The sequence below is a fragment of the Sphingomonas sp. Leaf10 genome, assembly GCF_001421245.1.
Classification (GTDB): Bacteria; Pseudomonadota; Alphaproteobacteria; order Sphingomonadales; family Sphingomonadaceae; genus Sphingomonas.
Genome location: NZ_LMKE01000033.1, coordinates 110,244 through 156,967 on the forward strand (window position 1 = coordinate 110,244; position 46,724 = coordinate 156,967).

Genomic DNA, 46,724 nt, shown 5'->3' on the forward strand with positions numbered 1-46,724 from the left:
TGGACGCCGATCAGCCCGAGTGGCCGGAAATGCGTGTAACCCTGCTGCATGGCAGCCCGCGTCCACCCTGAAAAATCAGGCGTGGCCGGCGACTTCGCCGAGCGCGCCCTGCTGTTCGGCCTGCGACAGATAGAGCTGTGCGAAGTCGATCGGTTCGAGCAGCAGCGGCGGGAAGCCGCCGTCGCGCACCGCATCGGCCAGCACGCGGCGGGCGAAGGGGAACAGGATGCGCGGCGCTTCGCCGAGCAGGAAGGGCTGAAGGTGTTCGGCCGGAATGTTGCGCAGCCCGAACAGGCCCGCGAACGACAGGTCGACCAGATACATGACCTGATCCTCGACCTCGGCGCGTGCTTCGATCTTCAGCACGACTTCGTGGACATCGTCGCCGACCTGGTTGGCGCCGATGTTGAACTGCACGTCCAGCTTGGGCTGGCCGGCGATCTGATAGACGCCCGGTGCGCTGGGATTCTCGAACGAGAGGTCCTTGACGTACTGGGTGATGACGTTGACCGACGGCTGGCTGTCGTCCCCGTTGGCAAAGGCGTCGATGCCGCCTGCGGCGTTCTGTTCGTCCATGTCGATCCCTGTCGGCTCGGGCGGATAGCTTTGGCGCTTCCCGCGTTAAGATGGCGCGGACTAGCAGCGGCCCGACCACGATTCAACGGGTCGACCACCCGGCGAACATATGGCCGTCACGCCGTTTGTATCCGCGCTCGTTCGGTCCTATGTCCGATCGATGGAAGGAAGTGAAGGCATGGTGGTTTTTGTCGTCCTGCTCGCAATGGTCGCTGCGTTTCTGGCGATGCGGCTCTATGCCGTGTTGGGGAAGCGGACCGGTCATGAACCCTTGCCGCGGACCGCGGACGAGCGGATCGCGACGCCGCCGCTCGCGCGCCCGATCGAGGTGACGCCCGAGGCCCGCGTGCTGGGGCCGCGTCATGTCGAGAGCGGGGCCGAAAGCGGCCTGCGCGCGCTGATCGCCGCCGATCCGTCGTTCGATGTCGCGCAATTCGTCGAAGGCGCGAAGTCGGCCTATCGCATGATCCTCGAAGCTTTCTGGAAAGGCGACGAGGCGACGCTGGAATGGCTAACCGAGCGTGACGTACGCGAGGCATTCGCGCAGGCGATCGCCGAGCGGAACGAAGCGGGCCACGTTCTCGACAACCGGCTGGTGTCGATCGAGCGTGCGGTGGTGACCGAGGCGTCGGTCGAAGGTGGCGTTGCGCGCGTGTCGGTGCGCTTCGATGCCGATATCGCCGCGATTACGCGCGATGCCGATGGCAATATCGTTGCCGGGTCGATGTCGGATGCGGTCGAGACGCATGACGTCTGGACGTTCCTGCGGGTGCTCAAGAGCAACGACCCGAACTGGAAGCTTGCCGATACCGACGAAGCCTGACGTCGATGCGCAAGGGGGGATTGGCGGCGCTTGCCGCGTTGCTGCTGGCTGGCTGTTCGAATGCGATCGTGCCGCGGGGCGTGGAGACGGCGACGTCTGCACGCCCGCCAGCGCAGGCGCCGGCGCAGCGACCGGTGGCGGTGCGTCAGCCGACGGGGGCGGTGCCGTTGCCGCCGATCACCGGGGGCGTCGCTGTCGATGGCGCCACGACCGCGCTGGCGGCGGGGGTCGTTGCCGGGCCTTTGGTAGCATCGCTGCCGCTGACCGAGGAGTCCGCCGCGCGCGCGCTGGCGGCGTTTCGCATTTCCTGCCCGTCGCTGGTGCGGCGGACCGATCCGACCGGGCTGACGCGCGGGGCCGATTGGCAGGGGGCGTGCGATGCGGCGCGGGCCGTCGGGGCGGGGCAGGCGCGGACCTTCTTCGCGCAGTGGTTCGAAACCGCGCAGGTCGGCGACGGGAAGGCGTTCGCGACCGGCTATTACGAACCCGAAATCCATGGATCGCGGACGCGACAGCCGGGCTATGCAACGCCGATCTATGGCGTGCCGGGCGATCTGGTCGAGGCCGATCTCGGGCTGTTCTCGACCGACCTCAAGGGCAAGCGGATCCGCGGCCGCGTCGATGGCGCCAAGTTCGTGCCCTATTACGACCGGACCGCGATCGAGGAAGGCGCGCTGGCCGGGCGTGGCCTCGAAATCGCATGGGCGGCCGATCCGGTCGAGATGTTCTTCCTGCAGGTCCAGGGATCGGGGCGGCTGCGCCTGCCCGATGGCGGGGTGATGCGCATCGGCTATGCCGGGCAGAATGGCCGCGACTATACCGGCATCGGCAAGCTGATGCGCGACCGCGGGCTGATCGGGCCGGATCAGGCGTCGATGCAGGGGCTGATGGCGTGGCTGCGCGCAAATCCTGAACAGGGGCGCGCGGTGATGCGCGAGAATAAGAGCTTCGTGTTCTTCCGCGAACTGACTGGGCCGGGGCCGCTGGGGGCGATGGGGCTGCCGGTGACGGGCAATGCCAGCGTTGCCGCCGATGTGCGGTTCGTGCCGCTGGGCGCGCCGGTGTTCCTCTCGATGGACCGCACCGATGCCTCCGGCCTGTGGGTGGCGCAGGATACCGGCGGCGCGATCAAGGGTACCAATCGCTTCGATACCTTCTGGGGAGCGGGCGACGAGGCGCGGGCGATCGCCGGCGGCATGAGCGCGCGCGGCACGGCGTGGCTGCTGCTGCCGATCGGGACCGTCGCACGGATCGCGAGTGGCCGGCCGACGCCTTGATCCGGGCGAGGCGGCGCTGTGGGCGCGGGTCGTCGCGGCGGTAAAGCCGCTGCACGGCGCGCGACCGGTCGCCCCCCTCGCGCCGCTCGAACCGCATGGTGCGCCGAAGCCCAAGCCGGTGCGGGCCGTCCCGGCACCGGTCGCCAAGCCGGCCCGTGCCGCCCGTACGCCGGGTGATACGCTCGATGCCGGCTGGGATCGGCGGCTGGCGCGAGGACTGGTCAGTCCCGACGCGACGATCGATCTGCACGGCCACACGCTGGCATCCGCCCATGCGCGACTCGATCAGGAACTGGGGCGGGCGATCGCGCGGGGCGACCGCGTATTGCTGGTCGTGACCGGGCGTCCGCCGCGTCCCGAGTCCGAACGACCCCATGCGCGCGGTGCGATTCGTGCGGCGATCGGCGACTGGATCGCTGCAGGACGGCATATCGACCGCATCGCATCCATACGCGGTGCGCATCCACGGCACGGCGGCGGCGGTGCCCTCTACCTTATTTTGCGGCGCAACCGAACGCCGTAGGAACCGCTTTCGGCCGCCGGAAGAGGTGCCGCCGGACCGGCCATGTCAACCGCCGGAATCTGAGTTAGATCGCGGTTCGGAACGCTTCCGTATCAAAACAGGTTCGGGGCGCGGGAACCAGTCGTCGGATCAATGGGTTGGTCCCGATTTGATACATTTTTGCCGCACTTGTGCTGTCCCGCAGCGGGACGTATGTAAATCTATGTCTCTGACCGGGAACGAAATGGTTACTCGACAGTAAATGCGGTGCTCGTCGGGTAGACGTTGCTGAACCGGGGGAAGGCATTCGAAAAACCTATTTCCTGCCAGTGCGCGGAAAAAGGGGGACTGCATGGTGCAGGGGGTCGATTGTCGGCCACCGCGCACCTCCCGGGCAACAAGGAGGATTATTTTATGGCATTCGGTAACAACAGTGTTCTGATCTCAACCGCGACGCAACGCGACGTCGAAGCGAACGGCACCAACGACATCCTGGATGCCGGCAACGGCGCGAACGCGTTCGTGATCGCCAACGGCAACGTCGGCAACGACCAGTTCACCAACTGGGGTTCGAACGATTCGATCATCAACAACCGTCAGATCTTTGACGGCAATGGCGATGGCTTCATCCAGTTCGGCTCGAACGGCGTGCTCGACATCGATCGTACCAGCCGTCGCAATGCCGGCCAGGATCAGCTGCAGCTGACCGGCGCCAATGCCGACATCACCGAGCTGCGCTATCTGGGCAGCAAGAACGGTGGTTTCGTCTATGCCGACTCGGCGACGCTGAAGAACCTGTGGGAGCCCTTCGGCCGCGCCAACGTGATCGAAGGCACCGTCGGCGACAACACGTTCGACATGTCGGGCGGCTCCAAGGTACTGTTCCATGACAACGCGCTGGGTCTCAACCTGGGCGGCGACACCATCAACAACTTCGGCAGCGACGATCTGCTCGTGACCACGTCGATGATCTTCGACAGCGACATGAACCAGACCGTCACCTTCGGCCAGAACAACGTTCTCGACATTTCGGGTTCGGAAGGTCCGGCAGCGACCGATCCGCAGGGCGGCCCGGGCGGCCAGCTGGACTTCACCAGCCAGACCTCTGTCACCTATCTGGGTTCGAACCAGATCAACGGCGTAACCTATTATTACTATGGTACCGCCGATTCGACCTTCGATCCGACCCCGAGCGCGTAAGCACTCGCATCGCGATCCATGGAAAGCCCGGCACGAAAGTGCCGGGCTTTTTATCGTTGGGGCTGCGCGGCAACGGCCGCAATCGCCCTACCGTCGCCATGATCGCGTTGATAGGCGCGCAGATCGGGCGCCAAGAGATACGCGACCAGCACGATGGCGATCGCCGCCGCCGCGGTATCGCGTACCAGCATCGCCAGGTTTCGCTGCCGCGTCTGCGCAATGCGATCCGCCGTCCGGCGCGTGGCCTGTCGCCGTTCGGCACCCGGCGGGATCGGTCGCCGGTCGCTGCGCCGGTCGACCATCCGGCGGCGTTCGGGATCGGACAGGGTGCGATAGGCGCTGATGATCGCCGCGGCCCGGTCCGCCGCATCGGCATCGCGCGAACGATCGGGATGCGACCGCGCGATCATCCGGCGAAAGGCGCGCTTGATCTGTTCCGCATCCGCCCCACGATCGATATCCAGTACCGTATAGGGATCGGCAGTATCGGTCATCGTCCCGCCTCGATTGACTATCCGTCGACGCCATTGCTACGAGCGCGGTTGCGGGGCGGTTGAGCGATAGGCTTAGCGCCGGGTTCACCATAGTGCGCACAGTGCCAACCCGACGGAGCGAGAATGACCGAGCAAACCAGCAGGATCGGCCCGGTCGATATAGCGGTCCTCACCTTTGACGAAGCGGTTGCGGCGGTCGACGCACGGATCGACGCCGCCGATGGTGCCAGTGTCACCTTCTGCAACGCGCACAGCGTCAATCTGGCGCGCACCGACCGGCAACTGGTCGATGCCTATGCCGACAGCCTGGTGCTGAACGACGGGATCGGCGTCGATATGGCGCGCAAGCTGCTATACGGCGCGCCGTTCCCGGCGAACGTCAACGGCAGCGACTTCATCCCGGTCTTTTTCGAACGAAGCCGGCATGACCTGCGCCTGTTCCTGCTGGGCAGCCGCCCGGGCATCGCCGCGCAGGCGGGCGAGATCATCGCGGGGCGCTATCCGCGCCATCAGGTCGTCGGCGTGCGCGACGGCTATTTCAAGCCGGCGGACGAACCGGCGCTGGTCGAGGAAATTGCGCGGTCGGGCGCCAACCTGCTGGTGATCGGCATGGGCCAGCCGCGACAGGAAATCTTCGCCGCACGCCACGCAAAGCGGATCGGCATGGCATCGATGAGCGTCGGCGCGTTCCTCGACTTCACGTCGGGAGCGATTCCGCGCGCACCCAATTGGCTGCGCGCGGTCCGGCTGGAATGGCTGTACCGGCTGGGGCTGGAGCCGAAGCGGATGTTCAACCGCTATGTGCTGGGCAATCCACGCTTCTTGTACGGCGTCCTAAAGGATCGCAAGCGTAACAATTAAATGATGATGAACGGCGCGTTAGCCCAGTCGCGCAACCGAATATCGACAGGCCAGACTGCATAAAGCCCGGGAAGGTCGCACTATTGCGACGGCTGCGGGGTCTGTAATGCTTGGTATCAACCTGTCCGGTGCGGAGTTCGGCAAGGGCGACCGCTATGGCTACGACTATATCTACCCTTCGCTGAAGGATTTGTCCTTCTATGCGCAAAAGGGGATCGAGCTTGTTCGTCTTCCCGTAAAGTGGGAACGGATGCAGGACAAGCTGGGCGGTGCGCTGGACGAACAGGAACTCGGCCGGCTGCTCAAGTTCCTCGATAATGCCCAGAGCCTGGGCATGAAAGTCATCATCGATGTCCATAATTACGGCCGCTTCGCCGGGAAGGCGATCGGTACCGGCGACGTGACGGTCGAGAAGTTCGCCGATTTCTGGTCGAAGCTGGCCGATGCGGTCGGCGACAAGCCGGCGGTGTACGGCTACGACCTGATGAACGAACCGCACAACATGCCGAACAAGACGGTATGGCCGGCGGCGGCGCAGGCGGCGGTCGATGCGATCCGCACGCTGGGCGACAAGACCACGATCTTCGTCGAGGGCGAAAGCTGGGCCAATGCGACCAATTGGGGAGCGCACAACCCCAATCTGGATATCAAGGACCCGGCGGACAACATCGTCTACGAAGCGCATCTCTATCTCGATAAGAACCAGTCGGGCACCTATGCCGGCAATTACGACCAGGAAGGCGCCACCGCCGATGTCGGCGTGAAGCGGTTGCAGGCGTTCGTGAAATGGCTGGAAGAGAAGGGCGCGCGCGGCTTCATCGGCGAATTCGGCGTACCGTCGGACGACCCGCGCTGGCAGGTCGCGCTCGACAACATGTTGCAGGCGATGAACGATTACGGCCTGTCGGGCACCTATTGGGGCGCAGGCAAGTGGTTCAACGGCTATAATGTCGGCCTGCTCGACAAGAACGGCAACGGCAAGGCGTCGCTCGACACGCTGCTGAAGAACCTGGCGGACGGCAACGACGTCGGCTTGGCCCAATTGTGGGCGCCCGATCCGGTCTCCACCGGCACGGCGGTCAATTCGGCGTCGTCGGCTCCGCGCGTCGGCAGCGCGGCCAACCACGACATCGTCGATTTCTCGACGGCGACCGCAGGTGTCACCGTCAAGCTCGACGGCGTGAAATATGTCTCGATCGAGGAAGTCGTCGGCAGCGCCTTCAACGACGTGCTGATCGGCGACAGCGCCGCCAACACGCTGATCGGCGGCAAGGGCAACGACGTGCTCGACGGCGGCGCGGGCGCGGACATCCTGACCGGCGGGCTGGGCAACGACGTCTATTATGTCGACAACGCCCGGGACGTGCTGACCGAGCGGGTCGGCGAGGGGCATGACGTGGTCCACGCCACCGTCGACTGGGTATTGGGCACGTCGTTCGAGGATCTGAAGCTCGACGGGTCGGCCATCAGCGGCACCGGCAACAAGCTCGACAACCTCATCGTCGGCAACGCGATGGCCAATATCCTGAGCGGCGGTTGGGGCGATGACGTGCTCGACGGCCTGACCGGCGCGGACCGGATGCTCGGCGGCACCGGCAACGACACTTATTATGTCGACAATATCGGCGACCAGACGATCGAAGGGTTCAAGGAAGGCAATGACACGGTCATCTCGGTGATCGACTGGACGCTGGGTTCGAACGTCGAGAACCTGACGCTGATTGGTGGTGCCCTGCGGGGTACCGGCAACAGCAGCAGCAACCGTCTGACCGCCAATGACTCGGGCAACTTCCTGTACGGATTGAAGGGCAATGACGTGCTGACCGGCGGCGCCGGCAAGGACTGGCTGGAGGGCGGCGAAGGCAATGACGAACTGATCGGTGGTGCCGGTGACGACATCCTGATCGGCGGCGCGCATCGCGATACGCTGACCGGTGGCGAAGGCCGCGACACGTTCCGCTATACCGCCGTCAGCGAGTCCAAGGGCGGCGACATGGACCGCATCCTCGATTTCACGAAGGGCCAGGACGTTATCGATCTTTCGTTGATCGACGCCAACCGTAACGCGTCGGGCAACCAGGCGATGACGTTCATCGGAACGGGCGAGTTCACGCGGAAGGCAGGCCAGCTTCGCTACGAACTGCGCGACGATTACACGCTGATCGAGGCCGATGTGAACGGCGACGGCAAGGCCGATTTCGGCATCCGTCTGGAAGAATTCCACTACAAGCTGGCGGCCAGCGACTTCATCCTCTGACCAGCGGGTATCGCCGGCGCGGTGCGACCGTCCGTCCCGATAAAGGGCGGGCGGTCTTGTCGCGTCGGTGCGGCCGTCGCATCGGCGTGCGAGGAAGCGGTGGACCCGCCCCGTCCGAAACGTTAACCCACGGGTAAATTCGGCATCCTATACATGTCGTTGTTCCGCCAATTGCGGTGTGGCTGCCCTGACATTCGGGGGCAGACTTCGCGCCGCCGATGCCCTACGATCCCCGTCAGGACGGTCGCCATGGGACGATAAAGGGAAAGCGAATGACCGACCTGCCCCGTGTGTCGGTGGTTAGTGCCTTTTACAATCGGGGCAGCAGGGTAAGGGAATCGGTCGGCAGTTTGCTGGCGCAGACCTACCCTAACCTCGAAGTGGTAATTGTCGACGATGGTTCGACCGACGATACGCTGGCCGAGTTGCGGGCGATCGACGACCCGCGACTGACGATCCTTTCGCGCGGCAATCGCGGCTTCGTCGCATCGATCAATGAAGCGATCCGCGCCAGCAGCGGCGCGTTCGTTGCCATCCACGGTTCGGGCGACATATCCTTTCCCGATCGCATCGCGCGGCAGGCACAGGTGATGATCGACGATCCGGCGACCGGCGTGGTCGGATGCTGGGTCGAGGATGACGAGACGGTTGGGGAGGGCACGCTGGTGTTCCGCCCGCCGGCCGGATTGCCCTTTCATCAGGCGCTGCTGACCCGCAACCTGTTCACGCATGGCGAGAGCATGTTCCGCCGGGCGCTGTACGATCAGGTCGGCGGCTATCGTGAATTCTTTCGCTATGCACAGGACCGCGACCTGTGGCTGCGCATATCGCGCCATGCCGAATATGCGATCGTGCCGGACATCCTCTACCGGCGGTTCAAGCCGGCGGGCGGGGTCAGTGCCGATCCGCAGAAGCTGGTCCTGCAAGCCTATCTGTCGGACTTCGCGGTACAATGCGCGCGCGCGGTCGACCGGGGCGAGGCCGATCCGCTCGAACGGCACGGCTATCTGGCGGCGTTCCTGCGGCAGCGGCCCGAGCGGCTTGGGCGCAAGCTGGCATGGTATGGCGCGCGATTGATGGTGCAGGGCGATTTCGCGCGCGGCTGGCCGGTCATCGAGCAGGCGCGCAGCGAAGCGGGAAGCTGGCAGGTGCGGATGATCCACGCGCTGGCCGGGCTGCATACGTCGCCGTTCTTGTGGGAGCGGATCGGGCGGCCGATCCTGACCCGGCGGCTGGCATTCTTCCGCCAGTCCGACGATTGATCCTGTCCTGACGGGACGGCCGTGCGCGACCGTCCCGCCGGGCGTTCAGCGGATCAGGATGCTGCCGAGTACGGGTACGTCGGCGGCCTCGAGCCGGGGCAGCAGCGCGTCGAGCGCGGCGAACGGCGTCTGGGTACGTTCGACCACCAGCAACAGCCCATCGGCGCCGCGCGCGATCGCCGCGACCATTTCGGGCGGCTGGTGACCGGCGTCGATGATCGCGAAGCGATGGCCCAGACGGATGGCGCGGATCTGTTCGACCAGCGACACGCGCTCGACCGTTTCGGGCAGCGCGTTGATCGCCGGTCCGGCCGCGATCAGCGACAGGTTGGGCACCGGGGTTTCGACGACCGTTGCCGCGCGATCCTCGGCACCCGACAGCAATGAGGTGACCCCCTCGGCCGGGTCGACCGCGAACAGGCTGTTATGGGTGGGGGCGGCGAAGTTCGCATCGACCAGCAGGCCCGGCTGGCCCAGTTGCGCGACGAGCGTCGCCAGATTGGCGGCGACGCCCGGCGCGTCGTCGGTGCCGACCGCCGCGACCACGATCACCCGCAGGTCGCCGCGTTCAAGATCCTCGATCGCGAACAGGCTGGAACGCAGCGCACGCAGCTTCACCGTCAGCGCGTTGTCGGGATCATAGGCGGCGACGACCGCACGGCTGACCCCGGTGGCATCGGGATCGATCAGCGTGCCAGCCTCCGCCCGCGTCGCGAGCGTGCGCTGCACCTGTTCGGGGGCGACGACGCCCAGATCGACGACCGCTTCGGTGAAGCTGGCGCCGGTGCGTGCGCGATACGCCTCGATCCGGTCCAGCTCTTCGCGACCCAGGCGATTGGCGTCGATCAGCGCGGTTTCGACTTCGCTGTAGCGATCGGTCGCTGCCCGCGACGTGCTCGAACGCAACCTCATGCCGATGCTTCCTTTCCGGCGAAACCAACATTGACCGAACCGCGGCTCAGATCGACCAGCACCGGCAGGCCGGTCGCCCGTTCGAACCCGTCGATGGTGCGGACGCGGGGCCGGCGCCATTCGAGGAACAGCGCGAGCATGATCCCGACGAACACGCCGCCGACGATCCCGAGCAGCAGCCGCAGCGCGACGTTCGGGCTGGACGGCAGGGTCGGCGCGCTCGCACGGTCGAGGATGCTGACATTGGTCTGCGGAATTTCGCTCTGCAACCGCACCTCGTTCAGTCGCGCCGTGACCGCATCATAGGCTGCGCGCGACGAATCGACGTCGCGTTGCAGCACCGCCATCTCGTCCTGTGCGCTTGCCAGCCGCAGCACCCGCTCGCGCTGGGCGGCGACGAGGCCGCGCAGATTGGCTTCGCGTGCCGAGGCGGCGGCGCTGTCGGTGCGGACCGCATCGACGACCGTGCCGACCGCCTGACCACGCCGGGCGCGCAGTTCGGCGATCTGCGCCTGTGCGGCGACGACCATCGGATGGTTGGGGCCAAGCGACTGGCGCAATTGCTGCAACTCGCCCGACTTGCCGGCGATCTGCGCATCGAGACCCTGCACCACCGCCGACTGCTGCGCCGAGGAGGACGAGCCGGCCGAGGTGTTGGCCTGCGCCCGCGCCCGCGCCGCTTCGGCCTGCGCGGTGGTCATCTGCTGCGACAATTCGCTCAACTGCGCCTGTTCGATGTCGAAGCGGCCGGCACCGACCAGCCCGCGCGCCTGCTGGAAGCTGCTGAGGCGCCGCTGCGCCTGTTCCAGCCGGTCCCGCGCTTCGTTGATCTGCGACTGGAACCATTGCGAATAGACGCGCGCCGGATCGATGCGCAATTGCAGCTGCGTCTGAACATAGGCCTGGGCAAAGGCGGTCGCGAGCTGTGCGGCCTTTTCCGGGTCGGCGTTCTGGTAGTTGAGCGAAAGGACGTTGGTGGAGCGCGTCGTCACCACTTCGAGCGGGGCCACCAGCCGCCGGCCGATCCATTCGCGCAGACCGATGCGCTGTTCACCCGATTCGCGATAGCGCCGGATCAGTTCGGGATCGCGGTCATAGCCAAGCTGCTGCGCCACCCGCTGGGCCACGACGCCGGAGCGGATGATGTCGGCCTGGGTGCCGAGTACCGATGCCGCCGATTTGTCGCCGCCGCCCTTGCTGCCGCCGACCGGATCGGTCTGTTGCAGGTCGAAGAGCAACGTCGCCGACGCGGTGTAGGTGCGCGGCGACTGCCACGTCCAGACCGCGACGGCGAGGATGCACGCAAGTGCGACCAGCGCGACCAGCCGCCAGCGGCTCTTCAGCGACTCGAGATAGTCCCAGACGTTCATTGCATGGTTCCTTCGTCGGCGGCCGCCGCGGGGGCGGCGCCCGTCCGCGTCGTCACGCACATCGACAGCAGCAATTGCGGCGCGAGCACGTCGTCGAATGCCAGCCGCTGCGACCCTTCCTGCATCCGCCCAAGCGCTGGCGCGAAGCTTTCGATCAGGTCGGGCACCAGCGCCGGATCGTGACCGTCGCGGACCAGCGCGTTGGTCAGGTCGGCGACGGTGAACTCGAGATGGGTGGCGCACGCCCGCGCAAAGCTTTCGAGCAGCGCGATCGGATAGCGGCGTTCGGCGAGGAGCTGCGTGAACAGTTCGTCGTCGCGCGGATTGGTGGTGCGCCATACGGCCTGCGCGCGGCGCAACCCTTCGGTCATCGCCGCATCGTCGACCTCCTGCTGCCCCCGGTCGATCGCGACCAAGCACGCCTGCAGGCTGAACAGCCGCATGTGGTAGGGCGAACCGCAAGCGGCCCAGCGCAGCGCCTCCAGCGCGCTCGGCACGATGGTCAGGCCGATGGCGTTGCTGGTCAGGCGGATGAAGTTCTTCACCTCGGCATCGGCGATCGGCTTCAGCCCGACGGCGGTCAGGTGACGGCGGACCGAGGCGTGGACGTCGATCAGTTCGCTGACGTCGCCCGAAATGCCGACGAACAGCAGCCGCACGCGCGAGCGCATGTCCGACAGCAGCTTGAGCAGCAGCGCCAGCTGCGCCTTGGTCTCGGTATCGTCGAGACGGTCGAATTCGTCTAGGATGAAGACGACATCGTCGCGATCGGCACGCGCCAGCAACGCGGCGACCGCGCGCGGGGTGGGCGCTGCCGACAGCAAGTCGACGGCCTTGGTATATTCGTCGGCGCGCAGCCCGAAGGCGGCAGGCCCCAGTTCGTGCAGATAGGGCAGGATGACCTGTCCGAAATCGCCGGTCCCGGCGCACGACAGATAGATGATGGTGGCGCCGCGCGCATCGGCCATGTCGCCGAACACGCGCACCAGCGACGTCTTGCCGCTGCCGCGCGGACCATGAATGACCGCGTGCATCCCCGATTCGAGCACGGTTTCGCGCAGCGTCGTCAATTCGGCTTCGCGTCCGAACAGGTCGCGTGGATTGTCGACCGGCTGATTCGCGCCGAACAGGCGGACGGCAAGGGCGCGGGTACGCTCGATCCGGCGTTCGGGCGACAGGTCGGGAGCCGCAGCCCGGACCGATGGCGTGGGTGCGCGCGGGACCGGCGGGCGCGAGGCCTGCGCCGCGACCTTCAGCGGGCTGGGCAGCATCCGTCCGGTATCGCCGTTGATCTTGCGCAGCAGCAGACGGACATGCGCCATCAATCGATCGAACATTCCGCCTCCTTCCCCGCGGGCCGGCGCTCGCCTGCCCGATCCTTGCATCGCATAAACGTCATCAATTGCCTATCGGTTCGAATGCGGTAGCGCGTGCCCCGGCAACGCGGTGTCCGGATAGCGTTCGGGGTGCAGCAGCCGTTCGCCGATTCCGTCCCACGTCGGAAAGGCGCGCGGTGCCACGCTGCCTGCTGCCGCCAGCGCATCGCGTAGTGCCGCCTCGATCGATACCGAGTCGTCGTTACGATATCCGAAACGCGACGCGACATCGCCGCGCGCGAAATCGGGGCAGGCGGCGGGCAGGCCGAGATATTCGTACTGCGCGAGCTTCAGGCTCGATTCCGCCAGATATTCGACCCCCGCCGCGCGGTGATAGGGCGCAAGGCCGATCGTCGCATGGCGCAGATAGGGCAAGGTCGCGCGGAACGGCATCTCGTCATGGAGGATGACGTTGGGCGGCGCGTCGAACTTCGCGCCGCTGCCGATCACGTGGAACTGCACGTCGGGAAAGGCGGGGGCGGCAATGCGGAAGAAATTCTGATCGAACAGCATCGCGCCCACCGACACGGCGTTGATCGTGCCCGGCGCATAGGGGTTGGTCCCGTCGTCGACGAAATCATCGGGGTCGATGCCGAAACCGATCCGGGTCAGGCGATCGGTTGCCCAGCCGAAATCCTCGGCCATGACGCTGGAGCGCAGGCTGACATGATGGACCAGCGCGCCGTCGACCTCCAGCCGTTGCCGGACATAGGGATGGGCGCCGACGGTATCGAGCCGGTCGGTCGCGTAATAGATGATGCGCGCGGTCGGATTGAGCCGGCGCATCCGCCGCAGCATGACCGCCGCGACCGTCGCCTCGACCACCAGATAATCGGCCTCCGCGAACATCCGGTCGACATCGCGATTGGGCAGTTCGGCATAGAGCGGGAACAGCGTGCCCATCAGCTTGTCGCCGAGCTTCGATCCGGTGGCAAAGGGGTGGAACGCGGTGCGCCACAGGTAGCAGCGGATATTGTCGACCGTTTCGAACCGGTTGGCCCGGTCCCACAGGAACAGCCGCGAATCGCCCTTGCGTTTCGACAGGCGGCTGAACCGCGTCGACAGGAAGGTGACGTCGTAGCCGGTATTGGCCAGCGCCTTGGCGATCGGGTGGATGCTCGCCCGCTTGGCGGTGCGATAATCGTGGAAGGCGGACACGAACACGACCCGTCCCTTGCTCATGTCGCGCTCCCTGTAGCGTGCTGCGCGGTCCATCGATCCGCGCGTTCGGTCACGCAATGGCTTGCCCCGCGCGCGGGGTCAATGGCGCGGGGGTGAAATGATGCCGCAATGCAGCATAGACTATACTTGTCGCGCTGCCGTGGTTAGTTACCCCGGTCAGTTACGGCATAAAACCGATTGTTACTTCGGGAAGACCGGGATCGTAACGGGTGCGTCCGGGTTTTGACCGGACCGCCGGAAAGTCATAGAGCGGTAGGCCGGATGCATCGCATCCGACAGGGAGTTCGGGGAATGAAGGGTCCAGTCGCCATCGCCGCGACCGCTGGCGTAGTCGGCCTTGTCGTGGCCGCGGCACCCGCGCGGGCGCAGGAGAACAAGTTCGACCTGTCGCTGGCTATCGTCGAAACCTATGACACGAACGTGCTGCGCCTGGGTGAACAGCGCACGAACCAGCCGACCGACAATCTGCAGATCGGACCGCAGGTGACGCTGGATTACAGCCGGCGGCTGTCACGCCAGCGTATCTTTGCGAACGGCTATGCCGGTTATTTCTGGAACAACCGGTTCGAGTTCCTCAACCGACAGGATATCGCGTTGACCGGTGGCGCCGACCTGCGTGTCGGGCCGAAATGCCGCGCGACCGTGACCAGCAGCTTCTTTCAGGCGCAGTCGGACCTGCAGGATTTGAGCACGCCGGTCCGCAACGTCGCGACTACCCAGGATTATGCGATCGACGCCAGCTGTCCGCGACCGGCCGGCTTCTTTCCGGTAGCATCGGCCAGCTATTTCCAGGTCGACAACGAACGCCGGGTCGAACGGAACCAGGATATCGTCGATGGCCGGTTCGGCATCGGCTACAGCCGGCCCAGCCTCGGCACGGCGCAGTTGTTCGGGGCGATCTCGACGATCCGGCGCGAACGGGACATCCCGACGCCGCAGGGCCTGATCCGCGACGTGACCAAGGTCCGCTCGGTCGGGCTGCGGGTCGAGCGCGATGTCGGTACCCGGATCAGGGCGAGCGGCGAGATTGCCTATACCTCGGCCGACCCGGCATCGCCGCAGGCGTCTTCGTTCGAAGGCGTCACCTATGCGGTCAATGCGTCCTACACCCCGATTTCGCGATTCGTGCTGTCGGCGGGCGTCGACCGGACGATCTCGGCGCGCGGCAACCTCGGCACCAGCTATGTGATCCGCGAACAGGCTAATATGGGCGCGCGGCTGACCGTCAGCCGGCGCACGTCCTTCGGCGCGCGCGTCCTGGTGGCGCAGCGCGATTATCAGGGCGAGGATCCGTTGTTCCTGCCGCAGCCGCGCGGCTCGGATACGCAGGTGACCGCGCAGGCCGATGTCCGCTACCGCATCGCGCAACCGATTACGCTAGAATTGTCGACACGATACTTCCAGCGCGCGGCCGAGAATGATTTTTACGATTATGACAGCTTTGCCACGACATTACGGGCGTTGCTGCGCATTTGATGGAAAGGATAACGGGATGAAGGCGTTCGTCAGTCTGGCCATCGCGATCGCGATGCCATGCGCCCTCGTACAGCCCGCGGCGGCGCAGGCGACGTGGGACGGATATCGGCTGGGTGCCGAGGACCAGATCGAAGTGTCGATCTATGGTCAGGGTGGCGCGGTGGTGAAGACCCGCATCAAGTCCGACGGGTCGATCACCCTGCCGCTGGTCGGCCGGGTCGAGGCGGCGAATCGCACGACGCAGGCATTGGCCAGTTCGATCCAGGAACAGCTGCGCCGGGGCGGGTACGTCAACGATCCGATCGTCAACGTCGAGGTCATCGACTATGCCAGCCGCACCGTCACCGTGCTGGGCGAATTCGCCAAGCCAGGCATCGTGCCGCTCGACCGGCCGACCCAGCTGAGCGAACTGGCGGCGCGCGCCGGCGGTCTGCGCGAGGGCGGTTCGGACATCGTCGAACTGCGTCGCGCGGGCAAGGTCACGACCTACAGCCTGACACAGATCGCGCGCGGCCAGCAGGCTGACGTCGCGATGCAGCCGGGCGACGCGGTCTATGCGATCGCGGCTCCGCAATATTATGTCTATGGTCAGATCGGCAATGCCGGCGCCTTCGCCATCGCGCCGGGCATGACCATCCGCCAGGCGCTGGCCCGCGCCGGCGGCCCGACGCTGTCCGGGTCGGAGCGAAAGGTGACGCTGTATCGCGGCGGGCGTGAACTGGAGGCCGAACTGGCCGCTCCCGTCCTGCCCGACGACGTGCTGTTCGTGCGCGAGCGCATCTTCTGATCGGGACGGCGGACGTTCCCGGGGAGCGTCCGCCGGTCCGTTCGCACGGCCTGCGCGATCGATGAGCGACGACAGCCGTATCGACGATCGCGATCCGGTGGCGCGCGCCGGCCCGCCGGGGTCGATGAAACGCACGCTGGCGGCGGGGGCAGGGTGGACCACCGCGCTGCAACTGGCGTCGAAGGCGGTCGAACTGGGCTTCACCGCCGTCCTCGCCCGCATCCTGTTCCCGCATGATTTCGGCGTGATCGCCGGCGCGACGATCTTCATCGAACTGGCGCTGTTGCTGGCCGAGATCGGCATCGGCGCGACGATCGTGCAGATGCCGGGGCTGACCCGCGACGATCTGCGGATCGCCGGCACGCTCGTCTTCGTGACCGGCATCGGCTATTTTCTGCTCGCGCAGCTTCTGGCGCCGCTGGCTGGCGATTTCCTCAACATCGATGGCGTGACCGACGTGCTGCGCGTGCTGGCGCTGGTGTTCGTCATCCAGTCGTTCGGCATCGTGCCCGAAAACCTGCTGGTCCGGCGGCTCGACGTGCGGCGGGTGATGATCGCGCAGGTGCTGGCGCGGATCGTCGGCACCGGCGGGGTCGGCATCCTGCTGGCATGGCTCGGCTGGGGCTATTGGGCGCTGGTCGCGGCGGCGCTGGTCGAGACGGCGTTCAAGGCGGGGTGGCTGGTCGCGATCGTCCGCCCGCCGATGCGACCGCTGCTGACGCGGGCCGGCACGAGGCGGTTGATGGGGCGCGGTGCCGGCTTTTCGCTGGCGCGGATCCTCAATTTCTTTGCGCTGCGATCGAACAATCTGATCGTCGGGCGGACGATGGATGCGGCGGCGCTGGGTATCTATTCGCGCGCGTTCAACCTGATGAGCGTGCCGTCCGAACTCTACACCCGCATCGCCGAACGACTGGTATTCCCGGCAATGGCGCAGGTACAGGACGATGCCGTCCGGCTGCGCGCCGCCTTCCTGCGCGGGACCGAACTGACCGCGGCGATCGGCATGCCGATGTCGGCCCTGCTGGCGGTGCTGGCGCCCGAAGTAATTGATATCATCCTCGGATCGCGGTGGGCGGCGGTGATCGGCCCGTTCGCGATCCTGTGTTCGGCAAGCTATTTCCGCCTCGGGTCGAAGATCGGGGGATCGTTGCAGCGGGCGCGGGCGGCGACGGGCGCGATGATATTCAACCAGTTCGTGTATCTGGCGATGGTCGTGGGCGGGGCGTTGATCGCCTATCCCTATGGTATCGAAGCGGTTGCGCTGGCAGGGAGTATCGCCGTGGTCGCATCCTACCTCATCATCAACGTCAACGCGTGTCGCATCGCCGGCGTCGATCTGCGCGCGTTCGTCGCTAGCCATGTTCATGGCGTGCTGCTGGCGGCGTTGAGCGTGGCGGTCGTCCTGCCGGTGGTCACCGCGTTGCGACGGGCGGCGGCGCCCGCGCTGGTGACGCTTAGCGTATCGGGGGCGGTGCTGCTGGTCGTGGCGCTGATCCTGTTGTGGCGTCGGCCGCGCTGGTTGCTGGGCGCGTTTCTGGTGTCGCTGATCGAGGATGCGGCGCGTTCGCTTACCCGGCGGCGGGGGACGGCGTCGTGAGGTGCGCGGCATTGCTGCTGGCCGCGATGATGCTGGTCGCGGGCTGCAACGGGCAGGGCGAAGCCGAACCCAGCGACCCGCCGCGCCGGCCCGCCCCGCCGCCCAAATTCGGCGTCAACCTGTCGGGTGCCGAGGGCCGCGAGAATGACGGCGCCCGCCCGACGCTGGCCGATGTGCGCAACGCGGTCGACCGGCTGCGCTTCGGCATGATCCGCTATCCGTTCCGCCCCAGCCGGATGACCCCCGACCGGGTCGAGGAGCTGAAGGCGATCGCGGCGTTCACCCGGTCGCGCGGGGTGCCGCTGATCCTCGACAATCACAATTCGCGCTGGAACCCGGTCGGTGAGCAGATCGCGTTCTGGACCGATCTGGCGCGGCAGTTTCCCGACGACGGGTCGGTGATGATCGACCTGGTCAACGAACCCGACCACGTCACCTGGATGCCATGGGCGAGCGAAGCCAAGGCGGTGATCGCCGGACTGCGCCGGGGTGGCATCCGCCATCCGATCCTGCTGCAATGGCCGGGTTATTCGGGCATCCAGCGTTTCGACAAGCGCGAGCCGGCGGGGCGTGAATGCGAGAGTGCCGGCTGCGCGCTCGACCGGACGCCGGGGCCGCTCGACCCGATCGACCGCACCTTCCTGAACGGCCATCGCTATTTCGATGCGGACGGTTCTGGAACCAAGCGCGATTGCACGAACGACAAGGGCGAGCCGCGTGCCGACAGCGGGTTCGACCGGTTCGCCAAGCAGCTGCGGCGGCGCGGCCTGCGCGGCTATATCACCGAATCGGCGTTCGGCAGCTATGCGGCGATCCCGCCCGGTTGCATGGCGGTCGGTGCCGATGCCGTGGCGCAGTTCCGCGCCAATAGCGACGTGCTGCTGGGCATCACATGGTGGGGCGGGGGCCGGATGTGGCCCGACCGCTATCTGTTCAAGATCGAATGTCCCAAGGACGATCGATTCACCTGTCCTCCATCGGAGTATCAACGGATGCTGAACCCGGCACTTTCCGCCGGTCCCGGACCGGTTCCCGGCCCGCGCCACGATCGACCGGAGCCGCGGCGATGAGCGCCGATCGGTCATTGTCGATCGTCCATGTCGTCCGCCAATTCCATCCGGGGATCGGCGGCATGGAGGAATGCGTGCTGCAACTGGCGCGATACCAGCAGCGCGACGGGCATGGCGTCCGCGTGGTGACGCTCGACACCATCTTCGACGACGATGCAACGGCCAAGCTGCCGCATCACGACGCGATCGACGGGATCGAGATCCGCCGCGTCGGGTGGAAGGGGTCGAAACGCTATCCGGTCGCGCCCGCCGTTCTGCGCCACCTGAACGGTGCGGATATCGTCCATGTCCACGGCGTCGACTTCCTGTTCGACTATCTGGCGCTGACCAAGCCGATCCATGGCCGCACGCTGGTGCTGTCGACCCATGGCGGCTTCTTCCACACCCAGTTCGCCGGCAAGATGAAGCTGCGGTATTTCTCGACCGTCACGCGTACGGCGATGCGCGCCTATGCCGGGACGGGGGCGTCGAGTACGCAGGATTACGACCGGTTCCAGCAGATCCGTCCACGCAACCTGCGGCTGATCGAAAATGGCGTCAGCCTCGACAAGTTTCGCGGGCTGGCCGATCCGTCGGCGCTCACGATGTTGTATTTCGGTCGGTTGGCGCCGAACAAGGGGCTGTTCGAACTGCTGCCATGGTTTGCGCAGGCGCGTTCGATCGAACCGGCATGGCGGCTGGTGATCGCGGGCAAGCCGATGGGCGTGGAGGCGAGCGAATTGCGCGACCGTGCCGCTGTCGCCGGTGTCGCCGACGCGGTCGAGGTGGTGGTGACCCCGACCGATGCCGAGATCGCCGATATCGTGCGCCGGTCGTCGGTCTATGTATCGGCATCCAGCTATGAGGGCTTTGGTCTGGCGGCGATCGAGGGGGCTTCGGCGCACCTCTATCCGGTGCTCAACGCCATTCCCGCTTTCGAACGGACGATCGAGACGATGGGGTTCGGCCGCATCGTCGATTTCACCGATCCGGCGTCGGGCGCGGCGTTCGCGCGCGACTGGCCGACGATCGATCGGCCCGATCCCGGCGCGTTGGATACACTGCTCGACGCACGTTTCGGTTGGCGCGGGCATGTCGATGCATTTTACGACTTGTATCGCGCCGCAGCGAAGTAAAGAGATGGTAACGCTTTTACCGTACCACCGCCTGAACGACCGCGCCGCCATGGACTTGCGCCCCAAGCGCAACTGTTCCATGGACGCGCGGCGCACGTACGGGCTTCAAGACCAAGACCAACTATAGCCGTTACCGGCCTATAACGGACATCGGGGATCAGGGTGACAGGAATACCAGCCGATTCCGGAACGGATATTGCTGGCGCAGCCAGAAGTTCGCGATTCTGGCTGACCCCGCACGCGCTCCGCCTGCGGCTATATGCCACGTTGCTCTTGCTCGACATCACCGCCATCGCGTTCGGTTTCCTGTTGCCGAGCCATTTGCTGAAGTCCGACTTCAAGCTGTTCGAGCTGCTGACGGTGACGGCGATCGTCTACACCGGCATCGCGTTCAATTCCGGCGCCTTCTCGCTGCGATCGACGCAGGACGTGTCGGTCGACACCGCGCCTGCGGTCCGCGCGCTGCTGTTCACCTATGGCGTGCTGTTCCTGCTGTCCTATTTCCTGAAGCTGGAGCGCGACCTGTCGCGCCTGCTGATCAGTATCGCGATGGTCGTCGGTACGCTGACGCTGGTCGTGTTCCGACAGATCGTCGCGATCTACGTCGAATCGAAATTGCGCGACCGGTTGCTGGTGCAGATGCTGATCCTCGACGGTGCCGACATGACGGCGCCGCCGGGGTTCCGTGTCGTCCGGGCGAGCGATATCGGCCTCGTCCCCGATCTGCGCGATCCGGCGATGCTCAACGCCTTCGGTTCGCTGATCCGCGAATGCGAACGGGTGGTGGTCGCCTGTTCGGAGGGGCGTTGCCAGGACTGGGCGATGTTACTGAAGGGGGCGAATGTTCGCGGGGACGTGGTCGTCGACACCATCTCGCACTTCGGGGCGCTGGGGGTGTCGCATATCGCGGATCGCCCGACGCTGACCGTGTCGGTCGGGCCGCTGTCGCTGCGTGATGCCTTTGCCAAGCGCGCGTTCGACCTGGCGGTGTGCGTGCCCGCGTTGATTGCGCTGGCGCCCGCGCTGTTGCTGACCGCGCTGCTCATCAAGCTCGACAGCCCGGGGCCGGTGTTGTTCCGCCAGCGGCGTGTCGGCCGCGGCAACGAGTTCTTCGATATCCTGAAGTTCCGCAGCATGCGCGTCGAGCAATGCGATGCCGACGGCAATGTTTCGACCAGCCGCGACGACGATCGCATCACCCGCGTCGGCTATTTCATCCGCCGCACGAGCATCGACGAGCTGCCGCAGTTGCTGAACGTGTTGTTCGGCCAGATGAGCGTCGTCGGCCCGCGCCCCCACGCGCTGGGGTCGCTAGCGGGCAATCACCTGTTCTGGGACGTCGACACCCGGTACTGGCATCGCCACGCGCTGAAGCCCGGCATCACCGGTTTGGCACAGGTGCGCGGCTATCGCGGTGCGACCAACCATGTCGAGGACCTGACCCGCCGGTTGCAGGCCGATCTGGAATATGCGGCCGCCTGGTCGTTCTGGCGCGACGTCACCATCCTGGCGATGACGGTGAAGGTCGTCGTGCATAAAAACACATATTGAACCAATTCGGAGTAATTTCGTTCGTCGCGAATCGACGAGGAAATTGACTTGGGTTTACTTTTGCGCCTGAAACCGGTCCTGCGGTTGTTGCTGCGGTTAAGGCCGCTGGCGACGCTGTTCGCCAATCTCAGGACGCCGTTCCGCGTCATCCTCTATCGTCGTGCGCGCCTGTCGATCGCCGGACCGCTCAGCGGCAAGGGGCGGCTGGCGATCGGTAAATGCTGGCCGGGCCAGGTGTCACGCGGGACCGAGGTCGCGGTGCGGCCGGGCGGGGCGATGCGGGTCGACGGCATTTTCGCTCTGCATCGCGGCGTCGAAATCCGGGTAAGCAAGGGCGGACGGCTGACGCTGGGCAGCGGGTATCTGGCCGACGACGTGCGGATCGATTGCCATCAGGCAGTGACGATCGGGCACCGCGTCGCCATCGCCGCGCGGACCGTCATCATGGACACCGACCATCACGATCTGACCGGCGCGCGTGCCCGGACCGCACCGGTGGTGATCGGCGACGATGTGTGGATCGGCATGGGCGCGATGATCCTGAAGGGCGTGACGATCGGACCGGGGGCGGTGATCGCCGCCGGATCGATCGTGGTGCGCGACGTTGCCCCCGGTATGCTGGTCGCCGGCAGTCCGGCACGTGATATCCGAGCAGTAACCTGGTCGATCTGATCGTTACGATTTTTGGTGAACAATAAAGACGAAATTGTTTACTACGCGTTTACCAACCATTGTTTAGTAACCATCATTCCGCGCCGTGCAGAAAAGCTTTGGTAAGACCTGATCCGCTATCTGGTGTGTAGCCAGATGGAGGATGCCATGAGTCTTCAGGCACGCATAATTGAAGAACAGCTTGTCGGTCGCCGCGATGACGACCGTGTTTCGGTCGGTCGTGCATGCGTGTTGCGCGTTTCGGGACGGCCGCCGGTGCATAGCGCGCTGCTCGACCTGACCCGGCATGGCTGCCGGATCCGGACCGGTCATCCGCTGGCCGTCGGTGAGTCGGTGCTGCTGGGCCTTGCCGGCGTCGGCACGGTCGAGGCGACCGTGATCTGGGGCGAGGGCACCCAATATGGCTGCGAGTTCATCACCGCGCTGCGATCGGGCGCGGTGTCCGACGCGACGCGGGGGAACGTCGTCAGCTTCGACGTGGCGCCCGTCGCGCAACCGTTCAAATGGTCGCCGCGCCAGCGCCTGCTGACGCTGGCGATCTATGCGGCGACGCCGTGGCTGGCGATTCTGGCCGCGGTCCACCTGTTCCGCGGGCACTGACCGTTCAACTGGTGACGACCCGCCGCCGGGCCATGCGCTCGCGCGGGGTCAGCCGGTGGGCCTCGGCCTGCCGGCGGGCGGGATCGTCCCGCACCGGCATATAGGTCGCGCGGCAATAGCCGAGCAGCAGCCACAGCAACGGCGCCGACTTCATCGAGAAGGTGCCGGTGCCGCCGACCAGCAGCCAGACATAGACATAGAGCGCGGCGGCCCAAGCCGCGCGGCGCGACGTGTCCGAATTCTGGGGCACGACGATGATGAAATACGCCCAGTAGATGAACGCGCCGGCCAGCCCCATCGACGCGATCAGGAAGCCATAGCCGGTATCGCCGGTGCGCGGGATCAGCGCCGGCACGCCGAACAGATAACCGATGGCGTCATATTCGGTCAGATAGCGATAGGTCGTGCCGAGCCGCCCGACCGGATCGTCGCCGGTGCGCCACGGAATGAAGACGAACAGCAGGAAGGTCGCCGCCAGCGACACGACCGGGATCAGTCCCTGCCAATAGCGCGGCAGGCGCGGGAACAGGAAATAGCCGATCAGGAACAGCGGCGCCAACAGCGACGACATGCGCGCATTGTTGGTGACGACGATCAGGAACACGGTGACCAGTGCCAGTACCCGCTCGGCGATGCTCAGCCGCTGCCACAGGGTGCACAGATACACCATGATGACGATCGAGAAACAGTTGATGCCGACCTGTTCGAGGAAGATCGACGAGGTACGCGGCCCGTCATACAGGCCGAAGCTGAAACGCCCGTTATACGAGATCGTCCCGATCGCCAGCGAGTTTTCGTCCATGAATTCCTTCACGACGAAGCCGCGCGTCTTGGTCAGATAGCTGGCGGGCTGGAAGATCGAGGCATAGGTGTCGACGCTGCTGATCTCCAGCAGCAACACGCCGAGCGCGATGCAGCAACTGACCGCGAAGGCGATCCGCACCATGCGTTCGTCGCAGCGTATGCCGAGGATGGTGAAGGCGGCGATGATGAGCGCGTTGCGCACCCCTTCGATCATCGGGCGTTCGAATACCAGCGACCCGATCAGCGCGACGGCGGCGATGCCCGCGACGAGCAGCAGCGGCGCCACATCCTCGCGCCGGATGCCGTCGCGAAAGAAGGACAGCCCGATCGAGCCGAGGATGATCGCCAGTTCGGCGACGATGACGATCGCGTTGTTCATCGGCGCACCGGCAGCGGCGGCGGCGGCGAAGATGCCGTTATAGGCGATGGCGAACGGCGGGAGCAGCGTCATGACCCAGCGCAGCGCCACCGAGTCGCGGCCGGTGCCGGCCTGAAGTGCGACGCGGTTCACCGCGCCGCCGCGTGCTTATGGCCAAACGTCACGGCGATCGATCCCTTCCCAGCGAAGCCCCGCCAATAGCAGAGCCTTGCCGGTTTTGCGAAGGGGGAAGGCACGGTCCGCCCTACCGGCGGACCGTGCCCCTTGTGGCCTTATACGTCGACGCTGCCCATGCCGACGCTCGATCCGACCGCGCTGTAGATGTAGAAGCGCAGGCCGTTCTGTTCGATCATCCCGTCGAACTCCAGCGCCCGCGTGCCGGTGATGGCGACGGTGCCGCCCGCGCCCGACAGGTCGAGGATGCCGTCGTCGAAGCGGATGATGCCGTCATTGTTGCCGTCGAACAGCGCCGTCGTGGTGACGATCAGGTCGCGTGCGGTGAAGGTCAGCGAATCATTGCCGAGGCCCGCGACCGGATTGGCGGTGTCGAAGAAGAAGATGTCGCTGATCTTCTTGTTGCTCGACGATTTCAGGACGTCGTCGCCGAAACCGCTTTCGGCGACCTGCTGGTTGCGTCCGGCGACCGGGCGGACGCGGGCGTCGCCATAATAAAAGACGCCGTCGACGCTGCCCATCAGCCGCAGCCCGGCGGCGCTGTTCGCACCGGTCAGCACGACCGCATCGCCATCGCCGGTGTCGAGCGCCAGCGCGCCGGCCCGCCACGTGATGATGCCGTCATTATTGTTGTCGCGGATCGCCCGGTCGACCGCCAGCACGTCGCCGCGCTGCCAATCGGTGACGGCATCGACGCCCGATACGCCGGCAGTGCGCAGTTCGAAGATATCGCGCCCCGCGCCGCCGGTCAGCTTGTTGGCGACCTGGTTCCCGACCAGCCGGTCGTTGCCGCCGCCGCCGATCGCATTCTCGATCGTGACGCCGTACGCGATCGAGATATTGTCCTTGTACAACCCGTTGGTCAGGCCCAGTTCGTCGCGCAGCGCGGTATAGGCATCGAACGTCGCCTGGCTGCGTGCGGCAAGGCCCTGTGCCGCACGATTGGCGTTGACCTGGTCAAGCGTCAGGAACGCCTCGATCCCGCCACCCGACGAGAAGGCGCCGGCATTCAGGTCGATGACCGACGGCGTGTTCCACCCCGAGAAGTCGAGCGTGTCGTTGCCGCCCGCATCATAGATGGCGACGATCGGCGCGGCGTTCTTGCCGAAATCATATTCGGCGCGGTTGGCGGTCGAATTGAAGCCATAGACGGTGTCGCCGGTCCGGGTCGTCTTGTCGGCGCCGTACAGCTTCTGGATCGCAACGATATCGTGGACCATCGGCGTCGATGCATAGCCGAACCGCAGATTGGCCCAATCGATATGCTGCGCGCCGGTTTCGTACGCGTCGAAATAGCTCATGATCGAATATTGCGCCGAATCCTGCGCATAGGCGGCGTCGTTAGCATAGGTGATCGGATCGGGCTGACCATCGCCGTCATCGTCGTCGAGCGCATTGTAATCGCCCGGATGGCTCAGGCCCAACGAGTGGCCGAGTTCGTGGATGATCGTGGTCTTGGCATAGAAGCTGTCGCGAACCGGGAAGAAGTTCGAGCTGACGAACCCGTCGATCCACACGTCGCCGCTCAGCCGGCCATAATCCTCGAGATCGTAGAATTTGGCGAAATCCGAATCGTCGAAGATGTTGCCGAACGGCAGATAGGCATAGGCCTGCGCACCGCCGGTGTCGGTGTTGCCGAAGGTGATGTCGGCATTATACGACTTGGTTTCCTTGAAGGTGATCGCGATCAGGTCGTCCCATAATGCGATCCCGGCGCGGGCCATCATCCGCTGGTCGGCGTTGAACGCCGAAAAGGCGTCTGCATAAAAGGCTTCGTCAAGCGCGATCGTGCCGGTCGCGTTGACGTAATAGCTGTTGGCCAGCTCGGCATAGCTGTTCCAGAAGCCGAAATTCAGGACGCCGTCGTTCAGCTCGCCATAGTTGTTGATATTCCAGTTCCAGCCGGAGCGGGTCAGGATGTTGCCCGCCTGGGTCGGCGTGGCGATCGGCTTGTTCGCATAGGTCTGTCCCGCGAACGGATCGAGCGACAGCGACTCGGCGATATCGTCGGCACCGCCCAGCGGCCAGTCACGTTCCACCGGCGTGCCGGGTACCAGAGCACCATTTTCCATCAGTTCGTCTCCCCTGTAAGTCGGTTATCCGGTCGTGCGCCGCGCCATGGCAGCGCCCGGTCCAGCGCGCGTTCGGCGAGGGTCGCGAAATCCTCACCCCCGCCGGCGATGACCGCCGGACCGTTCCATTCCCCCTGTGCATCGTCCATCACGATCGATGGCCGTGCGGACAGCCTGATCGCCGGTCGGCCATCGATCGGCGTCAGATCGGCGGTGATCTGTACGCGGGCCCGGTCGGCGGCGTCGGAGCCGTCGACCGGCACCGGCGCGCCCTTTTGCGCAGTTGCGAGAAGGATCGCGCATTGATCGGGCGTGGCGGCGATGCAGGTCAGTCCGGCCGATCGGACCCCACGCCAAAGCGGCGCGGCGATCGGGCGTTGCGACATGACGGCGGCAATGCTGGCCAGGGCAGGTGGCGGGGCACTCGGCAAATCGGGCAACGCTACGCTCCCTGAACAACTGCCGCGATGATGCGCACATCACAAAAAAGCGCCAGCCAATATTACCGAATTTTAACGAACGCACCCTGACCGTGACGAAAATGGCACAAGTCGTCCCGAAGCGGGATTTCTGGCACAAAAGTCATGGTGCGATGCCGCAATCCAACTTGCATCCATGTGCGTTTATCGTAATGCAGGCGACGGGGAGACGGGGGATTTATGTCCGAATGGATCAATCGGCGGTACGGCGTAGCGCGCTGCTGATGCCGTCGGTGGCGTGATGCCGCCGGATATCGACCGAAATCCGTATCGAGCGACGACAGGCTTCTGACCGGAAGTCGCGTATGGTCGTTCGTATAACCGCGTCTTCGTGTCCCGATTCTAAAGTAACGGTATAATATTCGGGCACTTCGCGGTGTGCAGTTGCCTCTGGCCGTCCGTTGTCGGAGGCGGCTCGTCGTGGCTGCTCCGCAGATACTTCATCCGCAGTAGAAAAAGCCGGCGCCCGATGATGCCCTGCTCTGTGGTCAACGGATTTTGACGGTTAACGGCTGTCCTATAGCTGGATTTGTTGGACGCCTGTTCATGGAGAGGTGTTTAGAAATCCTTGACGGTCCAAGAAATTCTACGTAAATGCCGCTTTAAGCACAGTGCGCCTGGAACGGCGGGCGTGCTGACCGACACGTTTTTTTTAGTATTTGAGGGAGGAATACCATGGTCGATACGGTTCCTAAGTTCCGCAGCAACGAAAAGCTGATCGTGAGCGCCACCGAAGTGCAGATCACCGCAAATTCGGGTAGCGATATCTATGACGGCGCGGGTGCTTCGAAGGCGTTCGTTTTCAACAACGTCGAAGTCGGTGACGACCAGCTGCAGAATTTCGGGTATAATGACTCGATCCTGAACTATCAGAAGATCTTCGACGGTAACGACGACGGCTTCATCCAGTTCGGCAGCAACGGCGTGCTGGATATCGATCGTACCAGCAAGAAGAAGGCCGGCCAGGACCAGATCCAGGTTACCGGTGAAGGCTATCTGGTCAACGAACTCCGCTATCTCGGCACCAAGGGTGGCGAAGGCGTCGACGGTATGCATGTCTATGCCAACTCGGCGACCCTGAAGAACCTTTGGAGTGTCGAGAAGTTCGGTGGCCGCGCCAACATCATGGAAAACAAGGTCGGCAACGAGACCTATGATTTCTCGGGTGGCGACAAGACCCTGCTGGTCGACAACGCGCTCGGCCTGAACATGGGCCAGGACGTGCTGACCGGCTTCGGCGCAGGCGACAAGCTGGTCACCACCGCCAAGCTGTTCGACAACACCACGAACAACGTCGTCGGTTTCGGCAAGAACTTCGTGCTCGACGTGTCGGGTGCAGAAGGCCCGCGTTCGGACGATCCCAGCAAGGGTCCGGGCGGTCAGCTCGACTTCTCGGCTCCGGATCTCACCCGGATCAAGTTCGTCGGTGAAGAAACGCACAACGGCGTGACCTACTACGTCTACGAAGCGCCCGACGCAGCAACCCCGGCGCTCTAAGCCGGCAACAAACCGTCGCTCTTGCGGCGATGGTAAAGGGAGGCGCTGGCGAAAGCCGGCGCCTCTTTTTTGTTGCGTCGCACGATCGGACATCGGGGGACAGGGGACCGGTTGGGCGTCGCGCGGGGCGGGACGTTGCGGCCTTCGTCCGTCAAGGGGATATTCCGCTCGCAGAAGGCGGATGGCCGGAAGCGAAGACCTGCCCATGGCACAGCGCCCGCCAAGGACCGTAGCGGCGCGACGACCGATCCACGCCGGACACAAAAAAGGGGCGGAACCGGCAATCCGGTTCCGCCCCTTGCCGGTCGGGGTAATCCGATCAGAGCAGCGCGAGCGCCTCCGCCGTATCGGCCGCCGAACCGACCGCGCTGTAGACAAAGTAGGCGACGCCGTTCTTCATCAGCATGCCGTCATATTCGAGCGTGCGGACGCTCGACCCGTTGGCCGCCTCGATCGCGATCGACCCGCCGCCCGACAGGTCGAAGACCTTGTTGGAGCCGGCGCCGATCTGGCCGTTCTTGTTGCTGTCGCGCAGGCGGACGGTGGTGACGAGGAAATCCTCGGCCGAGAAGTCCTTGATCCGGTCCTTACCGCCGGCGCCGGTTGCGTCATAGAAAAACACGTCGCTGCCCGCGCCGCCCCCCAGGGTGTCGCTGCCCGCGCCGCCGAACAACAGGTCGTTGCCGTCGCCGCCGAACAGCTGGTCGTTGCCGGCCAGCCCGTCGATACGGTCGTTGCCGCCCAGCCCCTCGATCCGATCGACGGCGGCGGTGCCGCGCAGCCGTTCGCCGAAGCTGCGGAAATCGAACTGGGCGAGCGCAGGGTCATGGTCCGACAGCGCCGGATTGGTCCCGCCCTGCGTGTTGTAGCCGGTGTTGATGTGGACGACGTCATAGCTGGCGACCGTGCCCAGCTGCTGGTCGACGATGACATGGTCGATCGCCTGCGACCGGCCGTCGAACATATAGGTATAGCGTTCGGCCTCGGTCAGCTTGGTCACCGTCAGATTGTCGAACCGTGCGCCGCCGGTGCGGGCATTGCCGTCGACATCGACATAACCGGTGGCGACTTCCATCGTCCGGTTGAAATGGAATTCGTTCCAGTCACCGGCGGCGACGATGCGGTTGCCGGTCGATGCCGACTGGATCGTGTCGAGCATGTGCCACACATCGTCGGCAATGGCATTGCGCTTGTCCCAACGGGCATTGGTCGGCTGCCCATTGTCGATATCCTGGTTGAGCTGCCAGAACTCGCCCGACTGCGACTTGGCCGGCAGGTGGTTGGCGGCGACATAGACGTCGTTGCCGGCAAAGCTGAACTGACCGAGCAGCGACTTGCGGGTGTTGGTCCAGTCGGCGGCATTGATCTGGCCGGCGATCGCGCTGTCGTCATGGCCGATCCGGTCGCCGGCGTCGCGCACGCCGTCGCCGATCCGGTCGGTGAAGGCGCGGCGCTGTTCGATCGTCGCATCGGCGGCGAGGTCGCCGAGCTGCACCCGGTTGGTATTGTAGAGGAAACCGACGCGGATATTGCCGCTCTGCTGACCACCCTCGGCATTATAGACCGGCAGTTCGTCGACCCATTGGTAGCGCTGCCCGGTCGCGGCATTGACTGCGTCGACCAGCTTCTGCCACGTCAGCGACGCATCGGTACCGGTCGACGAAGCGCCGTCGCCCGCCGCCGCACCGTTATTGTCCTGAATCTCCTCGATCGTCAGGATGTCGGGGGCCTTCAAATTGGTGGCGATGGCATCGGCGATCGCGGTGAAGCGCGCCGCCGAATCGGTCGCCGCCAGATTTTCGACGTTGAACGTGCCGATGGTCAGCGCCCGCGAATCGGCGACGATGGTCGTCACCTCGCGCACCGGAGTCGTGTCTTCCCTGATCGTCACCGGATCGGTCACGAACAGCTTCAGGTCGGTGAAGTCGAATTCGACGATGCCGGTCACGTCGCCCAGCTTGTCACCCGCCGATGCGGCGGTGACGAGGTCGGACGGGGCGGCGGTCGCGAAATCGGTGAAGTCGAGCTCGAGAATGTCGGGATTGGTGTCGCCGTCATGGATATAGCGCCCGCCCGCGCGGACATCGTCGCGGGTATCGGCGGTGTCGGGCGGCGACAGCCTGGGATCGCCGCCGATCGTGTAGCCGCCGCGGCTGTTGATCTGATCGGCATCGGCATGCACCGTCGAATAGGCTTTCACGAACGGCTTGCCGCCTGCCAACCCGACGAAGCCGTCGGCGACGACCATGTCGGGGACGGTGACGCGCATCCCCTCGATCGTTTCGAAGAAGTCCAGCGCGTCATTGGCCGGATCGAAGCCCGCGCCGCCGACCGCGTCGAAGTAATTGGGCACTTCGTCGGTCAGGATCGCGCTGGGGATGGCGCGGCCGGGCGATCCGTCGAGGATCAGCGTCGGCAGATCCTGGTTGCTGGCGTCGATGGTGATGCCGCTGACCGCGGTGAGGACGGTACGGGGCATGTTGGCGAACGCCTGATACTCCATCACATTCGCCGTGACGGTGACGAGGTCGCCAACGCGCAGGCCGGGTGCGAGTGTGGCCAGCGTCGTGCCGACGTTGCGATCGTCGCGGGTCATCACGAAAATGCCCTCGGACGTCAGCGCGCTCGAATCCCAGTCGGCGGTTTCCTCGCTCAGGTAGAAGCCCTGCCGCGGACCGGCGCCATCGAGGGCGGTCACCACCGCCTGGATGGTAACGGTGGTGGTCGAACGGATGTTGAACCCGCTGACCCCTTCGGCCGCCAATACCGGGCTGAAGAACGCCGCGCCCTGCACGTCATGGATGCGGAAGAGGTCGTCGTTGACGATCGTCGCTTCGCCCAGCGAATCGGTCAGCGTCGCGCCATCGGTCGCGTTCGACAGCGTGACATAGAATTTCTCGTTGCCCTCGCGGACGGTATCGCCGTTCACCGCGATCGAGACGGTCGCCGTTTCCTGGCCCGCCGCGAATTCCACGCGGCCGCTGGCACCGACGAAATCGCTGCCGGCGGTCGCGGTATTGCTCACCGTTTCATAGGCGACCGAGAAGGCACCGTCGCCGCCGGTGCGGGTGATGGTGAACGTCGCCAGCGTCTGGCCCGAATCACCCTCGACCACCGACACGTCGCCGATCGAGACCGATGGCGGGGTGCCGTCGTCGTTCAGGATCGTCGCGGTCGCTTCGCCAGCGGCGATCGTCGCGCCGCCGGTCGCGTTGGTCAGCGAGAGTTCGATCGTCTCGTCCGATTCGCGCACGGTGTCGCCGATCGCGGTGATCGTTACCTTCTTTTCGGTCTCGCCCGCGGCAAAGGTCAGCGTGCCGCTTGGCAGCGTACCGTCAATGTCGCCGGCATCGGCGGTGCCGAAGGTCGCGGCGAAATCGACGGTCACCTCGCCGGTGCTGCCGCCGTCACGGGTGATGGTGAAGGTGAGGTCAGTGGTTCCGGTATCGCCTTCTGCCACCGCCACGTCGCCAACGCCGAATGCGCCAGCGTTGCCGCCGCCATCGACGGTGAAACCTTTGGCATAGGCGACGCCGGCGGCATCGTCGGTGGTCCAATTGACGCGATTGGCGATCGCGTCGAGGATCTCGGCACGGGTGCCGGTAGTCGGACCGGTATAGGTGGCGTTGTCCTCGGCGAAGGCCAGCGCATCCTTGCCGGCGGTCAGGCCGGTCGGCACCGCGCTGGTATTCGAATTGGTCGCGTCGCCCGCGAACGCGGTCTTGCCGTCGGCGAAGTTGAGCGCGAACAGGAAGGTCGGATTGGCGGCGGTACCGGTATAGGCGAGGATCTGGTCGCCGCTTGTCGACGGATTGAACTGCGCGGTTAGCCCGTTGACCTGGAAGACGTCCCCGATCTTCGCATCGGCGGGCAGCGCATAGGCGACGATACCCTCGTTTGGGCGGAACCCGCCCGCCGCGAGCCAGCCATTGTCGGTGAAATAGACGGTCTGCCCGGCCAGATCGGCCAGCAGCACGAACGCGAACGACTTGACTCCCGAATCGGCACCATAGCCGACCAACGCGATATCCCCAGCAACTGCCACGCTACATCCCCTTTGCGGTTTGTCCGCCGGCTAGGGTGGTTACATGACAGCTATATTAATTGTTCGTAACCAAATCGGACGATGGCCCATCGGTCGGTGCCGTACCATGTTGCGACGGGTCGCAGCACCGCACAGCGGCCAGAACGACGACGACCGGGCACGCGATCACGCGCCCGGTCGTCGTCGATCCCGTGTGCAGCGCCGGGGCGATCCCGGCCGCAACGGTCAGGCGCTGAAACAGTCGTGCATGAAGGGCGGGATCGTCTGCATCCACAGGTTCGCCGCGGGCGTTGCCGCTTCGCCGCGTGGCGAGGCGATCGTGCCGAGGGCCAGGACCGCTTCGGCGATGGCGCGCACTTCGCTGGGCGCGAGGATTTCACTGACCGGGTCACCGCCCATCAGTTCGACCTCGGCAATGATGGCGCAAAGATTATCGAGATGCATGGCTTACCTCCCACCGATTCCCCATCGATAGCCTGTAAAGATGAAGAAAGGATGTGCCAAACGGGGGAGGGGTGTTTCCGGAAATTTTTCGCCTCCCCAGCATCGCCCTTACGAAGAAACGCCGGCCCCGATGGGACCGGCGTTCCTCCATGACCTTGGGTCGATCGATCAGAAGCTCAGATCGCTCGCGTCGGTGCCGACCGAACCGACCAGCGAGTAGACATAATAGGTCAGTCCGCCACGGACGACCGATCCGTCGAATTCGAGCGAGTCGATCGCGGCACCCTTGGTATCGCTGACCAGCAGCGAGCCGGTGTCGCCGGGCAGGGCGAACTTGCCGTCGCTGATGGTGATGATGCCGTCGTTATTGTCGTCAGCCAGCTTGGTGGTGGTCACGACCAGATCGTGCTTGCCGAAATTGCCGATCGTGTCGTTGCCGAGGTCGAGGCCGTGATTGGTGTCGAAGAAGAACACGTTCTTCGACTTGTTGCGGGCATCGCCCATGAAGGCGTCGTCGGCGGTGGTGCCTTCCTTTGCATTCTTGGGACGGGCGCTGGCATCGGCATAGACCGCGTGGCCGGCGTCATCGGTGCCGAGGAAGCGCAGCTTCGACACGCCTTCGATCACGACCGTATCGCCACCCTTGCCACCGTCGAGCGACACCTTGTTCTTCGACAGGGCGATGATGCCGTCATTGTTGCCGTCATACAGCTTGGCGTCGGTGACGAAGAGGTCGGTCTTGTCGAAGCCGACGATGCGGTCCTGACCGGTGCGTGCTTCGTTCGAGAAGTAGAAGACGTCCGAACCGGCCGTGCCCTTCAGGATTTCGTTGGCGCTGGCGTTGCCGTTGAACACCGATGCGGCCTGCAACAGGTCGAGGAACGGATCGGCGGTGACCGGCGGCAGCGTGACCGGAGTCTCGACCGGCGGCAGTTCGATCACCGGTTCCTCGACGACCGGGGCGGCCTCGATCGACAGGTCGACGGTGGCGTTGGTCTTGTGGACGCCGTCCGACGCGGCATAGGTGAAGCTGTCGCCACCGCTCCAGCCGGCGTTCGGCGTGTAGATGAACGAGCCATCGTCCGAGAACTTGATCGTGCCATGATCGGGGCCGTCGACCATGCTCGCGGTCAGCTTCTTGCCTTCCGGATCCTTGTCGTTCGACAGGACGTTGCCGGTCACCGCATTGTCCTGATCGCCGTCGAACGCGTCGTTCACCGCTTCGGGGGCGAGGTTGACGACCGGCGGGGCGACGACCACCGGCGCCTTGCCGGCATCGATCTCGGCCAGGGTCGCCTTCAGATTGTCGGTGACGCCCATGTACAGCGTGATCTTGGTCGATTCGCCGGCCTTCAGCGCGCCGAGGCTGAAGGTCAGGTTCAGCGTCTGATCGGCGGTCTTGGCATAGCCCTTCGCCTGCGAAGTCGCGGTCGCGGCATAGGGATCGAGATTGACGAAACCATAGAAGGAAGCGGTTGCCCGTTCGTCCTGCGAATACAGGAAGAAGGGCGTGTCCTTCTGCAGCATCGCCGTCACCAGCGCGCCGTCATTCTGTTCGATCTTGTTCGCGGTGTCGAACTTGCCGGTCTGGTCGGGATCGGCGGTCCGCATGTAACGGACGTCGTTCATCGTCGTTGCCGAATTGTTGGTCAGCGTGACGTCGATCTTGATGTACTTCGCGTCATCGGCCAGCGTGATGGTCTGCGCGATGCCGAGCTTGTCCTTGGTCGCGCCGTTCCATACCGCCTTGCCTTCTTCCGCGGTGCTGGCGTCGCTCAGCGTGCCCTTGATCTGGTAATAGCCGGTCAGCAGCTGGTTGCTCTGAACGACCTTGTTCGAACCGATCGTGTAGCCGACGTTGAAGCCTTCGATCGAGCGACCCTGCAGCAGCACGTCGTCGAGGGTGGTTGCCTTGCCCTGGCCGAAGCCGTCGAGGTCGGCGAACATGCCGACGCGCAGGAAGCCGCTGTCGGCGTCGGTTGCAAAGCCCTTCGGTGCGTTCTTGGTGGTGCCCAGATTGCCGTCGGCATTGACGCCGATGCTCAGATAGGTGCCCTGAAGATGAAGTTCGCCGTTTGCGATCGCGCTGTTGATGGTCATCGTTTTTCCCCGCCGAAAAGAACTGCAAAATTTCGTCGGAACTCGCGGTGAACAGTGCTTGGCTGCTTCGCGAACCCAAGGACCATAAACACCGAATCCCTTTTCCGATGTTCTAAAACACTAGGTTATAAGGATGTTTACCGAAGATCGCTGGTCTTCCACGTGCTGGTTGACCGGCCTGAACTTGGTGGATTGGAGCCGACATCGGCGCACGTGCGATCTATCTGGCGTCCCGTGGCGAAACGGGAAATGGTAGACTTCCCGTTTACCTTGTCATCAAAGTATAGGTCGTCGGGCGGTTCATCTACGTCGGTGCACGACTGGTCGACGCCATAACGACATCTGTCCGATCGCGGGACACGCGTCCCGCTATGGAACCGGTCGGCGCAGCAGGCCAAGCGGCTGCGCCGGCAGGCTCGTTACGGCGTGTAGGATAAAAGTCGATTTCGCGCCGGATTGCCCGAATTCGTTGCGCCGTCATTGCCGATCCACAGCGAATTGCCATGGATATGAACGCCTTCGACCGAATCGGCACCCGTCAGCACCTCGATCGAGACCTGATTCGGCCCGCCATAATCGCCGGTGCGCAACCGCAGCAGCGATCCGCTCGCGCCGTTCGCGCCGAAAGTGACCAGCAGGTCGCCGACGGCATAGTCGCCCTGCGCCGATTCGACGACGAAGGCGTGGTCGCTGTTGGCCGGCAATTCGATCGCACCGGTGCGCGGACGACCCTGCCGGTCGTACAGAACCAGTTCGTTCGATTCCCGCACGATCCAGAAACCGTCACGTCGCGAATCATAGGCGATGCCGTTGTCGCCCGGCAGAACCTGGACCGGCGTACCCGACAGCGCGCCGCCGGCCGGGTCGAAGCTCGCCAGAAAGGTCTTGTCACCACTGCTGCCGGTCTGTTTCAGCAGGAACCAGATGCGTCCGGTCGTCCGGTCGCACGTCATGCCCTGCACCGATCCGGCGAAATCGCCCGACAGGCCCAGCCGGGTCAGATCGAACTCCTCGTCGATCGCCGACAGATCGGGCTTCAACCGCGTGAACAGCAACGTCGTCCGCGCCGCGCGGCCATTGCCAAGATACCAGCGTCCGGCAAGATCGCGGGTGACGCCGCTCACCGCCATGCCGCTGCCCGTGGTGATCGGTGCCGATCCGTCGGGCAGGGCAATCGCCTGCGCCAGCGCCAGCGTCCGACTGACGACCGCGGGCAGGGGCGCGACGCCGACATCGCGCATATAGGTCGCGATCGCCGCGGCCAGCGTCTGGTGCTGCGCATCGGACAGCGTGCCCCCAGCGACGAAGGCGCAGAACTGCCCCTCGGCATAGATGTCGTTGGTCAGTCCCATGCCGACCGTCGCCGATGCCGGGGTGGCCGACGCCGCCGAATTGGTGGTGCCCGCCACCCGGCCATTGATGATCTGCCGCAGCCGCGACGAACTGCTCCGGTCGATCGCGGTGAAGCCATAGCCGGTATCGACCGTCCCGCCGGCGACCAGCGTCGATCCGTTCAGCCGACCGGTGCTGGTGTTGCTGACGTTGCGCGGGTTGATAAGCAGCGAACTACCGGTGATCGTGCCGATCGGTGCCGCCGGGTTGCGCGCATCCTTTCGCGTCCACGCCCCGATCATCGCCGCGTTGCGCTGGAACTGCGTGCCCGCGACCGGCACCAGCGCGGTATCGATCCAGTCGTCGAGCCCGTCGCACCAATAGCCGCGATCGGTGACGAACAGCGGCGCGCCGCCGCCGATCGCCGCGTCGCGCCGTCCGGTCCAATTGAGCAGCGCGACCTTCGGGCCGTGCGCGGCAAGCAACAGCAGCGTATCGAGCCGCCCCCAGATGTCGGCATCGATCAGCGCGCCGATCAAACGGTCGATCTGCGCGGTACGCTCGATCGAGGGTGGCGGGTCCATCCGTGCGATCAGGTCCCGGGTCGGACCGCGCCATGATGGCGCCGCTCGCCGCCGCCCGCGTGTCGCGGCGATGTTGAGTGCGAACCCCAACATCAGCCGAGCGCCACGATCGCGGTGGCGGTGGTCCCGGTCGCCCGCACGAACTGCGCCCGCAACGGCAGCACGCTGCCCCCCGGCACCGCGCTCAACACGACGTCGGTGCTGTTGTCGATACAGCGCAGCGCCACGTCGCCGCCGCCGCCGATATAGAGTGCCTTGGGCAGCCGGAGCAGCGGCACACTGTCGCTGGGTGTCACCGCCACGGCGCTGCGTGCCGGGCCGACCGGCGAATCGGTGAAGGACTGGAACGGATCGGACATGCACTTTCTCCCGCTGGCGATCCGGCTGGATCGTTCATGGTTCGTTCCATGGACGGCGGGTTGTAGGAAAGTGTTTTCGTCAGGTCAGGCAGCGATGCTTCGCCGCCCGCCCGATCGGCTCGCCCGCCTCGATCGAACCCTATGAAAATCCGCTACCTATCCAAGAACCGGTCCGTACCCCGGCCGAGACCGGAGCCAAGTTGGGGAACGAGCGTGAACCGCTGGAAAGCGTTGCGGTCTGGAACCCGGCGTCCGACCGGATTCGGCAGGGTTGGGATGTCGGACTTGCCTTCTGCAAGGTCTCTCCCGCGAGGGATGCCGTAGAGCGAACTTTCGCAAAGATTGGCGACAGGCCCGGGGTCGCAGAGATGTGCCGTTTTCCTTCGCCGCCGGCATGGCGGAAACTCGCAGCCGGACTCGAAAGCCCGGCCGCGAGCCGGCATCAATCGTCCTTGCGCGCCGCCGCCGGATTGCGCCGGGTCGAGGGCGGGGCGGCATCTTCCGCAGGCAGCGCGATCGCGCCCGGGTCGCCGAGCATCGGCAGTCCGGTGCCGAGCGGACGGCCGGGCAGCGGCGCGGTCGGCGGCAGCAGGTTCGGCGGGCCGGCGACCGGCACTTCCGGCGGCGCCTTGGGATCGTCGGGCGCGCGGGCCAGCTTGTCGAGCACGCTGACGAAGGGCTGGAAGGGATCGATCTGCATCGCCTTCTGCTTCTTCAGGTTGCGCTCCATGTCATAGGTCGCGGCACCCGGATTGAGCAGCGCGGTTTCCAGCCGGCCGATATAGGTCAGCAGCGTCGCCTGCGAGCTGTAGCGCTGATATTCGGCATTCGCGACGAGCTGCTGCGCGTTGAGCAGCCGCTGTTCCGAATCAAGCACTTCGAAGTTCGACCGGAACCCTTCCTGGAATCCGCGCCGGACACCCTCCAGCGCGCGGGCCGCCGCCTCGACGCTGCGCAGGCCGATGCTTTGCTGTTCGCCCGACGAGATCGTCTGGTTCCAAGCCTGCTGCACCTGCGACGTCACGCCGCGCCGGGTCGCCTCGACGGTGAAGGCCTGTGCCTGCTGGTTGGCCAGCGCCGCCCGGACGCGCGAATCGACGACGCCACCGGTCAGCAGCGGCACGGTCAGCGTCGCCGATGCGCTCGCGCCGCGCCGCAGATTGTCGAATCCGATACCGTTCGGGTCGTTGATCCCGATCGACGCATCGGCGCTGAGCACCGGATTGCGCTCCGCACGCTCGGCGGCGACGCGCGCCCGCGCACCGCGTTCGTTCAGGATCGCCTGCCAAAGCGCCGGGCTTTCCTGCTCCGCACCGCGATAGGCGAGGTCGATCGAGGCCGGAATACCCGGCAGGATCGGCGGCGGAGTCAGATTGCCCGGATTGCGCCCGACCGCCGCGGCAAAACGTGCGCGGCTGCGCTGCAGATTCGCCTCGCCCTGCGCCAGCTGCGCCTGCACGAGGCCGAGCTGCGCCTGTGCCTGGTTGATGTCGGTCTGGGTCAGGTCGCCGGCACGTTCGCGCGCCTGTGCCTGATCGACCTGCCGCTGGTACGAATCGACCGAGCGGCGCTGGATCGCGATCAGCGTCTGGTCGCGCAGCACCGATGCATAGGCATCGACGACCTCGAACAGGATGAAGCTTTCGACCTCTCGCAGCCGTTCGCGCGCCGACAGCACGTCGGCTTCCGCCGCCGAGACCTGCGCGGCGGTGCGCCCGCCATTGAACAGGATCTGCGACGCGGTCAGCGACGCACCGGTCGCACGATTCCGGTTGGTGACGAGGTCGTTGAAGAAGATCTGGCGCTGGACCTGTTCCTGATAGCGTACCGTGCCGACCACGCTCGAGCGCAGGCGGTAGGGCGAGCTCGCCTGGATCACGGTCTCGTCGATCGCCCGCAGCTGGGCACGTTGTGCCTCGAGCTGGGGGTTGTGGCGATAGGCATCGGCGACCGCCTCGGCCAGCGTCTCGGTCCGCGCAGTCGGGTCGGCGGGCAGCGTCGGCATTTCCAGCGATACCGGATCCGACCGCATCGCGGCCGGGGCGGGCGGCGTCGGCCGGGTGACCGGCCGCGTCGTCGGGCGCGCGACCTGCGCCATCGCCGGCGTGACGCCGGTCAGCGCGACCGACAGCAGCAGCATTGCTCGCGAACGAAATCCCGCCGGCATAAAATCCCCCTTGTCAGGACCATCCCCCGGCTTCCCTGTCCGGGCGGGCGGTCGTGTCGATGCCGCGATCCTTATCGCAGCGCCCGACGGATGTAACCATGATAAGTGCCGGACGTGACGCGTTTGCGCCCGTCCGGCACGGTTTGGATCAACGCTCGTGCAGCGACCGGCGGAACGCCTCGGTCAGCGGATCCAGCATATATTGCAGCGCGGTGCGCGGACGCAGCTTCACCAGCACGCTGACCGGCACGCCGGCGCGGATGCCGGTGTCGGCGCCGCGTACTTCCTTCAGCATCGCGATTTGCGACTGCGGCACGACGATCTCTGCGGTGAAGTAGTTGCGGCCCGACTTTTCATCGACCAGGCTGTCGGCGGACACGTTGCGGATGTTGCCGAGCAGGATCGGCAGATCGCGTTCGTGCAGGTTCAGGAACTTCACCTCCGCCTGACGCCCTTCATAGACGCCGTCGATGTCGCTCGGATCGAAATTCGCGCGCACGACCAAGGGCGCCGCATCGGGCACGATGTCGAGGATCGGCTGCCCCGCCTGCACCACGCCGCCTTGCGAGAAGACGCGGAGTTCGACGACGCGGCCCGCGACCGGGGCGCGGATCACGGTGCGTTCCAGCTGTTCCTTCGCCGCCAGCCATTTCGGCATGACCTCGTTCAACTGGAACTGCGTGTCACGCAGCAGCGTCGCCGCATCCTCGACATAGCGCCGCGAGGTCGCGATCGACGATTCGCGTGCCTGGCCCACCTGTTCGCGGGCGGCACGGGCGCGGGATGCATAATCGGCATCGGCCCCTTCGAGCTGCTGGATCGAACGTTCGATCTGGCGGACCGAGTTGCGCGAGACATAGCCCTCATCGGCCAGCCGCTTGGTGCTGGCCAGCTGTTCTTCCAGCGAACGGCGCTGTTCGGCGCTGGCGCGGGACTGGGCCGAATAACCGCCGATGCTCTGCGACGCTTCGGCCTGTTGCTGGCGGATCACCGCGCGGTTCGCCGTCAGCGCGTTGTTGCGCGCATTCTGCTGAGCGAGCTGCAACGTCTTGGCCCTGGCGACCAGCACCTTGTCGTCGCCGGTCGCCTGCGCGAAGCTGGCTGGCCACTGGATCGGCGTGCCGCGAATTTCGGATTCCAGTCGCGCGCGCTGCGCCTGCAGGTCGATCACGCTGCCGGCAAGGGCGCGTTCGGTCGCCGCGACCTCCGCCCCGCGCAGGCGGATGATGACTTGGCCTTGGTTGACGTGCTGGCCCTCGCGGACGTCGAGATGCTCGACATAGCCGCCGTCGCGGTGTTGCACCGTCTGGCGATTGCCCGACACCACGACCCGGCCGTCGCCCGCCGCCGCGGCGTCCAGCCGGGCGAACGACGCCCAGCCGAGCAGTACGACGAAGAACAGCACGGCGATGATGATGCCGGTGCGCAGCGCCTTGTTCGGTGAATCGTCGATTTCCAGCCGTTCACGGATCGCCTGCGCCACCGGCACGACGCTTTGCCCCGACTGGGGGGCATTGACCAATTCGCCGCTCACGCTTCACCTCCATTGGCGCGGTTGCCGCTCGACGCGGCAACCGTCCCGTCATTACCCGGCAACGGCGGGGCGGGCGGCGGGTTCGCCGGTCCCTGGCCCCCTTGCGGCGGCGTGCCGCCCGGTCCACCCGCGCCCTGCTCTTCCATCTGCGGTGCCGCGGGGCGGATCACCTTGCTGCGATCGTCGTAGATCTGGATCACGCCGTCGCGCAGCAGCATCACCTTGTCCACCGCCTGCAACAGCCCCGTGCGGTGCGTCGACACGACCACCGTCGCGCCGCGCTCGCGCAGATGCCCGAGCGTCTCCATCAACCGCCCCTCGGCACTGATGTCGAGGTGGGCGTTGGGTTCGTCGAGGAACAGGATGCGCGGGGCACCGAACAGCGCGCGCGCCAGCGCCACCACCTGCCGCTGCCCGGCCGACAGACCGCCGCCCTCGCGCATCGCCAGCTGCGTGTCGTATCCGCGCTCGAACCGCAGGATCAGGTCGTGAGCACCGGCCAGCTGCGCGGCGGTCACCACCTGCGCATCGAGTTCCTGGCCCGTAATCCCCTCAAATTGCCGGAAGCGCGAGATGTTCGAATGCACCGTCGCCGGGAACAGCGTCGGCGTCTGCGGCATATAGCCCAGATGCCGGCCCAGCTCCTCGCGGTTCCAGTCGGTCAGGCTGGCGCCGTCGACGCGGATCTCGCCCTCGTCGGGATCGATCGCCCCGGCGAGCGCGCGCAGCAGCGTCGACTTGCCGGCACCCGACGGCCCGACCAGCGCGACGATCGTGCCCGGCTCGATGGTGAAGCTCAGCTTGTTCAGCAGCACCCGGTCCGATCCGGGAACGCGGACGGTCAGGTTGTCGACCTCGATCCGACCGACCGGATCGGGCAGCGAGGTGCGCTGCACCGTGACGTCGGGAAGGCGGCAGAACTCGTTCAGCCCCTTATACGCGTTCTGCGCGCTGATGACGTTCTTCAGCGCGTTGAGGATCTGTTCGACCGGCTGCAGCGCGCGGCCGAGGATCAGCGACGCGGCAAAGATCGCGCCGCCCGAAATCTGCTGGTTGATCGCCAGATAGGCACCCAGCGCCAGCGCCATCGACTGCAGGAACAGGCGGAAGAATTTGGTGATCGCAAGGAAGATGCCCGACGTGCCGGCGATATCGCCCTGCGCACGGACCAGATCGGCGCGCTCGACCAGATGGCGGGTGACCAGCGCGCTGCGCATGCCCAGCGCGCGGGCGACTTCGGACGCCTGGATCGAATAATCCTGCGAACGATACGCCATGTTGGTCCGCTGCCCGACCTCGTTCAGCCGGCCCTTGGTCGTCTTGTCGCTCAGCACCGCCAGCGTGATGAGCAGCGCCGAGCTGAGCAGCGCCAGCAACCCGATCAGCGGGTGGAGCAGGTAGGAGATGATGATGTAGATCGGCGCCCATGGCGCGTCGAACATCGCGATGATCGCCGGCCCGGTCAGCGTGCCGCGCAGCGTATCGAAATCGCGCATCGCCTGCGCGCGCTGTGCCGGCGACGCGCCGTTGGCGCCGAGGATGCGGTGCAGGATGTTACCCGCCGCCATCTTTTCCAGCCGCATGCTCGCCTGCAGCAGCAGCTTCATGCGCACCGTGTCGAGCGCCGCGAAGACGATGAGCGATATCGCGAGGATCAGGGACAGGACCAGCAACGTCGCCGTGCCGCGCGTCGGCACGACCCGGTCGTACACCTGCAACATGAAGATCGAGGGTACGAGGTACAGGATGTTGATCAGGCCGGAGAAAATGCCGGTGGCGATGAAATGCCGCCGACATTTGCGCAGGGCTGCCTGCAACGGGTTCGATTCGTAGGACATGGGAAGAAGCCGAATCCCTTTAAAACGGGCCAGTTAGGTGCGCGCGTTATGAACCATGATAGGCAAGCGTAGCGTTAAGACTGCGCGCCTTCTCTAGAAATTTATCATAGCCGCGCTCGATCTGCCACGCATCGCTTATGCGTGTCTGTCCCGCGGCTTTCATACCAAGTAATGCCAGTGCCGCGCCCGCGCGCAGATCGGCGGCGCGGACATCGGCCCCGACCAGCGACGGCGTGCCGATGATATGCGCCGTGCCGTCGCGCACGAAGCTTTCGACCCCCATCCGTCCGAAATCGGGCAGATAGGCATAGCGGCCGGCGAAGCGCAGGTCGACGATCCGCGATTCGCCGCGCGCACAGGCGCCCAGCGCCGCGAACAGTGGCTGCATGTCCGAATTGATCCCCGGATAGGGGCCGGTGCTGATCTCGACCGGATAGGGGCGGCCCGACCGGACGATCGCGACATTGCCGTCGCGAAAGATCTTCGCACCGCTTTCACGCAGGAAGATCAGCGGGACTTCAAGGTCCTCGAACGGAAAATCGCGGATTTCGACATCGCCACCGGTGATGACCGACCCGACCAGCCACGTCATCGCCTCCATATTGTCGGGCATCACCCGCCATGCGGTGCCGGCGAGTTCGGGCGCGCCGGTGATCTCGATGCTTTCCTGGCCATAGACGGTGATCGTCGCGCCCATCGTGCGCAGGAACGCGCACAGATCGAGGATTTCGGGGCGGATATGCGGGTTCCACAACCGCGTCGTGCCCTTCGCCAGCGATGCGACCAGCAGCGCATTCTCGGTCGCGCCGGTCGATCGCAGCGGCAGCACGATCTCCCCACCCGTCAGTCCGTCCGGCGCCTCGGCATATAGGCGACCGTTTTCGCCCCACACCCGCGCGCCCAGCCGGGTCAGCACCAGCTCGTGCAGGTCATAACCGCGCCCGCCCAGATCGCATCCACCGGGCAGGGGTACGCTGCCCGCGCCGGTCCGCGCGACCAGTGCGCCGAGGATCAGCAGCGTGTTGCGGATCGACCGTCCGTCCCAAACCAGTTCGGCGGGCGGTGGCGCGGCTTCCTCGATCGTCAGCGCGCCGTGGGCGAAGGTGCAGCGTTTGCCCAACGCCTCCAGCATCCCGACATGGACCTGCGCGTCGAGCAGCCCTTGCGGATAATTGTCGAGCACGATCCGCTCGGGCGTCAGCAGCGACGCCGCCATCAACCGCAGCACGCTGTTCTTGGCACCGCTCACGGTGACGATCCCCTCCAGCCGCGACGGCTCGACGGTCAGGATGCGGTTGGCGGGCTGTGCGGCGTCGGAATATTGGTCGGTCATGCGGTTGCTCCCGGCAACGTCCGGTCGCCGAGCAGTTCGGCCACCTCATGCGCGGGACGCATGACGCCATCGGGGGCGAGGTGGCGGACTTCGGCGTCCATGGCGATGCCCGACAGGTCGGCGACCGATCGCCGCGCCAGCAGAATCAGGTGCAGCACGTCCTGCGCGCGCGCCCCGCCATTGTTGACGATGAAATTGGCGTGATCGGGCGAAATCTGCGCGCCGCCTACCGATACGCCCTTCAATCCGGCGCGTTCGATGGCAAGGCCGGGCGGGCCGATCCGCGAATAGAGTGCCGGATCGCTGACGAATACCGACCCGCAATTGGCGCGCACCCGCGGGAACTTCGCCCGGCGCGCGGCGAGGATCGACAGCGCCTCGCGCCGCATCGCCGTTCGGTCGCCCGGTGCGAAGCGCAACTGCGCCGACACGACGATCAGGTCGCCGCGCTGCAATCGCGACGCGCGATAGCGATAGTCGAGCTGGTCGTGCGTCAGCCGGCGCATCCGCCCCTGATGGTCGATCGCATCGACATGCGCGACATTCTCGCCAATGCCCTTGCGCTGGCTGCCGCCGTTCATGGTGATCAGGCCGCCCAGCGTCCCCGGAATGCCGATCGCATGGACCGCGCCCGCCATGCCCCAATCGATCACCTGCCGCACGAATGCCGGCACCCACATGCCCGCACCCGCCTCGACCCGCTGTTCGTCCAGCCGGCGGATACCGCCAAGGCCGCGGCCGATCCGCAGCACGACGCCGCGAAACCCGGCATCGTCGAACAACACGTTCGATCCGTCGCCGATCACGATATGGCGCGCGTCATACTCGGCGATCACCGCCAGCGCGGCGGCCAGCGTGGAGGCCGATTGCGGGGTGACGACGATATCGGCCGGACCACCGATGCCCCAGCGGCCGAGCGAGGCGAGCGGCACGCCGGTCGCGACCTCTGCGGCCGGAAGCGCGCGCCGCAATGCGGCAACGACGTCGGCGTCCGGCGCATGGCCCTGCGGGGCAAGATCGGCAGCGAAAGTCATCCGTCCCTGTTCCCCGTTGGCCAGACGTTCCCGGCACCTGGCCGGCCTCGCCGCGCGCCGGCCATATCCCGTGGCGATCGTGCACCGGGCAAGGTCGTTGACCGGCGATCCATTAGATCGTCCGGTTCGACGGGTCCAGCCCCGGCGCTCCGGTCGTCCAAGTCATTGGAAACGCGATACCACGACGACCACGCCAATTTGTTAACGGCCCCCGGGATAGCGCGGTGCCGAGCTACCGTGCGACTTGCATGGCGGGGGATGGCCGATATGCTACGTGCTCCATTGTGTCTTCTTGCGTATGCCGATGTTGCACCGCGGCACGATATCAACATGTTGCGGTAAAGGAAACGGACGATGCGCAACCTTGGAACGGGTCCGGCGACCCCGAACGATCCGACGGCCGGCGTCGTGGCGAGCCGCTGCTGATGGCCGCGCCGATCCTGGTCACCGGTGCCGCCGGCTTTGTCGGCCATGCTACCGCCCACCGCCTGCTCGCACGCGGCGAACGGGTGATCGGCATCGATATCGTCAACGACTATTACGACGTGACGCTGAAGGAAGCGCGGCTCGCGACGTTCGATGGCATCGACGGCTTCACCTTCCACCGGATCGACGTGGCCGATGCCGAAGCGGTCGCGGCACTGGTACGCGATCACGGCGTGCGCCGTGTCGTCCATCTGGCGGCGCAGGCGGGGGTGCGGCACAGCATTGACAATCCCTTTGCCTATGAACGCTCGAACGTCGGCGGGCATCTTGCCATATTGGAGGCGTGCCGCCACGCGCCGGGCTTCGAACATCTGGTCTATGCCTCGTCCAGTTCGGTCTATGGCGACAAGCCGATGGGCGGGGAGGGGTTTCGCGAGGACGAACCCGCCAACCGGCCGGTCTCGCTCTATGCCGCGACCAAGCGCGCCTGCGAATTGATGAGCCAGTCCTATGCCCATCTCTATCGCATGCCGCAGACCGGACTGCGTTTCTTCACGGTCTATGGCCCATGGGGTCGACCCGACATGGCCTATTTCAGCTTCACGAACAAAATCGTCACAGGCTCACCGATCGAGGTTTTCGGCGAAGGCCGCATGGCGCGCGACTTCACCTATATCGACGACATCGTCGACGGCATCCTCGGCGCGCTCGACCATCCGCCCGAACCCGGCGGCCACCGTGTCCTCAACATCGGCGGCAGCCAGCCGGTCGGGCTGATGGACATGATCGAAACGCTCGAACGCGCCATCGGGCGAGAGGCCGTGAAGATCATGAAGCCGATGCAACCCGGCGACGTCACCGCCACCTATGCCGATGTATCGCAACTCCACGCCCTGACCGGCTACGAACCAAAGGTCCGGCTGGCGGAGGGGCTGGGCCGGTTCGCCGAATGGTACAAGGGCTATTACAAGGTCAATTGATCGCCGCCCGGTCATTCCCGCGCAGGCGGGAATCCATAACCGCGACATTGCGAATCCATTGCTAGAACGTGATGACATGAAGCCAATCCGTTCGTCCTGAGTAGCCATTGAGCTTGTCGAAATGGCGTATCGAAGGACCGTCTGTGACAAAGTGCTTCGATACGGGTCTTCGACTTCGCT

At 65.4% G+C, this 46,724-nt stretch carries 36 protein-coding genes; 17 read left to right on the plus strand and 19 right to left on the minus strand.

What is annotated here, in order from left to right; all coding sequences use genetic code 11:
- Positions 1 to 75: 75 nt before the first annotated feature.
- The gene (secB, locus tag ASE59_RS17215) at positions 76 to 576 is read right to left on the minus strand and encodes a protein-export chaperone SecB (protein WP_056459230.1); all 501 of its coding nucleotides are present in this window, start codon (positions 574 to 576) and stop codon (positions 76 to 78) included.
- Between the two features lie 181 nt (positions 577 to 757).
- Between secB and ASE59_RS17220 the strand changes: the two genes are divergently transcribed.
- The 4 genes from ASE59_RS17220 to ASE59_RS17235 all read left to right on the plus strand — a co-directional run bounded on the left by ASE59_RS17220 (position 758) and on the right by ASE59_RS17235 (position 4,378).
- Positions 758 to 1,399: a Tim44/TimA family putative adaptor protein gene (locus ASE59_RS17220; RefSeq protein ID WP_156360171.1), complete on the plus strand. Its 642-nt coding sequence runs from the start codon at positions 758 to 760 to the stop codon at positions 1,397 to 1,399.
- A 5-nt stretch (positions 1,400 to 1,404) separates the two neighbouring features.
- Positions 1,405 to 2,676, plus strand: a complete 1,272-nt coding sequence (locus ASE59_RS17225; RefSeq protein ID WP_056459235.1) for a murein transglycosylase A — start codon at positions 1,405 to 1,407, stop codon at positions 2,674 to 2,676.
- Positions 2,657 to 3,199 (plus strand): Smr/MutS family protein, encoded by a 543-nt coding sequence (locus tag ASE59_RS17230; RefSeq protein WP_056459237.1) that lies wholly within the window; start codon positions 2,657 to 2,659, stop codon positions 3,197 to 3,199. Before ASE59_RS17225 ends, ASE59_RS17230 begins: the two co-directional genes overlap by 20 nt.
- A 393-nt stretch (positions 3,200 to 3,592) precedes the next feature.
- Positions 3,593 to 4,378, plus strand: coding sequence for a hypothetical protein (locus ASE59_RS17235; RefSeq protein WP_156360157.1), 786 nt, complete (start codon positions 3,593 to 3,595; stop codon positions 4,376 to 4,378).
- A 50-nt stretch (positions 4,379 to 4,428) separates the two neighbouring features.
- Here the strand turns inward: ASE59_RS17235 and ASE59_RS17240 are convergent, their stop codons facing one another.
- Complete coding sequence (locus ASE59_RS17240) at positions 4,429 to 4,872, minus strand: DnaJ domain-containing protein (RefSeq protein ID WP_056459243.1); 444 nt, start codon at positions 4,870 to 4,872, stop codon at positions 4,429 to 4,431.
- A gap of 123 nt (positions 4,873 to 4,995) precedes the next feature.
- Here ASE59_RS17240 and ASE59_RS17245 point away from each other — a divergent pair, with 123 nt between their 5' ends.
- From ASE59_RS17245 to ASE59_RS17255, 3 genes are all read left to right on the plus strand, one after another.
- Positions 4,996 to 5,733, plus strand: coding sequence for a WecB/TagA/CpsF family glycosyltransferase (locus ASE59_RS17245; protein WP_056459246.1), 738 nt, complete (start codon positions 4,996 to 4,998; stop codon positions 5,731 to 5,733).
- Between the two features lie 106 nt (positions 5,734 to 5,839).
- Positions 5,840 to 7,990, plus strand: a complete 2,151-nt coding sequence (locus tag ASE59_RS17250; RefSeq protein ID WP_056459250.1) for a cellulase family glycosylhydrolase — start codon at positions 5,840 to 5,842, stop codon at positions 7,988 to 7,990.
- A gap of 272 nt (positions 7,991 to 8,262) precedes the next feature.
- Complete coding sequence (locus ASE59_RS17255; protein WP_056459252.1) at positions 8,263 to 9,252, plus strand: glycosyltransferase family 2 protein; 990 nt, start codon at positions 8,263 to 8,265, stop codon at positions 9,250 to 9,252.
- Positions 9,253 to 9,297: 45 nt separating this feature from the next.
- Here ASE59_RS17255 and ASE59_RS17260 read toward each other — a convergent pair whose 3' ends face one another.
- The 4 genes from ASE59_RS17260 to ASE59_RS17275 all read right to left on the minus strand — a co-directional run bounded on the left by ASE59_RS17260 (position 9,298) and on the right by ASE59_RS17275 (position 14,092).
- Positions 9,298 to 10,164 (minus strand): hypothetical protein, encoded by an 867-nt coding sequence (locus ASE59_RS17260; RefSeq protein ID WP_156360158.1) that lies wholly within the window; start codon positions 10,162 to 10,164, stop codon positions 9,298 to 9,300.
- On the minus strand, positions 10,161 to 11,534 hold the full coding sequence (locus tag ASE59_RS17265) for a GNVR domain-containing protein (RefSeq protein WP_056459258.1): 1,374 nt from the start codon (positions 11,532 to 11,534) through the stop codon (positions 10,161 to 10,163). Before ASE59_RS17265 ends, ASE59_RS17260 begins: the two co-directional genes overlap by 4 nt.
- Positions 11,531 to 12,871 (minus strand): AAA family ATPase, encoded by a 1,341-nt coding sequence (locus tag ASE59_RS17270; protein ID WP_056459262.1) that lies wholly within the window; start codon positions 12,869 to 12,871, stop codon positions 11,531 to 11,533. Before ASE59_RS17270 ends, ASE59_RS17265 begins: the two co-directional genes overlap by 4 nt.
- Before the next feature lie 69 nt (positions 12,872 to 12,940).
- On the minus strand, positions 12,941 to 14,092 hold the full coding sequence (locus ASE59_RS17275) for a hypothetical protein (protein WP_056459264.1): 1,152 nt from the start codon (positions 14,090 to 14,092) through the stop codon (positions 12,941 to 12,943).
- A gap of 291 nt (positions 14,093 to 14,383) precedes the next feature.
- On the opposite strand from ASE59_RS17275, the gene ASE59_RS17280 reads away from it, so the two are divergent.
- From ASE59_RS17280 to ASE59_RS17315, 8 genes are all read left to right on the plus strand, one after another.
- Complete coding sequence (locus tag ASE59_RS17280) at positions 14,384 to 15,568, plus strand: outer membrane beta-barrel protein (protein ID WP_056459268.1); 1,185 nt, start codon at positions 14,384 to 14,386, stop codon at positions 15,566 to 15,568.
- Between the two features lie 16 nt (positions 15,569 to 15,584).
- On the plus strand, positions 15,585 to 16,355 hold the full coding sequence (locus ASE59_RS17285; RefSeq protein WP_056459271.1) for an SLBB domain-containing protein: 771 nt from the start codon (positions 15,585 to 15,587) through the stop codon (positions 16,353 to 16,355).
- Positions 16,356 to 16,416: 61 nt separating this feature from the next.
- Entirely contained in the window at positions 16,417 to 17,955 is a 1,539-nt protein-coding gene (locus tag ASE59_RS17290) for a lipopolysaccharide biosynthesis protein (protein ID WP_056459274.1), read from the plus strand.
- Positions 17,952 to 19,025, plus strand: coding sequence for a cellulase family glycosylhydrolase (locus tag ASE59_RS17295; protein ID WP_156360160.1), 1,074 nt, complete (start codon positions 17,952 to 17,954; stop codon positions 19,023 to 19,025). Before ASE59_RS17290 ends, ASE59_RS17295 begins: the two co-directional genes overlap by 4 nt.
- Positions 19,022 to 20,140 (plus strand): glycosyltransferase family 4 protein, encoded by a 1,119-nt coding sequence (locus ASE59_RS19985; RefSeq protein ID WP_056459279.1) that lies wholly within the window; start codon positions 19,022 to 19,024, stop codon positions 20,138 to 20,140. Before ASE59_RS17295 ends, ASE59_RS19985 begins: the two co-directional genes overlap by 4 nt.
- 273 nt (positions 20,141 to 20,413) lie before the next feature.
- The gene (locus tag ASE59_RS17305) at positions 20,414 to 21,691 is read left to right on the plus strand and encodes an exopolysaccharide biosynthesis polyprenyl glycosylphosphotransferase (protein ID WP_056459282.1); all 1,278 of its coding nucleotides are present in this window, start codon (positions 20,414 to 20,416) and stop codon (positions 21,689 to 21,691) included.
- Positions 21,692 to 21,739: 48 nt separating this feature from the next.
- Positions 21,740 to 22,363 carry an acyltransferase gene (locus tag ASE59_RS21005; RefSeq protein WP_321163236.1) on the plus strand — a complete coding sequence of 208 codons (624 nt, stop codon included), beginning with the start codon at positions 21,740 to 21,742 and terminating at the stop codon, positions 22,361 to 22,363.
- Between the two features lie 147 nt (positions 22,364 to 22,510).
- Positions 22,511 to 22,963, plus strand: coding sequence for a PilZ domain-containing protein (locus ASE59_RS17315; protein ID WP_056459287.1), 453 nt, complete (start codon positions 22,511 to 22,513; stop codon positions 22,961 to 22,963).
- A 4-nt stretch (positions 22,964 to 22,967) separates the two neighbouring features.
- Here ASE59_RS17315 and ASE59_RS17320 read toward each other — a convergent pair whose 3' ends face one another.
- The 3 genes from ASE59_RS17320 to ASE59_RS17330 form a co-directional block, all read right to left on the minus strand.
- The gene (locus ASE59_RS17320) at positions 22,968 to 24,278 is read right to left on the minus strand and encodes a hypothetical protein (RefSeq protein WP_056459290.1); all 1,311 of its coding nucleotides are present in this window, start codon (positions 24,276 to 24,278) and stop codon (positions 22,968 to 22,970) included.
- A 140-nt stretch (positions 24,279 to 24,418) separates the two neighbouring features.
- Positions 24,419 to 26,392: a M10 family metallopeptidase C-terminal domain-containing protein gene (locus ASE59_RS17325; RefSeq protein ID WP_056459292.1), complete on the minus strand. Its 1,974-nt coding sequence runs from the start codon at positions 26,390 to 26,392 to the stop codon at positions 24,419 to 24,421.
- Entirely contained in the window at positions 26,392 to 26,778 is a 387-nt protein-coding gene (locus ASE59_RS17330) for a hypothetical protein (RefSeq protein ID WP_056459294.1), read from the minus strand. Before ASE59_RS17330 ends, ASE59_RS17325 begins: the two co-directional genes overlap by 1 nt.
- 768 nt (positions 26,779 to 27,546) lie before the next feature.
- On the opposite strand from ASE59_RS17330, the gene ASE59_RS17335 reads away from it, so the two are divergent.
- Positions 27,547 to 28,368, plus strand: a complete 822-nt coding sequence (locus tag ASE59_RS17335; protein ID WP_056459299.1) for a hypothetical protein — start codon at positions 27,547 to 27,549, stop codon at positions 28,366 to 28,368.
- A 319-nt stretch (positions 28,369 to 28,687) separates the two neighbouring features.
- Here ASE59_RS17335 and ASE59_RS17340 read toward each other — a convergent pair whose 3' ends face one another.
- The 10 genes from ASE59_RS17340 to murB form a co-directional block, all read right to left on the minus strand.
- Positions 28,688 to 32,413 carry a Calx-beta domain-containing protein gene (locus tag ASE59_RS17340; protein ID WP_082458550.1) on the minus strand — a complete coding sequence of 1,242 codons (3,726 nt, stop codon included), beginning with the start codon at positions 32,411 to 32,413 and terminating at the stop codon, positions 28,688 to 28,690.
- A 225-nt stretch (positions 32,414 to 32,638) separates the two neighbouring features.
- Complete coding sequence (locus ASE59_RS17345) at positions 32,639 to 32,857, minus strand: hypothetical protein (protein WP_056459304.1); 219 nt, start codon at positions 32,855 to 32,857, stop codon at positions 32,639 to 32,641.
- A gap of 168 nt (positions 32,858 to 33,025) precedes the next feature.
- Complete coding sequence (locus ASE59_RS17350; RefSeq protein ID WP_056459308.1) at positions 33,026 to 34,957, minus strand: Ig-like domain-containing protein; 1,932 nt, start codon at positions 34,955 to 34,957, stop codon at positions 33,026 to 33,028.
- 419 nt (positions 34,958 to 35,376) lie between these two features.
- Positions 35,377 to 36,966: a hypothetical protein gene (locus tag ASE59_RS17355; protein WP_056459311.1), complete on the minus strand. Its 1,590-nt coding sequence runs from the start codon at positions 36,964 to 36,966 to the stop codon at positions 35,377 to 35,379.
- Positions 36,966 to 37,232 (minus strand): spike base protein, RCAP_Rcc01079 family, encoded by a 267-nt coding sequence (locus ASE59_RS17360; protein ID WP_056459314.1) that lies wholly within the window; start codon positions 37,230 to 37,232, stop codon positions 36,966 to 36,968. The genes ASE59_RS17355 and ASE59_RS17360 overlap by 1 nt, the downstream gene beginning before the upstream one ends.
- Before the next feature lie 442 nt (positions 37,233 to 37,674).
- Positions 37,675 to 39,372 carry a TolC family outer membrane protein gene (locus ASE59_RS17365; protein ID WP_056459318.1) on the minus strand — a complete coding sequence of 566 codons (1,698 nt, stop codon included), beginning with the start codon at positions 39,370 to 39,372 and terminating at the stop codon, positions 37,675 to 37,677.
- Positions 39,373 to 39,547: 175 nt separating this feature from the next.
- Complete coding sequence (locus ASE59_RS17370; protein WP_056459321.1) at positions 39,548 to 40,933, minus strand: HlyD family type I secretion periplasmic adaptor subunit; 1,386 nt, start codon at positions 40,931 to 40,933, stop codon at positions 39,548 to 39,550.
- Positions 40,930 to 42,771 (minus strand): type I secretion system permease/ATPase, encoded by a 1,842-nt coding sequence (locus ASE59_RS17375; protein ID WP_056459322.1) that lies wholly within the window; start codon positions 42,769 to 42,771, stop codon positions 40,930 to 40,932. The genes ASE59_RS17370 and ASE59_RS17375 overlap by 4 nt, the downstream gene beginning before the upstream one ends.
- A gap of 46 nt (positions 42,772 to 42,817) precedes the next feature.
- A complete protein-coding gene (locus ASE59_RS17380; protein ID WP_056459325.1) occupies positions 42,818 to 44,104 on the minus strand; it encodes a UDP-N-acetylglucosamine 1-carboxyvinyltransferase in 1,287 nt (428 codons plus the stop codon).
- Positions 44,101 to 45,138, minus strand: a complete 1,038-nt coding sequence (murB, locus tag ASE59_RS17385) for a UDP-N-acetylmuramate dehydrogenase (protein ID WP_082458552.1) — start codon at positions 45,136 to 45,138, stop codon at positions 44,101 to 44,103. The genes ASE59_RS17380 and murB overlap by 4 nt, the downstream gene beginning before the upstream one ends.
- Positions 45,139 to 45,563: 425 nt before the next feature.
- On the opposite strand from murB, the gene ASE59_RS17390 reads away from it, so the two are divergent.
- Positions 45,564 to 46,544 carry an NAD-dependent epimerase/dehydratase family protein gene (locus ASE59_RS17390; RefSeq protein WP_056459327.1) on the plus strand — a complete coding sequence of 327 codons (981 nt, stop codon included), beginning with the start codon at positions 45,564 to 45,566 and terminating at the stop codon, positions 46,542 to 46,544.
- Positions 46,545 to 46,724: the final 180 nt, after the last annotated feature.

Bases quoted from the DNA above. Each gene is read 5' to 3' on its own strand.
- secB (WP_056459230.1), bottom strand. From the start codon at position 576: ATGGACGAACAGAACGCCGCAGGCGGCATCGACGCCTTTGCCAACGGG.
- ASE59_RS17225 (WP_056459235.1), top strand. From the start codon at position 1,405: ATGCGCAAGGGGGGATTGGCGGCGCTTGCCGCGTTGCTGCTGGCTGGC.
- ASE59_RS17235 (WP_156360157.1), top strand. From the start codon at position 3,593: ATGGCATTCGGTAACAACAGTGTTCTGATCTCAACCGCGACGCAACGC.
- ASE59_RS17240 (WP_056459243.1), bottom strand. From the start codon at position 4,872: ATGACCGATACTGCCGATCCCTATACGGTACTGGATATCGATCGTGGG.
- ASE59_RS17245 (WP_056459246.1), top strand. From the start codon at position 4,996: ATGACCGAGCAAACCAGCAGGATCGGCCCGGTCGATATAGCGGTCCTC.
- ASE59_RS17250 (WP_056459250.1), top strand. From the start codon at position 5,840: ATGCTTGGTATCAACCTGTCCGGTGCGGAGTTCGGCAAGGGCGACCGC.
- ASE59_RS17255 (WP_056459252.1), top strand. From the start codon at position 8,263: ATGACCGACCTGCCCCGTGTGTCGGTGGTTAGTGCCTTTTACAATCGG.
- ASE59_RS17260 (WP_156360158.1), bottom strand. From the start codon at position 10,164: ATGAGGTTGCGTTCGAGCACGTCGCGGGCAGCGACCGATCGCTACAGC.
- ASE59_RS17265 (WP_056459258.1), bottom strand. From the start codon at position 11,534: ATGAACGTCTGGGACTATCTCGAGTCGCTGAAGAGCCGCTGGCGGCTG.
- ASE59_RS17270 (WP_056459262.1), bottom strand. From the start codon at position 12,871: ATGTTCGATCGATTGATGGCGCATGTCCGTCTGCTGCTGCGCAAGATC.
- ASE59_RS17275 (WP_056459264.1), bottom strand. From the start codon at position 14,092: ATGAGCAAGGGACGGGTCGTGTTCGTGTCCGCCTTCCACGATTATCGC.
- ASE59_RS17280 (WP_056459268.1), top strand. From the start codon at position 14,384: ATGAAGGGTCCAGTCGCCATCGCCGCGACCGCTGGCGTAGTCGGCCTT.
- ASE59_RS17285 (WP_056459271.1), top strand. From the start codon at position 15,585: ATGAAGGCGTTCGTCAGTCTGGCCATCGCGATCGCGATGCCATGCGCC.
- ASE59_RS17290 (WP_056459274.1), top strand. From the start codon at position 16,417: ATGAGCGACGACAGCCGTATCGACGATCGCGATCCGGTGGCGCGCGCC.
- ASE59_RS19985 (WP_056459279.1), top strand. From the start codon at position 19,022: ATGAGCGCCGATCGGTCATTGTCGATCGTCCATGTCGTCCGCCAATTC.
- ASE59_RS17315 (WP_056459287.1), top strand. From the start codon at position 22,511: ATGAGTCTTCAGGCACGCATAATTGAAGAACAGCTTGTCGGTCGCCGC.
- ASE59_RS17325 (WP_056459292.1), bottom strand. From the start codon at position 26,392: ATGGAAAATGGTGCTCTGGTACCCGGCACGCCGGTGGAACGTGACTGG.
- ASE59_RS17330 (WP_056459294.1), bottom strand. From the start codon at position 26,778: ATGTCGCAACGCCCGATCGCCGCGCCGCTTTGGCGTGGGGTCCGATCG.
- ASE59_RS17335 (WP_056459299.1), top strand. From the start codon at position 27,547: ATGGTCGATACGGTTCCTAAGTTCCGCAGCAACGAAAAGCTGATCGTG.
- ASE59_RS17345 (WP_056459304.1), bottom strand. From the start codon at position 32,857: ATGCATCTCGATAATCTTTGCGCCATCATTGCCGAGGTCGAACTGATG.
- ASE59_RS17350 (WP_056459308.1), bottom strand. From the start codon at position 34,957: ATGACCATCAACAGCGCGATCGCAAACGGCGAACTTCATCTTCAGGGC.
- ASE59_RS17355 (WP_056459311.1), bottom strand. From the start codon at position 36,966: ATGTTGGGGTTCGCACTCAACATCGCCGCGACACGCGGGCGGCGGCGA.
- ASE59_RS17360 (WP_056459314.1), bottom strand. From the start codon at position 37,232: ATGTCCGATCCGTTCCAGTCCTTCACCGATTCGCCGGTCGGCCCGGCA.
- ASE59_RS17365 (WP_056459318.1), bottom strand. From the start codon at position 39,372: ATGCTGCTGCTGTCGGTCGCGCTGACCGGCGTCACGCCGGCGATGGCG.
- ASE59_RS17375 (WP_056459322.1), bottom strand. From the start codon at position 42,771: ATGTCCTACGAATCGAACCCGTTGCAGGCAGCCCTGCGCAAATGTCGG.
- ASE59_RS17380 (WP_056459325.1), bottom strand. From the start codon at position 44,104: ATGACCGACCAATATTCCGACGCCGCACAGCCCGCCAACCGCATCCTG.
- murB (WP_082458552.1), bottom strand. From the start codon at position 45,138: ATGACTTTCGCTGCCGATCTTGCCCCGCAGGGCCATGCGCCGGACGCC.
- ASE59_RS17390 (WP_056459327.1), top strand. From the start codon at position 45,564: ATGGCCGCGCCGATCCTGGTCACCGGTGCCGCCGGCTTTGTCGGCCAT.